Consider the following 42,351-nt stretch of genomic DNA (forward strand, 5'->3'; position numbering starts at 1 on the left):
CAGAGTTCGGCCGGGAGTGTTATTAGCTCTATTCCCTATAATAACCAGGGTTTAGCCGCCAGGGCTACTTATGCCTACGCCGACAGGTATTTGCTTGAGTTTGATGCCGGTTATACAGGTTCAGAAAATTTTGAGCCGGGTAAAAAATTCGGTTTTTTTCCCTCAGTTTCCGGGGGCTGGGTAATTTCAAGAGAACCATTTTTTACAGGGCTTTCAAAAACATTTAACCTGCTTAAAATAAGGGGATCTCACGGCCTTGTGGGTAACGACCAGATTGGGTCTAATTACGGTATCACCCGGTTTCCTTATATCAACCAGTATGGCGGTGGCGGATCTGTAGGTTTAGGTCTTAACGGAACGGTGTATGGCGGCACTACCGAAACCGTAATTGGAGTAGAGAACCTTACCTGGGAAAAGGCAACCAAAGATAATATCGGGCTGGAAATAGGGCTATTCAATAAATTGAACATCACCATTGACGCTTATAAAGAAAGAAGAACCAGCATTTTAGTTCAGCGCGGTTCATTGTCGGGAATACTGGGGGTAAGCGGGGCTGTATTTGCCAATTTGGGCGAAATGAACAACCATGGCATTGAAGGCAATGTTGAATACAATGAAAATTTTGGCAAAGTGGCACTTCGCCTTTATGGAAACTTTACTTACAATAATAATAAAATTGTACAAAAGGACGAGCCAAAACAACTGTACGCTTACCAGCAAGCTACCGGTCGTAAGTATGGCGATAATTTGATGTATGTTGCCGAAGGGCTGTTTACATCGCAGGAAGATGTTGATAAAAGCCCCTCTCAGTTTGGCGCGATATTAAGGCCCGGCGATATTAAGTACAAAGATGTAAACAACGATGGCGTAATAAACAGCTTTGATAGGGTATACACCGGTAAATCAGACATACCTACTATTTTATATGGTGCAGGGTTTACAGTTGGTTATAAGAAATTCGATCTCTCGCTATTTTTTCAGGGGACTTCCAATGTCATCATAATGGCGAATGGATCATCCATCACCGGCGCAGGTGCAACCGGTGCAGGTATTGTACCGTTTACTGGTATGGGTACTTATCCATCCGGTATGCTGGCCAACCTGGAAAGCCGGTGGACGGTTGAAAACCCGAGCCAAAATGTAGATTACCCACGGTTAGGCATTGCCAACCAAAACAGTAACAATTATCAGCCAAGTACATGGTGGTCTAAAGATGCAAGTTTTGTCCGTTTAAAACAGGCAACATTAGGGTATACACTTAAGCCTTTGTTTCTTACAAAAGCGGGCATCAGCTCGGTTTACCTTTATTTAACGGGCCAAAATCTGCTAACGTTCTCCAAATTCAAACTTTGGGATCCCGAACTCGGCTCTAATGGCGCAGGCTACCCGCCGGTAAGAATATTTGCTTTTGGGTTGCGGGCTGCATTTTAGCAATAATGGATTTAAATCAATTTTAAAAGTATTTAAAGTTTTTCCAATGAAAAAAAATATACTAATTATGGCTGTTGGGGCATGGTTCCTGAGTGCCAGTTTATCTTCCTGTAATTATCTTAATAAAAAGCCCGATAACCTGTTAACATCTGATTTGATTTGGAGCACCAGGGCCAATGCCGAATCATACCTGTACAATATATATGGATATATTGTTGAAACCGACGGCGGCGATTTTAGTGCTATGGGCGCAAGTGATGAATCATCTGTATCTATCCCAGGTACCAATGTAAGGCAAATGGTTGCAGGCAACTGGAGTCCTGTAAATGCTTATTTTGACAATTGGGATAACTATTATAGAGGAATCAGATCGTCATTTATTTTTGAAGCTAATATTGACCGGGTTCCGGCCAGCCAGTTAAGTGTAACCTTAAAAAATCAATATAAGGCAGAATCCCGGTTTTTAAGGGGGTGGTTTTACTGGCAGTTGATAAAACAATATGGTCCGGTTGTAAAAGTAACGGAAGCATTAAGTTTAAATGCCGATTTCAACAAGTTCCCAAGATCATCTTTTGACGAGTGTAAAGACTATGTTAACACGCTAATGGACCAGGCAGCGGCCGGTTTACCTGCCGAATGGGCTACAACCAGCAATTACGGCCGGCCAACAAAAGGTAGCTGCCTTGCTGTAAAAGCACAAATTGCCTTACTGGCAGCCAGCCCGCTATGGAATGGTAACTCTTCGTTTGCCTCTTTTAAAAACCAGGATGGCACACAACTGGCACCAACGGTATACGATGCCAATAAATGGAAAATAGCAGCCGATGCCGCCAAAGCAGTAATTGATCTTGGCTCATATAAGTTATTTACCAATCTTGACAATGGCGGGACCGTATTTGATCCTTACCTGTCTGTAAGGGATCTTTTCATTACCAACTGGAACAGCGAGATTATTTTTTCAAGAAATTCATGGAATTACACAGGTTATACCAAGTGTGTAACGCCTGGCGCCGGCGGGTATAGCATGTATAATGCTACCCAAAACGTTGTAGATGCATTTTACATGAATAATGGCAAAACCATTGACGATCCATCATCCGGGTACACTGCAAGCAATTTTGCGCAAAGCAATGGCGGTAAGTACTGGGAACACAAAAAGGGGCAATGGAACATGTACGCAAACCGCGAACCAAGGTTTTATGCTTACATACAATATAATGGCCGGCCGGTATTACCCGCACCAACTGTTGATGATAAAAACTATTATTCATCAACCGAAAATATTGACGGAACAGGCCGGGCCGAGTTTTATTATAATGGCAAAGCCGGAGCAAAAGCAAGCGGGGCCAGCAATAACATTACAGGCTATGATGTGCTGAAAAATGTAAGTCCTGCCGATAATATAAGGCAGTGGACTGCCAACTACAGGCCCTTTATATTGATAAGGTATGCCGAAATTTTGCTTGATTATGTAGAAGCTTTAAATGAGTACGATCCATCTAACCAAAATATTGTGCTTTACCTTGACCAGATCAGGAGCCGGGCCGGTTTGCCGGGCATAGAAACTGTTTACCCCGGTGCAGTTGGAAACAAGGACCTGATGCGCAAATACATTTTGAAAGAAAGGCAAGTAGAGCTTTGTTTTGAAAGCGACAGATACTATACCCTCATTAGAAGGTTATTGTTAGGTGCCGATGAAAACCAAACCATTTACGGATTAAATGTAAATACCGACGATCAGGGACAAGGATTTTCATTTGGCGCTCTTTATAATAAAACACTTTTCCAAAAAAGGGTATGGAACAATAAAATGTACTTGTTCCCAATTTCCCAATATCAATTAGACCGTGACAGGGCATTGGTTCAAAATCCCGGTTGGTAGATGCGTGTTTTTTATTTGCCGAAAGGCAATAAAAGAGGTATAAAAAAACTAATAATTAAAGTGTAATTATTCAAATGAAAACATTCATAAACATAATGTCAAAAAGCATAAATCAATGCTTATTTGCCGGCGGGGTTTTTATAATGATAGCTTTTATAAGTTGTAAAAAAGACAAAACTCCCACACATAATAGCAACTCGCCAATTAACATTAACAGCTTTATTCCGGCACAGGGTGGCGGCGGAACAGAAGTGCTTATTAACGGCAGTAATTTTTCAACAGATACTTCGCAAATTGCGGTTACCCTTAACGGGGTAAAACTCAAAATCATCGGTGCCAATACCACGCAAATGATGGTAGTGATACCCAAAAAAGCCGGAACCGGGCCTATTATGGTAGCTATAGGTAAGGGAACGGCAACAAGCACAACTAATTTTACTTACCAGTATACCAGGACGGTTACTACGCTGGCCGGGTCGGGTAAAGCCGGTTTTGCCAATGGGCAGGGAACAGATGCCATGTTTGATTTTAGTGGCCAGGGTTGGTACAGGAGCTGCGGTGTAGCTGTTGATGATAACCTGAATGTTTATGTTGCCGATCCGGGGAATCACTGTATCCGGAAAATTGATACCGGCGGAAACGTTACAACGCTGGCCGGTAATCCGGGGGTTTCTGGTTATTCTGATGGGAAAGGCACAGCTGCAACTTTTTCTTTGCCTTATGATGTGGCTGTTGATGCCCAAGGCAATGTATACTCTGCCGACCCGGGCAACTGGGATGTCCGAAAGATAAGCCCTGATGGTACGGCCACTACCTGGGCCTGGGGAAACCAGTCGCCCTGGAGTGTAGCTGTTGATAAAACTTCGGGCTACGTTTATTACTCAAGCTGCTCCAGTCCGGGAAGTATTTACCAGGTATCAGCACAGTGGACTGCTAAAGAAGTTGTATCCGGCCTTAATTATCCCGCAGGCATCAAGTTTGATAAAACCGGGAATCTATACGTATCAATGAACGGAGATCACGTTATCAAAAAGTATACTGCCGGAACCTGGCAGGGTAGCATCATTGCCGGGCAGCAGGGGAGTGCCGGTTATGTGAACGGAGGGCCCGCAGTATCAAAATTTTCGTTGCCATGGGGCATCGCGGTAGATAACAGTAACAATATATATGTGGCAGGTAACGGAACCGTTTATGGCGATACCGGCCACCCCGATCAAAGTATCCGCTTTATACAGGCCAGCACATTTGAAGTAAGCACTTTTGCCGGAAGTAGTACAGCCGGATACACCGATGCAATAGGAGGGTTTGCACTTTTTAGCGCGCCAACCGGTGTTGCTGTAGATAAAAACGGAACTGTTTACGTGTTGGACAAAAATAATAACCGGATACGGAAAATAGTTTCCGAATAATGCCAATATGTGCGCTGAATAGCTTCCCAGGATCGATGGTGGTAATCTTTGAGTATCCGCCCCAACAAATATCTCTTTCATTATTTGGGAAGCTGTTTGAGTGATAGTTTATTTTGTTTGATTTGTATGGTACCTCGTAGCACGTATAATTTGCTACGAGGGCTATACTTTGCGCCGCTAAACGCCGGTAACATTTAATAACTGCAAGGCAAGGCAGCAAGTATTTCTTAATTAAAAAAACGCAATGAAATTTTATATCAATATTTTGTTAGTGTGTGTTTGCGCTTTACAAACGCTGGCCTGCAGCAAAAAAACAGCTGGTAATAATGTGGTGCCCATAGCAGCTATCCATGTTTATTACGTGGCAGCAAACGGGTCTGATGCTAATGCAGGCACAATCGGCGCGCCCTTCCAAACCATCAATACCGCGTTAACTCATGCCACACCCGGCGATACCGTTCTGGTTAGGGGAGGCGCTTACTACGAAAAAGTGGTGTTCCCAAAATCGGGAATAATGAATAAATTGATTACCGTAAAAGCATTTCCCGGAGAAAAGCCTGTAATAGACGGAAGTAAAATAATTATTTCAGGATGGATGTCGTTAGTCACTCTAAGTAACGTAAGGTATATAACGCTTGACGGTTTTGATATCTGCAATTTTACAAGTGCTGCTTTTAATACCGATCCCGAGGGTATAGCAATTAACGGCGACTCGCACGATATCACGATTAAAAACTGTAATATTTATAATATTAAAAGCAATGCTTCATTAGCTGATTGGCGTAGCGGCCATGCTATACTGGTTATAGGCAACGGAACCACAGCTATTACCAACCTGGTTATTACCGGATGTACAGTACATGATACACAAACCGGTACAAGCGAAAACGTAACGTTGGCGGGTAATATAGACGGCTTTATTTTTAGCCATAATAAAGTATACGATACGGAAAACATCGGGATAATTGTAGCCGGTGGCGATAACCTCAATAAAACCGGCGCAGTTGCCACCAATTACGCCCGTAATGGAGTAATCAGCGATAACGAGTTTCACGATAACTCGATGACCAAAACACCGGAAATTTGGGGGGCTGACAGGTATGGCGCCATTTCTATTTACGTGTGTGGCGGCGCTAACACCATTATTGAACGTAACAAAGTATATAACAGCGACCGTGGGATAGGGCTGGTGAGCGAAAGTAACGTGTATGCTACCCGAACCACCATTGTGCGAAACAACTTTGTGTACAACTGCTACCGTACAGGCATATACATGGGCGATTATTTAAACTATACATCCGGCGGAACTAAAGACTGTTATGTGGTGAATAATACCCTTTATCAAAATGATCGTGTAATAGGTGCATTTGGTGAGATTGAAGGTGAAATAAGGCTTACTGAAAATTGCATAAACAACGTAATAAAAAACAATATTGTATACGCAAGGCCGGTTGATGTGTTTATTCACAAGTATACTTCAACCGGGAGCAACAACATAATTGATAACAATTTATACTTTACAACTGGTACTCCGCAATGGATATGGAACAGCACCAATGGTACTCCATATACCAAATTAAGTGCATGGAAAACAGCCAGCGCTAACGATGCTAACTCGTTATATGGTGCAGATCCCTTACTAAAAAGCACCTCGCTGCCAGATATTCATATACAATCATCGTCTCCTGCAAAAAATTCCGGGCAGGTAATTTCGGCAGATATAAACGGGGCAACAGATATTGATGGAAATGCACGTGTTGTGTACAATAAGATAAGTAAGGGCGCACAACAATAGGGGATCTTTAATTTAAAAACTACAGATGATGAAACGTAATATTAATATTTTTTTAATGCTTGGTTTTGTGGCGCAGGTATTTGGTTGCAGTAACAAAAATGGCGCCGGGGTTATAACACCTCCTGCCGACGCTCATATCTATTATGTATCTGCTAACGGGTTAGAATCTAATAAGGGAACGATTGACGCGCCCTTCCAAACCATTAATAACGCGCTAAACCATACTATCCCCGGCGATACCGTAATGGTACGGGCTGGCATATATAACGAAAAAGTGGTTTTCCCAAAGTCGGGGGTAATGAATAAGTATATTACATTGAAAGCCTACCGTGGCGAGAAGCCGGTTATTGATGGCAGCGCTTTTAGCGTTAATGGCCGCGAGGCGCTGGTAACTATTGATAAAGCCAAATTTATAGTGGTTGACGGTTTTGAAATACGCAATTTTAAAACATCTACCGGCGATCCTAAAGCTATTATGGTTGAAGGGGGCTCTGATTATATTACCGTAAAAAACAACACCATATACGGTATTGATTATACACAGTTGCCGCTTAATGGGGGAGGCAATGCCATTTTAATTATCGGGAACACATCCGATCCGGTAACTAATATTACCGTTACCGGTAACACCATACACAATTGTAAAACCGGATACGGCGAAAACCTGACTGTCAATGGGTATGTTGACGGATTCTCCATTACCAACAATACCATTTATAACGCGCAAAATATTGGGATTGATGCTGCCGGCGGCTACGCGGCTAATGCCGATCCTGCACTTAATTATGCGCGAAACGGGGTTATCAGCGATAATACCCTTTATAATATTGAAAGCAAAAGAGGGCCGCTTGGCGGGCATGGCGCCATAGGTATTTATGTAGATGGCGGCAGAAACGTTGTGGTAGAAAAGAACCGGGTATCGGTTACAGACAGGGGTATTGGTGCCGTAAGCGAAACCAACGGATTCCCTACTGATCATGTTATTATCAGGAATAACCTTGTGTATAATTGTTGGTGCTCGGGTATTTATATGGGAGGGTATTTGAATTATACCGGCGCGGGCACAAGTAATTCGTCCATAGTAAATAATACCTTATACAACAATAACCAGGCCTTAGGTGCTTTTGGCGAAATAGAAGGAGAAATCAGTATCAGGGAGGATTGCACCAATAATGTGATTAAGAACAATGTTATTTATGGCGGTGCATCAGATATGTTTATTCATAAGTACACGGCTAAAGGATCTGGAAATGTTATCGATTACAACCTGTATTATACCACAGGTGCTGCACAGTGGACCTGGAACGGTACATCGTACACCGATTACAATGCCTGGAAAGCCGCCAGTGGCAGTGATGCTAATTCTACAAATGGTGCCGATCCTTTATTCATAAATACATCCGGCCTCAATCTTCATTTGCAAACATCTTCTGCAGCAAAAAATAGCGGGCAGGTAATATCTGATATTGTTAATGGCAGTACAGATTTTGACGGCAACACGCGTATCGTTAATCAGCAAATAAATAAAGGTGCTTATCAATAACCATTAAGCCGTATATGCAGGTACGCATACGGCTTTGCAATTATGGCACATCGTACGGGTGACGTTAACCCTTTAATTATTTTGACACCAACGATTTTTTGGACTAACAGATAATAAATACTCATTGTTTTAATCTTGCTTACCAAATGGAAAAGATCCCCACAATTAAAGAGATAGCTAAACGCTTAAAAGTAAATGCTTCAACGGTATCCCGGGCTCTTCACGGGCATCCCAGTATTGGCCTCGTAACTACTATGCGGGTTAATAAAGTGGCAAACGAATTAAATTACGAGCGCAATCAAACCGCTATATTTTTTAAACAGCGAAAAACATTTACTATCGGCGTTGTACTCCCCGATTTTTCTGATGCTTTTTTTTCTTCGGCGCTTAGCGGTATAGAAGATTACGCCAGTAAAAAGAATTATAACGTTTTTGTAGGGCAGTCATTAGAAAATCCTGATAAGGAAAAGAGCATCCTGGATACCATGAAAAATCACCGGCTGGATGGTGTTATCATATCTATAAGTAAAAATACCACGGATTATGAAGTGTTTAACCAATTGAAAAAATATAACATTCCGGTAGTGTTTTTCGACCGCATACCCGACATGGAGGATATCCACTATTCTGCCTGTAACCTCCAGTCGGGAATGTTACAGGCAGTTGATTGTTTGGTAGAAAAAGGCCATCGTAATATCGGGTTAATTAATGGCCCATTGCACCTGGGGGCAAGTAAAGAGCGCCTGGCTGCATATAAAAAAGGGCTTAATAGTCATAATATAGCTATAAATACACAACTGATTGTCTCATCCGATCTTTCAACCGATCAAAATTACCGGGCTATGCGGCAGCTATTATCATTAAAAGAAAGACCAACGGCTATCATCGCTTTTAATGATTATGTAGCACGTGATGCTATGTCGCTGATGAAAAAAAACAACCTGGTAGTTAACCGCGATATAAGCTTTATTAGTTTTGCCAATTCGCCTATCTGGAGCTTTATGGATAATTCGCCAATGGCATCTATCGAACAGTTTCCACAAAAACAAGGCGTAAAGGCAGCAGAAATTCTTTTCGAATTAATTGCCGGCCGTACCGAAGAAACATCGTCGGCTCCTGTTTTTAACCAGGTGATATTTGATTCCAGCATGATATCTCATCATGGCAAACGCATCTAAATGGCTAATAGAATGAGTGATATAAGCATCAAACGACACTTGGTTTTTATCGGCTGATCATGGTTAAATGATCCGGCTACCAAAGGGACCTGGATTGGCCAACAACAGGCACAAATATTTGGATGCGCCTAAATTGCGCGCTCAGTTTAGTGTTAACCATGATAAAATGTAAAATATTGATTGTCAATTATTTGTAAATATTTATCTAAAATGTGTTAAGTTATGTTAACCCAATAAGATGCGTTTGCCCTGTCTCATTCGGGTAGTTTTTTGGCCTAAACGCCGTTTTTTAATACTCCAGTACAAAAGTGCCGCTGTACTTTAAAGCGGCACTTTTTTGTAAATCGTCAGGTATCTTGATGCTTAACAAACCGTTTTTATAATCCCATTTCAGCTTTTTAATACTGCCCAGCAAGCTTACTTTTTTAATTTGCTTGATATTATCAACCGGGAAACTTACGTTGGCCGGCAGGTTTAACACATCTTTTTCAGATAGCCAAAAAGCATATAACGTTTTCGTGGTTTTCGATTTAGTAAAATAGATGTTGCCGGCGGAGTAGGGGGTTGCAGGTTCCGAGCCATAAATACCCCTCCCGTTGATTTTTATCCAATTAGCAATATCATGGAGTCTTTGATAGGCAACCGGGTTCCAGTCGCCGTCAGGCCCCGGGGCAATATTAAGCAGCAGGTTACCGCCGCGCGACACTATTTTTATAAGCGTTTGCACCAGTTGCCGGCTGGGTTTAAATTCGTCGTCCGGCACGTAGCTCCAATATTTACCAATGGTCATACAGGTTTCCCATGGGTATGATAAAGGCTTGTCTGGTACCTCCTGCTCTGGCGTTGTATAGTTTTCAAATTCGCCGGCAACGGTACGGTCTACCATAATAAGGCCTGGCTGATGGCTGCGCCCCATTTTGGCTATTTTGGCCATATCAAGATCCTGGTTATAGTGCTGCGGATCGTTTTCCTTTGTTGCTGAGGGCCGCACCCAACCACCATCTAGCCATAAAATATCTACTTTGCCATAGCCGGTCATCAACTCTTCAATCTGGTTATAGGTAAAATCTTTAAATTTTTGCCAGCGTTCGGGGTAGCGTTGCGGGTCGTAATTAACATTGTGGTCTTTAGGGGGAAAGTACGACCACCAATAGTTTTGGTTGTGCCAGTCGGGTTTAGAGAAATATGCCCCAATCATGAAATTATCTTTACGAAAGGCGTCAAATATTTCTTTGGTTACATTGCTTCGCGGATTTTTTGAGAAAGGCGTTTTAGCATCCGTAATTTTATAATCCGTTTGTTTGGTGTCAAACATGCTAAAGCCATCATGGTGTTTGGTGGTAAACACCATATAATTCATGCCCGCGGCTTTTGCGGCTTTTGCCCATTTTTCGGGGTTAAAGTTTACAGGGTTAAACGTGGTTTGCAGGTTTTCGTAGGCTTTTTTATAGGTGAAATAATCAGCACTATAGGGGCCGGTACGTGTAACCCAGTCATCGGGGCAAATAGTCCAGCTTTCTGCTACGCCCCATTGGCTGTAGGTGCCCCAGTGCATAAACAAACCAAATTTTTGGTCCTGCCATTGGGCAAGCTTTTGCCGCACCAGCGAGTCTTTAGGAACCTGGTACGTGGTGGACATTTCGTGCTCGTTTTGCGCGAGTGCTGCCTGGCCACAGCTTAACAAACAAAGGCCAAGTATGAATTTTTGGATCATGATAAATGGATTAATTTTTAAAGCCGGGTATATAGCATTAGTTCAGTACCAATTCAATTACCGGTATCTCGGTATCAGGTTTGGTCTCGGGTAGATTTAATACAAGGTCGTTTCCTGTATCTTTTGATTTGTTATCCGTTTGAATTTCTGAGGCATCGTGCAAAAACTGTATATATTTTACTTTGTCCTTATATCCTTGTAAAGTGATTGTTTTGCCCGGATACTCTAACAAATGCACATACAAACGCCTGGCGCTGGCATTATAGGTAAGCATAGTATGTTCAGGCGCTTTAAATGTTTCCGGGGCTTCGGTGCATCCGTAAATAGCGCGGCTGTTGTATTTCATCCAGGCTGCTATTCCGTCCAGCCTTTCGTTAGCGCGTTTATCAAATAAACCACGTGCAGTAGGGCCCACATTCAACAGCAGATTGCCGCGCTTGCTTACGGCTTCTATCAGCATCGTAACTAACTGTTTGGTGCTTTTCCAGCTGTTTTCATCGCGGAAATATCCCCAGGAGCCAGAAAACGTTTGGCAGGTTTCCCAATAAGTTTTGTAGTCGTTTTTTTTGGTCCATTCTGTTAAGTTTACCTGTTCAGGTGTCAGGTAGTCCCATCCGTCCTGGTATTCGTTTATATCAAGGCGATTATCAATTATAATATTGGGCTGTAGTTTTCTTATTTCTTTAACCAATTCAACAGATCCCCAGTCTTTGCTGCCTTTACCATGTTTGCCGTTGTCGGGGTACGAAAAATCGAGCCATAGCATATCAATTTTACCGTAATTGCTAAGCAGTTCTTTAATCTGGTTGTGCATGTACGTGCGGTACCTGGCCATATCGCGGCCTTTATTTAACTTATCATAATCCTCATCCTTTTCGCTTGCCGGTTGCAATGGGTGTAAAACATCAACCGTAAAATCCGGATGGTGCCAGTCTAACAAGGAATAATAGAAACCTATTTTTATGCCTTCGGCTCTAAATGCATTTACAAATTCTCTAACAAGATCTCTTTTAGCAGCGGTATTGGTGGCCTTATAATCAGTGTATTTTGAATCAAACAGGCAAAACCCTTCGTGGTGTTTGGTAGTAAGCACGGCATATTTCATTCCGGCTGCTTTGGCTTTCTTCGCCCATTCTTTGGGGTTAAATAAATCCGGGTTAAACTCATCAAAGTAAGGCTGGTATTGTTCATTGGTCATGCGCTCCCACCTTTTTACCCATTCGTGCCTCGCGGCTTGTGAGTAAAGCCCCCAATGAATAAACATACCAAACCGATCGTTGGTCCACCAGGCCATGCGTTTAGCTTTTTGTTCGGGTGTTTCTGTTCCTATTTTCTTTTGCGCATACGAAGAGGAAAATACCAGGGAGATTAATAACGTAATTAAGACTGTTTTTTTGAATTGACGCATAGCGGCCTGTTAGTTTGAATTAAAATGGGTGTGCTAAGTTTACATCGATAAAATTTCCTTAACCACTTCCTGTAAAGGTCTGTGTGGTTTTTCGGGATTTAGCTTCTGGTTTTCATCCACCCATTTGCGTTCCCAGGAAAAGTAATCGGGCTCGGTAACGTTTTTGCCCTGCAGGTTACCACGCAGGTAATCAAAATAAATTTCCCAGCGGGGCAGGTAGTAACCATCTACCAGGCCGGCCCATTCTTTATAGGCATATTCATGCAGGTTATCTTCGGTACGTATGTTTTCTCCCCAATAGGTAATCTGCATTAAGGCATTTTTTAGGTTATTTGCTTTCTCTTCGGCAGTGTTTCCGTTGGCTATAGCTTGTTTGAGATAGGTGTTAAGCCTGAAGTAACCATCTGTATTCAGTAAGTCGTCTGTCAATTTTATCATGTGCAGAAACTTTTCGCTTGCCTTGTTAAAAGCCGGTAAATCCTTATTGTTGTATGCTGTTACCAGGTCATTAAAAACAAGGGTTCCTTTATTTGACAACACCTGCCTAACCATATTGATGAGGTCTATTTTATAAGTAGCTGAATTTATAAGATCAGGCGTAGCCCTGGCAAACTCTTTTACCGCTTTTTCAAATTGTACAGTATCGTAATTTCGGGTAAGCGTGCCCCAGCTGGAGATTGATTTAACTTTAAGCGCCGGCCTTGCACAGAAAATAGACTCGCCCGCCCCTTCCTGGTAACCGGGAAGACTTTGGTAAATGGTTTGTAAAAAGCCCTGCCATGCATTACTTGTATGTGTATTGTTTACACCATAACGGTATTTGGCGTAATCATTAATCCAGGTCCGGGTATCAACATGTTCTGTGCGCCAGCCCAGCTCGAGCATCAAATCATAGTCTGGCGGATTGTTGTTGATGCCTTCGGGCATTATGCCAACACCCTTAAGATAATTGCTGTAAGTGCTTTCCCTGGCCCTGTAAATTTCATCGGCAAAGCGCTGTAATTTGCCATATACACCGGGGCGTTCGCCAAAATTGTTAACACTGCACCATATGAACGGGGTGTTATCATAAGCTTTACGTTTTTCCCAGTTGTTGGTAAACTCGCCAAAAAGCTCCTGTACCAATACTTTTGATTTATCGAGACCGTCAAGCATGGCTTGTTTGGGGTTATCCTGCCAGCCCTGCAATACCCATGACGAGCCCGGGTAATAACTTTGCATTGATGCCTGTATGCTTGCCCCTGCCTTTTTCAAATCTATCCCATCGGTTTTACCTCCCTCATGAAAAGGATCGCCTGCAAAAAAATGAATACTTTTACCATATAAGGCCTGCATTTCGCTGTAATATATCCCTGCTATGCGACTAAATTCCGGATCAGTAGGGTCAAGTATGTCGGGCCTTTTAAATGCGCCCCAGGTGCCCTGGTCTATAATGTGTGCCTTGCTTTTATTTTTCAAGGTGCTTGGTACTATTCCGTAAAAGCCCTGCAAAACAGGCTCAATCCCTAATTCCCGCATTCGCTTTATCATTTTTTGCTGAATCAACTTCCGGTTGTCAATCTGGCTTTGCGGCATCGGCCCGCCCCAGCCTTCAATATTGCCCATCAGCCACCATGCGGTATAAGCAGGGCCAACTATAAAGTTGTTAATTTCACTATCGTTATAGCTTATCTTCCTCAGTGTATTTTGCCATACCGCTTCCATACCTTCAACGGTAAGCATGGTATTAACACCATTTAGCGCCATCCAGTCAAGCTCCCGTTCCCAATCGGCCCAGCTATAAAAACTCATGGTATAGTTATAGGTACAATAATTTAATGCATAACGATACTTAGCCTCTGCTTTTACAGTCTCTTTTTTGCCAACAACCGGAATCGGAAACACAGGTGCCAGGTTATCGCCCATATGCGACATCGACCTATTGCAATAATATTTTAAATACCAGTTTACACCAACTGCCGCCGCGTTAGGCCCCGATGCGCTGATCACCAGCTTGTTTTTTACCGTTTGAAGTTGGGCTATTTCGGAGCCCGGAGATTTTAAGGCCTTGAAAATAATATGATCACTTAACCAGGGAGCACGCCTTTTAACCAGTGCTTTTACCGGTTCAAATTGTTGGGCAAAAAGATGTATTGGCAAAAATAAAACAAGCAGAAAAGTTAGTTTTCGCATATGAAAATATTGATTTTGAGGGTTAACATCCTCGAAACTAACTAAAATTAAAATAGAAAATAAGGTGCAGCCCGGCGTTGTGGCGGTATAAAAATTACGCAAACGTTTGTTGCGGCATGCGCAAACGGTTGCGTAATTTTTAGCTATTTTTTTGGATTATAATTTTGTTACAATTGTAATTCAAAGGGGAAATCTATGCTTTTTGAAAGCTTCCCGCAAAAACGATAAAACAAATATTACCTGCATTTAGAGGATGCAAAGTTTACCCAGCCATTTGTGATAACATTCCAGCTAAAAAAAGATTAGCCGGTTTTGATAATGATTTAGTAACACAGCCCAAAATTGATTTTTAATGAAAAAAAGTATTATTAAACTGCTCCTTTTAATATGCGTGCTAACTTCCAAACCTGCCTTTGGTCAGCAGGAAATTAACGAACCGTTTAAAATTGGCACAGAATCATTTATATTGAACGGGAAGCCCTTTGTTATTCGTTGTGGCGAGATGCATTACGCGCGTATACCCAGGGCGTATTGGAGGCACAGGCTAAAAATGGCGAAAGCCGTTGGCTTAAACACGGTATGCGCTTACCTGTTTTGGAACTTCCAGGAAACAGAGTCGGGGAAATTTACCTGGGAAGGGCAGGCAGATGCAGCCGAGTTTTGTAAAATAGCTCAGGAAGAGGGGTTATATGTTTTGCTGCGCCCCGGCCCATATTCATGTGCCGAATGGGAGTTTGGTGGCCTGCCCTGGTGGCTGTTAAAAAAGAAAGACATTCAATTACGCACCCGGGACGCTTACTACATGCAGCGTTGCCACCAATATTTAAAAGAAGTTGGCCGGGTGTTAAGCCCTTTGCAAATAACAAAGGGCGGGCCCATACTAATGGTACAGGTTGAAAATGAATATGGCAGCTACGGCGCGGATAAAGAATACATTTTAAAAATACGCGATTATTTAAAGGAGGCAGGCTTTACAGTTCCGTTGTTTACCTGCGATGGTACTGTTCAGCTAAAAAACGATGTTCAAAAGGATATTTTTGCCGTGGTGAATTTCGGCAATAATCCCGAAGCCGGCTTTAGGGCCTTGCGCCAGGTACAGCCAAGCGGGCCGCTAATGTGTGGCGAGTATTACCCGGGCTGGTTTGACAGCTGGGGTGCGCCGCACCATACGGGCTCAAATGATCATCTCATCAAAGAAATTGGTTGGATGCTTGATCACAAGGCTTCTTTTAGCATTTATATGATACATGGCGGCACATCATTCGGCCTGTGGGCAGGCGCAAACTGTCAGCCTTACGCCCCCGAAACATCAAGCTATGATTATGATGCGCCCATAAGCGAAAATGGTTCTGCAACGGCAAAATACGATGAATTACGTAGTACGCTTAAAAAGTATCTTCAGCCAGGCGAGGTATTGACAAACGTGCCTGCAGCGTTACCGGTACAAAAAATAAAGCCTTTTAATCTTACCATGGTAGCCCCGATAATGAGTCAATTGGGAAAACCGGTATTAAGTGATACCACGCTTTTTATGGAAGATTTGAACCAGGGTTACGGAATGATGGTTTACGAAACAACATTGCCGGCCGGCGCAAAAAAACAGCTGGATTTTACCGAGGTACATGATTATGCAGAAGTTTTTATTGATGATAAACTTATTGGTGTACTAAACCGGGTAAAAAATGACCATGTTATTGAAATTCCGGCAATTACTAAGCGTACCAGGCTCAGGATTTTTGTTGAAGCCATGGGCAGGGTTAATTATGGTTATTACTTATGCGATCGTAAGGGTCTGCAAGGCGAGGTTTATAAGGTTACAGGTGGGCAAAAGGTAATGTTAAAGGGCTGGAAACATTATTCCATTCCGTTGGGCGAAGGCAACCCGGTATTTAAATATAAATCAATTAATGCCGTAGCTAAGTTAAATGAGCCAGCATTTTACAAAGGCTACTTTAATGTAAAAAGCAAAGATGATTTTTATTTGGATATGCGCTGGTTTAAAAAAGGCGTTACCTGGATAAACGGGCATTGCCTGGGCCGGTATTGGAACATTGGGCCAACCCAAACCATGTATGTACCCGGAGTATGGCTAAACCAGGGAAAAAATGAAGTGGTTGTATTGGATATGCACCAGCCATATGCCGCCCGCCTGCAAGGTTTGGATAAACCGATATTGGATAGCCTTACAGAAATAAAAGCTGTGAGTAGCAGCCATCGTAAAGCCGGGCAGCAGTTCGGAAATAATTTGAATAGCCTGTTATATTCGGGCGTAATGGAAAATTCTACTAAATGGCAAACCTTTGCCTTTCCCATAAAAAGCGGTCGTTATATTGCCCTGGAAGCATTAAATAACTTTGTGGGCGACCAGTTTACCTCATTGGCCGAACTGGAATTACTGGATGAGAATGGAAAGCAAATCCCCCGCGGCTTGTGGAAAGTGGTGTATACCGATAGCGAGGAACTGAAAGGCGAAGACGGCAAATCAGAAAACGTGTTCGACCTGCAGTATACCAGCATCTGGCATACCCAATGGAAGGATAATGCCACCAAACACCCGCACCAGATTGTTATTGACCTGGGAAGTAAGACAACCATAAGTGGCATTAAAATGTTGCCCCGCCAGGATATGGAAACCGGAAGAATTAAGGACTTTAAACTTTACCTGGCCGATAAACTTTTTAATGGTTTGTTATGAAAAGTGGTTTTTAAGATATAATCACAAGGCCCTTTGGGGCCTTTTTTATTTATATCACAATGTATATGTTTCTCTGCCTAAAAAACATTAAATCTTGATTCCGCTTTCCTGATTGTTTTCCATTTCCCTAACTTCACCATCAACAAAACATCAAACTTATGAAATACAATTTTTTAGGTAACACCGGCCTGTTGGTGTCCGAAATTTGCTTTGGCACCATGACTTTTGGTGGCAAAGGCTATTGGGAAGCCATAGGGCAAATAAAACAGGAGGGGGTTAATGAACTGATGAAAACCGTTGTTGAGTCGGGCATCAACTTCATCGATACGGCCAACGTATATTCCTTTGGCGAATCGGAAACATTGCTTGGCCAATCAATTATCGATCTTGGGTTAAACCGCCAGGAACTTATCATTGCTACAAAAGTACGTGGCCGGATGGGCGAGGGCCCCAATAATACCGGCCTTTCCCGTTACCATATATTTAATTCGGTTGATGATAGTTTAAAACGCTTACAGGTTGATCATATTGATGTACTGTACGTTCACGGTGTGGATTTGGCAACCCCGGTTGAAGAAATTATGCGGGCATTAAACGATGTTGTGCTTACGGGCAAAGTGCGTTACATTGCCTGTTGCAACTGGCCTGCCTGGATGGTGATGAAAGCCGCCGGTATAACCGAAAAGAATGGCTGGCATAAATTTGTAGGGCTGCAATATTTTTACTCGTTAGCGGGGCGGGATATTGAAAGAGAATTGCTGCCCGTAGCTAAAGACCAAAACCTGGCTGTGATGCCCTGGAGCCCTTTGGCAGGTGGCTTTATTTCGGGCAAGTTTACCCGCGGTAATCAAAAATCAGAAGGATCGCGCAGGGATACGTTTGATTTCCCGCCAATAAATAAGGATAAAGCTTATAATATTGTGGATGTGATAAGCGAGATAGGCAAACAGAAAAATGTATCTGCTGCCCAAATCGCCCTGGCATGGGTTCGCCTGCAAAACGGTATCACCAGCACCATTATCGGAGCCAAAAACATCGATCAGCTGAATGATAACCTGAAATCAATTGAAGTAGAACTATCTGCCGATGAACTAAAACGCATCGACGAAGTGAGCGCACTGCCGAAAGAATACCCCGGCTGGATGGTTGAACGCCAATCGGCTGATAGGGTACCGAAATAAGTTGTACGTTTTAAGTTGTACGTTTTTGGAGCTTTTTTCAACGTATTACGTACAACTTAAAACGTATAACCATAAACCTCTACAGCCCCTTCAGCACCCCAACCAAATATTCAACCTGGCCGGCATGCACATCAAGGTGTGTTACAAAACGGATGCGGTGTTTATCGGTATCGCTGGCTTTGATGCCTTTGTCGGCCAGTTTGGCCAGTACGGCTTTGGCGGGTTCTACGGTATCAAATAGTACAATATTGGTTTCTACGGGCATTACATGAGTTACCCAGCTTAAATTAGCCAGTTCTTCGCCCAAAATACGGGCATGGGCATGGTCTATCTTTAGGCGTTCTACATGGTGGTCCAATGCGTATATAGCTGCCGCGGCCAGGAAACCAGCCTGGCGCATGCCGCCACCCATCACTTTACGAATGCGGCGGGCGTATTTTATAGTTGCCTTATCAGCCAGTAAAACCGAGCCAACCGGAGCGCCAAGCCCCTTAGATAAGCAAACAGAAATGCCATCAAAATAAGTTCCGTAATCAACAGCCTTATCGCCGGTATGGGCAAGGGCGTTAAAAATACGGGCACCATCCAAATGGAGTTTTAAATCCCTGGCCTGGCAAAGCTTAGCTATTGGCTTAATATCATTTAAAGTATAGCAGCTGCCGCCGCCTTTGTTCACCGTGTTTTCTAACACCACCAAACTGGTGTGGGGATAATGAATATTTTCGGCATTAATTTCCGGCTCAATCATTTCGTCAGTGATAATACCGCGATAGCCATTCAGTAAACGGGTAGATACGCCGGAGTTAAAGGCAATGCCGCCGCCTTCATAACGGTACACGTGGGCGGTTTGGTCGGCAATCAGCTCATCCAGCGGCTGGGTAAGGCATTTAATGGCTATCTGGTTGGTCATGGTACCCGATGGGCAAAAAATGCCCGCTTCCATGCCAAACATGGCGGCGGCTTTTTCTTCCAGTTGGTTTATGGTTTCATCTTCGCCAAAAACATCATCGCCAACTTTGGCACTCCACATGGCTTCCAGCATGCCGGGAGTTGGTTTGGTAACGGTGTCGCTGCGTAAATCAACAGTCATCATATTAAATATCTAAAAATTACGTTCTTTGTATTTTACACTTGTTATGCGCTCAATTTTAATCATTTTATTTTTTATGCTGTGTTTTGTATCAGCAAAATCGCAAAAATGGCAGCCTGGTGTTTTTACCGATGTAAAAGGTAACCGCACAACCGGCTTTATCCGCCTAAATCCGGGCGGCAAAGGCCCTGTCAAGGATGAAGGCTTTATTGAGTTTAAAGACGACGAAAAAACAAACCCCTATAAACTCAGCGCCAGTGATATCCGCTCGTTTGTGGCAGGCAAGGATAGCTTTGTGGTTGCCCATGCCCCGCGTAACGAAGAATGGAGCAAAGAGGAAACCGATTTTGTACAGGTAGTGCTTGACGAACCGCTTAAACTATATGCGGCCAAAGGCGCAACCGGCGGTGGTGGCGGTGTCCATTTTTCGCCGGGTGTAGCCATGGGCTACGGCAGTGGTGGTTACGGTGGCGGCCTTGGCGGCGGGGTAGGTGTTTCGCTTGGCGGCGGCGGTGGTAATGGCGGTGGCGGAAAAAGCTCAAAAACTACTTATTATTTTGGCGAAAGCACTGCCGATATGCAGCGCATAACCGATGCTAACTTTGAAGATATTATGGTGGAGATATTGGGCGATGAGGAGCAGGTGGTTGAAAGCATTAAACAGCACAGGTATAACCTCAAAAATATAGATAAGCTGCTTGACTATTACAACAAGTCCGTAGCTGCACATAAAGGGCAACCTACGCAGTAAGCCCGCTAATAAGTCGTTTGAAATTACAGGCCGGTCCCAAAAAGGAGCGGCCTTTTTTATTGATCTCTTTGTTTTTCAAATAATCCATACTAAGCCCGTAGATATTATCATAATTAAAAAATTATGGCTTATCTTTTATTAAATCATTTAAAAAACTATCTTTAAGCCTTACATAATTGTAAAACATAAAAGCTGATCTTATTGAAAACAATTACCCGCAGAGATTTTCTGGGTAAGGGTGCTATGCTGGCCGGTGGGGCTTATCCCGCTATGTTGGCACTGGGCATGCTAAAACCCGCTCCCGCGCACGCCTTTAATTTGGAGGGTGATGGCAAGGGCAAACATATTATTATATTAGGGGCAGGCCTTGCCGGCATGACCTGCGCTTATGAGCTTAATAAATTAGGCTATCAATGCACCATATTGGAAGCCCGCCAGCGTACCGGTGGCCGTTGCTGGAGTATCCGCAATGGCGCAACCAACCAGGAGATTGACAAACCCGGCGTTACTGCCAAATTTGATGATGGCCTTTACTTTAACGCCGGCCCTTCGCGTATTCCGCATCATCATGAGTTAACGCTACATTACTGTAAAGAGCTGGGGGTACCCATACAGGTATACAACAACGTTAATGAAGGTGCTTATTACTTTGCCGAAGGCAAAGGTCCGCTCTCTAACAAAAAAGTCCGTGTACGCGAAATTCATAACGATATCCGCGGTTATATGACCGAAATGCTGGCCAAAAGCATCGATCATGGAGGCCTGGATAGCACGATGACCAAAGAGGATGGCGAAAAGATTATCGCCTACCTGCAAGCCGAAGGAGGCCTTGATATAGACAAACTGTACAAGGCATCAGCCAGGAGGGGGTATACCGAATCGCCGGGGGCGGGAGATCGGCCGGGCAAAATTGCCGAGCCGCATAAACTGGCCGATATCCTGCACTCGGGGCTTATGGATCCTGATTTTTACAATGTGGCCGAATACACCTACGAACTGCAGATGACCATGTTCCAGGCTGTAGGCGGAATGGATCAGATTGCCAAAGCCCTTGAAAAAAAGGTGGCGCCATCCGTAAAAATGGGTGCCGAAGTTACTTCGATCAATAACCTGGCCGAAGGGGTAAAAATCACTTATAAAGATGCCACAGGCGTTCATGAGTTAACCGGCGATATGTGTATTTGCACGTTGCCGCTACCGGTTTTAAGCAACGTAAACAACAATTTTTCAGGTGATGTTAGCCGGGCTATCGATTATATCGGCTATATACAAACCGGTAAAATAGGTTTGCAGTTTAAACGCAGGTTTTGGGAAGAAGATGAGCGTATTTATGGTGGTATTACCCACACCAACAACGATTTAACACAAATTTTTTACCCATCTTATGATTATTTAGGAAAAAAGGGTATCTTAATTGGATATTACAATTTTAACGAAAAAGCCCAGAAAATCGGCGCTTTAGGTTATGCCGATCGTGAGAAGTTTGCGCTGGAAAAAGGCAGGCTTATCCACCCCCAATATGATAAGGAATTTGAAGGGTCGTTTTCAGTTAGCTGGCACAAAACAAAGTACAATTTAGGCGGATGGGCTGTTTACAGCACCGAAACGCGCAAAACACAATACCCGGTACTATTAAAGCCCGATAAGCAGGTATACTTTGCCGGCGAACACCTAACCTATCTTAACGCATGGATGGCCGGCGCATTTGAATCGGCCCGCAGCACGGTTGCTGCCCTGCATGCCAGGGTAACCGAGGGAAGGGTAAGCTATCCGGTTCAGAAATAGGGGGGAGGGTAGAATCAAGAGTCAAGAATCAAGAGTTAAGACTTTTTGATTGCAGGACGAAAGATTATGTTGCAGCACCGATATCTGAACGAATAATTTAATAATAACGAATAAACTATAATTGGAGAAAGAGTAAAGGCAGCTTCGTCTTGACTCTTGATTCTTAACTCTTGATTCTAATTTAAAACCATGGCAAACTCACTTAACCGCAGAAACTGGATCAAGTCCAGCGCACTTATGGCCGGGGGACTGGCCTTCTTTTCGGGCACAATCAGCAAGGTGGCCGCTATGCCGGTTGCTAAAAAACTGGCCCCACTGGCTAAACGCTTTACCGATATGGATGCCATAGCAGATGCACCACCGGTATTAAAGGCCCGCTTGCTGGCCAATGAAAATCCATTTGGCCCGTCGCCCGCAGCAAAAAAAGCAATCCAGGAAGCTATCGACCTGGGTTACCAATACCCAATGCAATCAATGGGGATGCTTTATGATAAAATTGCCAACTACGAAGGAATTTCTTCCGGTAACATCCTGATGGAATCCGGCTCATCGCCGTTATTACTGGCTGCCGCCATGTATTACAGCAAGGGGGGAAAAAGTATCATCACCGGCGATCCATCTTATGACGACCTGCCATCGCATGCCGAAAGACTGGAAGGCAAATGGGTTAAAGTACCATTGACAGCCGACTATAAACTTGACCTGGACGCCATGGAGGCCAAAATTGACGCCAACACAGGGCTGGTTTATATCTGTAACCCTAATAACCCAACGGCTACAATATTGGATACCGCCAAATTAAAAGCATTTTGCGAACGGGTATCTAAAAAAGTAACTGTTTTTGTTGATGAAGCCTACATAGATTACCTGCCCGATCCAAAAGGTTCCTCGATGATAAGTACCATGAAAGCTGGTAGCAATATTATAGTTGCCCGTACATTCTCTAAACTATATGGTTTTGCTGGCTTGCGCTGCGGGTACATCGTGGCTCAGCCAGATACTGTTAAAGCTTTATCTAATTATACAACAGGCTTCTCCCTTTCGGCTACAACCATTGCCGGCGCTATTGCCGGTTATCGCGAGGAGGCATTTTTGAAAGAAGCTTTAGAAAAAACGCTGGCATCAAAAGAGTATTTATACTCGGTGTTGAAAAAGGAAGGCTACGAATACATTCCGTCATCAGCCAATTTTGTGATGTTCCCTTTAAAAATGGACAGCAAAAAATTTGTAACCGAAATGATGAAACGCGGCGTAGGTGTACGCAGCTGGCAGTTTAACGGCAAAGAGTGGTGCCGCGTAAGCATCGGCCGCATGGACGAAATGGAAGCCTTTGCCGAGGCGTTTAAACAACTAAGTTAACAGCCCCACCCAAACCCTCCCCTAAAGGGAGAGGGCTTTAAAAATTAAATTCATCGAACTTTAATAACAATACTGACAAAATTAAAATCTCCCCCTGAAGGGGGAGATTTAGAGGGGGCTTTATGCGTAAACTAACATTAACAATACTTTTAACCGGTTCTATTTATTTAAGCCGTGCGCAAACAACAGCGGCGGTTAATCCTCGTCCGCTTACTATGGATGAGTACAACAAAGCACAAACTTTTACCATTTCCGATCTGGATAAGGATACTTATGTAAAGTTCGAGAATGCTTATGTTCTTGACAGATACGAAAACCGGAAACCTTATTTCATCACCGGATCTGACGGACTAAAAAAACGCGTGGATATATACAGACTGGTAGCTAAAGAAGGCATGCAGGAAATTGGGCTGATGGTATTTTATACTAACGAGAAAGGTAAACTATACAAAGCGTTGGTGCCCGATTTTACCGCTGATGGTAAAGTATGGGAAAAGTACTTTTTAGATATTGATAACATTAATAAAGTAGAAACCAATTTTATCCTGAAGCTATCCTATGTGCTGTCGAAAGAGCTGAGTTTTCAGCAATATAAAGTGCTGAATGGTGGTAAGGATATGAAGGAAGAATCGGCCACTTACGGAAACGATATCTGTTTTCCTGGTGACGAAATGGTAACAATGGCCAACGGTGGCAAAAAAATGCTGAGCGCTATTAAAAGTGGCGATGAAGTAATTACCATTGACCCGGCTACCAATAAAAGTTCGGTAGTAAAGGTAAAGGAGTTAACCACCCACGAAGCAAAAAATTACGCATTAACACGCCTGGTACTTGTTGCTGCTGATGTTAAAAATACTAAAGCAGGCCGGTTGGTAAACCTGAATACCAAAGTATTGCAGGCCACGCCAAACCATCCGATGCTTACCAAACAAGGCAACCTGAAAATGGGCGAGATTACTACCGGCCAGGAAGTGCTTTGCCTTAACGAGCAAACCGGTAAATACGAGACCTTTACTGTACTTCAAAAAACAGAAAATGGCGGCGGTATCCAAAAAGTTTACAACATAGTAGCCGATGGCGGCAGCACCCTGCTGATGAACGGCGTTATGGTGATGCAAAAGTAAACCCCACCCAACCCTCCCCGTAGGGGAGGGTTTTAAAACTCATTCTTTAAGGAAAAACCTCTATCTTGCCAATCAAAAGCTCCCCCTTTAGGGGGCTGGGGGGAATGGCAATAAAAACCACTGTTATTACGGGTGCCACATCAGGCATCGGAAAAGAAACCGCACTTTCATTGGCCCGGCAGGGGCATTCGCTTTATCTGTTGGTGCGCAACACACACAAAGGCGGGGAACTCAAAACCTATTTAATTAACGAAACCGGGAACAAGGAAGTGCACGTTATTAAATGCGACCTGGCCGATTTGCAAACCGTGCGCGATGCCGCCGCCGAATTATCCGGCAAGTTATTTGCTATCAATACGCTCATTAACAATGCAGGAGGTATTTTTGCCGAACGCGCGCTAAGTAAAGATGGTTTTGAATTAACCTTCACTATTAACCACCTCGGGCATTTTTTGTTAACTAACCTGTTAATGCCGCTGCTGCAAAAAGGGCAGGCGCGTATTATCAACGTTAGCTCAGAAGCGCATAAGCGCGGTACCCCGCAGTTTGATGATTTGCAATACGAGCGCTCATACAATGCCTGGAAAGTTTATGGGATGAATAAATTGTTCAATATTTATTTTACCCAATCGCTGGCGTCAAAATTTGCAAATAAAGGTATTCTCGCTTTTTCATTGCACCCTGGTGTGGTTAATACCCATTTTTGGGATGATTTTAAAGGGCTGGGCAAACTGATGACCACCCTCATCCGTCCGTTTATGGTCAGTGCGCAGCAAGGCGCCGCAACTACCGTTTTCCTGGCAACCGCACCACGCCTTGATAAATATAACGGAGGCTATTTCAAAAAGAAAAAAATTGCCAAAACATCTGCCATCGCCACAGATACCGCTGCCCGCGACAAACTTTGGGCTATCAGCGAGAAATTATGCCTTTGATGATGTGCAGATTTTAAATGTGCAGATATGCAGATTTCAGATGCAAATTTTTGAAGGAAGATTTAGATGTACAGATTTTGGGAATTAGTTAATCGCATAAAAAGTTAATTAGAGTAATGGAGTAAACCATCAATTCATCATCTGCATATCTGCACATTTGAAATCTGCACATCTACCACTCTGTATCTAAAAAGTTACCAATTAATCGTTATTTTAAAAGTTGTAACATTCAAACTTAATATCTACATTAGATGACTTAAATATGACAATTATGCTGGTAAACAAAAAAATATTAGTTACCCTTGGTTTAATGTCGGTAGTGGTAGTAGGTGCCATGACATCGATGACGCCCAAAAAGGCGGATGAGCCGGGTTGGAAAAACCTGAAGGTATTGCCCAAAAACATTACTAAAGATCAACTTCACGGTGTAATGGATGAGTGGGAGCACTCTTTGGGCGTACATTGCAACTTTTGCCACGTACGTGATGAAGCTGCAAAACAAATGGACTGGGCAAGTGATGCCAAGCCGGAGAAGAAAATGGCCCGCGATATGTTCAAGATGATGAACAAAATCAACGAAAAATATTTTGATGCCAAAAAAGATTCATTAGGCTTAACGTTAAAGTCAGGTGTCAACTGCTACAGTTGTCACCGCGGCTCGGCGCATCCCGAAGTAACATTGCCGGCCGGCCGTGGTCCGGGCGGTCCTCCTCCGGGCGCTCCGGGTGTTGGTCCGGGTGGTCCTCCTCCAGGCGGTCAGCCTGGTCCGCCACCGGCAGGTACACCTGCGCCTGATAAAAAGGAATAATTTGATATAAAGGCCTGTGACATCAATCACAGGCCTTTATTATTTAAACAACAAGCTGAAAATAGGTACGCAATAAGTTAAAAAAGCCCTTTTTTAATACTCCTTTCAATATTCATAAAAAATTCATAAAAATTATTTATTTTAGGGCTTGTAAGTACCCCTTAATAAATAAACGATATGACAGCCGAGTTAGATGCAAAAAACGGCATTGACAACATTGTAAAAATAAAACCTTTAGCTTCGCAAAAGGATTTGCGTTGCCGTAGCTGCGGAAATGTAGGTATATCCCGTATAAAAAGAGGAGCGTTGGTTAAAACGCTGTTTTTTTGGTTGCCGCTTAAACACTACGTTTGCTATCGCTGTAGTCGTAAAAGCTACAGGCTTGATCGGTCTGGCAGGTAACCGCTGAGGCGAATTGTCCGGTTAGTGTCTCTTCATACTTTTAAGTTAAACAAATAGGCTCAGTTTAAATACCGGGCATTGGTTGTTTAGTGTCGAATGAACTCAAAAGCCCCGGTTTTTAGGTATGTAAATTCTTTACCTGATATTATTTATACGCCATGTTTTTTTGTCCTTAATAAGTATTAGCAATACCTAAAAATTTCCGGCTGCTAACCGTTAAATCAGTTACATTTGTTTTATGCAAAAAATACTGGTAGCCAACCGGGGCGAAATAGCCTTAAGGGTAATGCGGTCCGCACGCGAAATGGGCATTAAAACTGTCGCGGTTTACTCGGATGCTGATCGTGATGCATTGCATGTGCGGTATGCTGATGAAGCTGTTCATATTGGCGCTGCCCCGTCTAATCAATCTTATCTTGTTGGCGAAAAGATTATAGCGGCCTGTATAAAAACCGGCGCCGAGGGCATACACCCCGGTTATGGTTTTTTGAGCGAGAATGCAGCTTTTGCAAAACTGGTACGCCAGGCAGGCCTTATTTTGATAGGGCCATCGCCCGAAGCCATGGAGATTATGGGCAATAAGCTATCGGCCAAGGCAGCGGCGCTTAAGTACAATATCCCCATGGTGCCCGGTACCGAAGAGGCAATAACCGATGTAGCCGAGGCAAAAAAACGGGCAGTTGAAGTTGGTTTTCCTATATTAATAAAGGCCGCCGCCGGTGGCGGTGGTAAAGGCATGCGTATAGTTGACGGCCCCGGTGACTTTGAAGAGCAAATGCAGTTAGCTGTATCCGAAGCTACTTCGGCCTTTGGCGATGGATCGGTATTTATTGAGCGGTATGTTTCGTCGCCAAGGCATATCGAGATCCAGGTTCTGGGCGATACTCATGGTAATATTGTGCACCTGTTTGAACGCGATTGCTCGGTACAACGCCGCCATCAAAAGGTGATTGAAGAAGCACCTTCAAAAGTGCTTACCCCGGCCATAAGGGAACAAATGGGCAAATGCGCGGTTGATGTAGCCCGATCCGTAAAGTACACAGGTGCCGGTACGGTGGAGTTTATTATGGATGACGCGCTCAATTTTTATTTCCTGGAGATGAATACCCGGCTGCAGGTTGAGCACCCGGTTACAGAACTAATTACCGGGATTGACCTTGTAAAGGAGCAAATTAACATAGCCCGCGGCTTGCCTATCAGTTTTAAACAGGAGGATTTGCAAATACGCGGCCATGCCATGGAACTAAGGGTGTATGCTGAAGACCCCGCCAATAATTTCCTGCCGGATATTGGCACCCTGCAAACTTATATAACGCCAAAGGGGCCGGGAGTAAGGGTTGATGATGGCTTTGAGCAAGGCATGGAAATCCCCATTTATTACGACCCGATGATAGCTAAACTGATAACTTATGGCAAAGACCGCGCCGAAGCCATAGAACGCATGATAAGGGCAATTGACGAATACCAGATAACCGGAATCACCACCACATTGGGCTTTGGCAAATTTGTAATGCAGCACGAGGCTTTTACATCGGGCAATTTTGACACCCATTTTGTAAAAAAATACTTTAGCCCCGAGGATTTACAAACCGGGAATGAACAGGAAGCTAAGATTGCCGCAATATTGATGGAACAATTGCTTGGCAACAAGAAAGCTATTGTGGCGGCTAATGTTATTGCCGAACCAAGTAATTGGGTAAAAAACCGGAGCAGGTTGTAGTTACAAAAGCTCGGTCAGTTCAGCAAAACTATCCACTGTAGCCACCATACCATCGGGCACAACCCCGAAACCGTAGCTTGCAAAAATGAATGGTACACCGGCTTTTGTTGCCGATGTGTAATCGCCCATGGTATCGCCTACATATACAGGTGCCTGAAGGCCATGATCGTTCACGATATCTATAATATTATCTGCCTTGGGGTTGCCTTTGGTGCCAAAGCACTGGTGCGCCAGAAAATAAGGGTGCATGTTATTTAAATCCAGGAATACCTCAATATATCCACTTTGGCAGTTACTCACAATATATAGCTTGTATTTTGTGCCCAGGTATTTCAGTGTTTCTTCCAGCTTGGGGTAAAGCTCGCCACCTTTTTTATGCAATATTTCCAGTTCGCTTACAGCACACAGGGCTTGCACTTCCTTACGCTGTTCATCGCTCAGGGTGGGGAATAGCTTATCAAATATGGCATCATAGGTCATGCCGGTAATTGATCTTACACGGTCAACAGTCATGTCTTCGTTCAAATAATCAACCTGGTTAATGGCGTGTTGCCAGGCCAGCGCCACGTTTGCGGTGCTATCCCAAAGGGTGCCATCCAAATCAAAAATTATACTGTCGAATTTGTTTTGTAGTGAAGTGCTCATGATGGCGGCAAAAATAGAGGTTTATTTTTCTGTGTGGCAGATGGCGCCGATTTATTTTATATTTAGATTATAAAAAGATGGTCTATTTTAAAAAAGTTACATTTAACGCAGAAGATGAAGCTATACTGGAAGCTGCGTTAGCTAAGGTTTCTGAAGAACGGCAAAGTCTGGTTGGGTTTCAACCCAAGACGGCTAATCAATTTTTTGCGAAGCAGATAGTTAAAAACAACATCAATTATACCCGTTTAATGTCGCGGTTTGATAGGTTTATGCCTAAGCTGATTTTTAATACCGTGACTAAGGAAGGCAACTGCGTTTGCCGGTTTGCTTTAAGTAACCGTTCTGCCGCTGTTTTGATACTGATTACCGGCGGTATTATTGCCAATACCATGTTGGCCGACAATAATGTTCCGCATTATGCCGCGCTGATAGTCCTCAGTTCAGCTTTAGTCATTTTTATTTTATCCATTATATTGGAGTGCCTGCAAACGCAAATGAAAATAAAAAGGGCTGTATCATCCTATAAATTGATACAACGGCTTAAACTGTTACATAAAATGTAGCTATTGTCATCCACCCCTCACAAATACCGGCGCTGTATGCTAATCCCTTACCAATTGAGTAAATTTGTTTAAATACATTAAACAAAGAAAGATTTTATATTGAATACCAACCGCCCGCCCAAAAACACCATCGACAACAAAATAACCTTAAAAGAACGTTTTGACGCGTTGCGCAACCTGCCTGCCTTTTTTAGCCTGGTATGGCAAACCAACCGCTGGATGACTGTAGTTAACGCGCTTTTGCGCATTGCCCGGTCGGCCATGCCGCTTGGCTTGCTGTATGTTGGCAAGCTTATTATTGATAAGGTAGTTGCCATAAGCCACAGCCAGGTAAAAGATATGGCCCAGCTTTGGGAACTGGTGGGCATTGAGTTTGCCTTGGCGATATTAACAGATGCGCTAAGCCGCGCCATTACCCTGATGGATAGCCTGCTTGGCGATTTATTTAGCAACCATACATCTGTAAAAATTATGGCGCACGCCGCCACGCTTGATCTTGACCAGTTTGAAGATTCGGTGTTTTATGATAAGCTGGAGCGTGCCCGGCAGCAAACCGTTGGCCGCACTATATTACTATCGCAGGTAATGAGCCAGGTGCAGGATTTAATTACCATGGGCTTTTTGGCCGTAGGGCTCATGACATTTAACCCATGGCTTATTATATTGTTGCTGATAGCCATAATCCCGGCTTTTTTAGGCGAATCGTACTTTAACGATCGAAGCTACGCCCTTACCCGCGGCCAAACGCCCGAGCGGCGCGAACTGGATTATATCCGTTACCTGGGCGCAAGCGACGAGACCGCTAAGGAGGTGAAGATTTTTGATCTTTCGGGGTTTATCATTAACCGGTTTAAGCAGCTTTCGAATAAATTTTATGCTGATAATAAACGGCTGGCCATCAACCGATCCTTATGGGGTACGTTTTTTGCCATGCTGGGCAGCCTTGGTTACTACGGGGCTTATGTGGTGATCATTGTACGCGCGGTAAAAGGCAGTGTAACTATAGGCGAATTGGCTTTTCTTGCAGGCTCGTTCAGGCAGCTAAGGACTTTGCTTGAGGGCATACTTACCCGCTTTACAGCCGTATCGCAAGGTGCTATTTACCTGCGCGATTTTTTTGAATTTTTTGAGATCGAACCTAAAATTAAACTTTCGGTAAGTGGCCTGCCATTCCCTGGAACTATACAACAGGGCTTTACTTTTGAGGATGTTGGGTTCAGGTACCTCAACTCCGACAAATGGGCCAACAGGCATCTTAGTTTTACCCTTTACCCCGGCGAAAAGCTGGCGCTGGTAGGAGAGAACGGGGCCGGCAAAACCACCCTGGTTAAATTGCTGTCCCGGTTGTATGACCCAACCGAGGGACGCATATTATTAGATGGCATCGACCTGCGAGAATATGACCTGGCCGATCTGAGGCTTAACGTAGGTATTATCTTCCAGGATTATTTGCGATACCAAATGAGCTTTGCACAAAACATTGCCGTTGGCAAAATAAGCGAACAGGATAACCGGCCACTGATAGAACACTCGGCCCGCCAAAGCCTGGCCGATGTATTGGCTGCCAAATTGCCCGGCGCGTATGACCAACAGCTGGGTAAGCGCTTTGCCGATGGCGTTGAACTGTCGGGCGGCGAATGGCAAAAGGTTGCCCTTGCCCGCGCCTACATGCGCGATGCGCAGCTGTTGATATTGGACGAGCCAACATCAGCCCTTGACGCCCGCGCAGAATTCAATGTTTTTGAACGTTTTGCCGAACTTACTAAAGGACGGTCGGCGGTACTCATCTCGCACAGGTTTAGCACCGTGCGGATGGCCGATAGGATACTGGTACTGGAAAAAGGCGAACTTGTTGAAATTGGCAGCCACGAAGAGCTGCTTCTGAAAGGCGGCCGCTATGCCGAGTTATTTGACTTGCAGGCGGCGGGGTATAGGTAGTTGTGCGTTGTGAGTTCTGAGTTCTGAGTTCTGAGTTCTGAGTTCTGAGTTCTGAGTTCTGAGTTCTGAGTTCTGAGTAGCATTATGTTAAATGAGGCGTTAAGTGGGTATACCCAAAGAAGTGTTATTTAGAGGAACGAATGGTTACAGCTCACTCAATTTAAATGTATCCTTTACCCTGACGCCTTTTTCTGTTTGCTGCAGTGTGCAGCACTCGTTTATCGGGTCGTGCTCAAAGTAAAGCACGTAATCCTGCTCCAGGGACTCTGTAAGGAATAGTTTTTTCTCTTTAAGGGTAGTAAGTGGGAACATGTCATAAGCCATTACGTAGGGTAGCGGGAGGTGGCCTACCGATGGCAGCAGATCGGCCATGTAAAGTATTTTTTTGCCTTTGTAGCTAATAAGGGGCAACATCATCGCTTCGGTATGGCCGGATACAAAACGGATATCAAAACCATCGGCAAAGTTGATCCCGTCTTGTGCATCTATAAATTTCAGCTGGCCGCTTTCCTGTATAGGTAATATATTTTCTTTTAAAAAAGAGGCCTTTTCCCGGTCATTAGGGTTTATTGCCCAATCCCAATGTTTTGGGTTACTCCAGTATGTTGCGTTTCTGAAGGTGGGTAGCAGCTTTTCGCCGTCGCGCACAACTGCACCACCTACGTGGTCAAAATGCAAGTGGGTCAAAAATACATCGGTAATATCATCGCGGTGAAAACCAAGCGCAGCAAGCGAACTATCCAGTGCAGCATCCCCGTGTAAATAATAGTGGCTTAAAAACTTTTCGTCCTGCTTATTGCCAATACCGGTATCTACCAATATTAAACGGCTGCCATTTTCAACCAACAGGCAACGCATAGCCCAGGTGCATAGGTTATTGCTATCGGCGGGGTTGGTTTTGTTCCAAATGGTTTTTGGTACCACCCCAAACATGGCACCCCCATCTAATTTAAAAAAGCCGGTATCGATGGTGTGTAGTTTCATAGTGTAAGTCAAAATTCAAAATTCAAAAATCGATTAGCAAGATTGAAATTCAAAAGTCAAAAAAGCCTTTCTGACGTAATATTAAAGAAAAAATTAAAAGGCCGACAGTTTATGACTATCGACCTTTTAACTTTTATACGCCATGCCCTAAGGACAAGCATTTTTGACTTTTGAATTTTACTTTTGACTTACAAGTGTATTACTTCGTCATAAGCGGCAGCAGCAGCTTCCATTACGGCTTCGCTCATGGTTGGGTGCGGGTGAACCGACTTGATGATTTCATGACCGGTAGCTTCCAGCTTGCGGGCTGTAACTACTTCGGCAATCATTTCGGTAACGTTTAGGCCCAGCATGTGCGCGCCCAGGAATTCGCCGTATTTGGCATCAAATATCAGTTTTACGAAACCATCTTTAGCGCCGGCAGCACTTGCCTTACCTGATGCCGAGAATGGGAATTTACCAACTTTAATTTCGTAACCTGCCTCTTTAGCTGCTTTTTCGGTATAACCTACTGATGCAACTTCGGGCGAGCAATAAGTACAACCCGGAATGTTGTTATAATCTAAAGGATGTGGGTTTTGACCGGCAATTTTTTCAACGCAAATAATACCTTCGGCAGATGCAACGTGGGCAAGGGCCTGGCCTTTTACAATATCGCCAATGGCGTAAACGCCCTCAATATTCGTTTTGTAATAATCATCAACCAATACTTTGCCACGTTCGGTTTTAACACCAACTTCTTCCAGGCCGATGCCTTCAATGTTGGTAGATATACCTACAGCTGATAAAACGATCTCGGCTTCGATAACTTCGGTACCGGTAGCCGTTTTTACGTTTACCTTGCAAAGTTCGCCTGTGCTGTCAACAGATTCCACATTTGCGCTGGTAAGGATGTTGATGCCTTGTTTTTTAAGTATGCGTTGTAAGTTTCTTGAAATTTCTTCGTCCTCGAGCGGTACAATATTATCTAAATACTCAACAACGGTAACTTTGGTGCCTATTGAGTTGTAAAAATAAGCAAACTCGATACCGATAGCGCCCGACCCTACTACAACCATTGATTTTGGCTGTTTTGGCAATATCATGGCCTGGCGGTAACCTATAACTTTAACGCCATCCTGTTTTATATTTGGTAACTCGCGGCTGCGGCCACCTGTTGCAAGAATGATGCTGGTGGCTGTAATTTGTTTAGTGCTGCCATCATTTAATTTTACTTCAACAACACCCTTTGATTTTAATTTACCAAAACCGGTTATTACTTCGATTTTGTTTTTTTTCATTAAAAACTGTACGCCTTTGCTCATGCCATCGGCTACGCCGCGGCTGCGTTTTATAACTGCGCCAAAATCAACTTCGCCTGTGCCGTTTATTTTGATACCATAATCCTGCGAGTGATTAAGGTATTCAAAAACCTGGGCGCTTTTTAATAAGGCTTTAGTTGGGATACAGCCCCAGTTAAGGCAAATGCCGCCTAATGATTCTTTTTCGATAATGGCAGTTTTTAAACCGAGCTGAGAAGCGCGGATAGCTGCTACGTAGCCACCCGGGCCCGACCCTATAACAATTAAATCGTAGTCCATATTTTTAATGATATACTTTGATAACTAAATTTTTGTTTTGAACGGATTTATAGCCGGATGTGTGATAAACGCAGGAGGCTACATTTTAAAGGCGCAAAGCTAAGTAAAAAGGGGCGAAATGAGAAAACCGAACATTTTACCAGGGCGATAAAAAATTATTTTTACAGCCTAATGTTTGTGTAGGATAAAGTAACAAAATAATTACAAATATTACATTAAATCTACCTTTTTACTATGCATTTTATGTGATTTTATGACATTATGTTGAAAAATATATAAAGATTGTTAACATAAACTTAACATTGACAATGAGGGGATTAGTTATCTTTGCTGCCAATTAACTCAAAGTATAATTAAAAAAGCAATTTATGAGGAAGCATTTACTTCTTTTATTATTATTAACCGGTTTTACATTCCTTATTAACAGGAATGCGGCTGCCCAGGGGGTTACTACCGCCAGCATTAACGGTATCGTTACCGATGCTAAAGGTGCCATCCCGGGTGCAACTGTAACCATTACACACGTACCAACCGGTACAGTGTATGCAACCGTTAGCCGTTCAGACGGCCGGTTTAACATCCCCAACTTAAGGGTTGGCGGTCCGTATACCTTTAAAGTAAGCTTTATTGGTTACAAAACTTATCAGCAGGATAACATTACGTTATCTATCGGTCAGGATCAAAAGCTTTCTGCCGCACTTGAGGATAACACTGCTACTTTGGGCGAAGTAAAAATAACTGCTTCGGGAAGTAAAGTAATTAACTCTTCACGTACCGGAGCCCGCGAAACTATCAGCCGCCAGCAAATTGAAAGCTTGCCTACCATTAACCGTTCACTATCTGACTTCACTAAATTGACTCCATCTGCAAACGGTTTAAGCTTTGGCGGCCGTAGCAGCGGTTACAACAACATCACGGTTGACGGCGCGTTGTTTAACAACTCATTCGGTTTATCAGGTACTTTGGGTGGCCAAACCAGTTCACAGCCTATTTCATTAGATGCGATTGACCAAATCCAGGTTGATATTGCACCTTATGACGTTCGCCAGGGTAATTTTACCGGTGCTGGTGTTAACACTGTAGTAAAATCAGGTACCAACGAATTTAAAGGTACTGTTTATGACTACATCCGCAGTACAGGCCTTACAGGTTACCACGCAGGTGTTACCGATGTTGCCAAAACGCCTTTTAACTATCACCAGGATGGTTTAAGCATTGGTGGCCCAATCATCAAAAATAAATTGTTCTTCTTTTTATCAGGCGAGCAGGAACGCATCAGCAACCCGGCTACTGCATATGTAGCTGCTACCCCAGGTGTAAGTGGTGCTACTGTATCACAAGCAGATGCTGCAACATTAAACTCAATTTCTGATTACCTGAAATCGAAATATAGCTATGATCCAGGTGCTTACCAGGGTTACAGCTATACTACACACAGCGATAAAATCACGGTTAAGTTGGATTGGAACATCAATAAAAATAACACTTTAAGTGCTAAATATTTTTATTTGAAATCATACAAAGACCAACCTGCAAGTAACTCAGGTATCACAGGTATCAGCAATACTACCCGTGCGCCAGGTGTTACAACTTTGCCTTTCTATGGTTCAGGTTACCGTATCAATAATAACTTTAACATTGGTATTATCGAGTTGGATACCCGTATCAGCAATTCATTTTCAAACAGGTTAACTGCAGGTTACTCTGCCCTGCGCGATTACCGTGCTTCATTAGGCGGCGCTGCTATACCAATGGTTGATATCGGTAATGGTGTTTATGATCCATCTACAGGTAAAGAAACAACTGCATCGGCTGTTACAACCAGCTTTGGTTATGAGTTGTTTACTGCAGGTAACTTATTAAGCACAAATATCCTTCAGTTTTCTGATGATTTAACTTATTACGCAGGTAAACATGAGTTTACTGTGGGTATCACAGGCCAGGCACAACGTTACACCAACGGTTTTGCGCCAAACTATAATGGCTTATATACTTACAACTCGGCTTACGATTTCCTGAATGGCTTACCGGCTACTCAGTATTCAACACGTAACTCTGCATTGCCAGATGGTTCATTCCCTTATGCTAAAATCAACGCTTCTATTTATAGCGCGTACATACAGGATAAATGGCATGTTACTGATAACTTAAGGGTAACTTACGGTTTACGTGCTGATTATGACGTATTCCCAACAACATTACAACAAAATGCAAATGTACCTCCTTTAACATTCCAGGGCGGTACGCATGTTGATCCATCGATATTACCTAAAAACAGGGTGCAATTATCACCACGTTTAGGCTTTAACTACGATGTGTTTGGCGATGGTACTACACAACTACGTGGTGGTACAGGCTTATTTGCCGGTACGGTTCCATTTGTATGGGTATCTAACCAGGCATCAAACAACGGTGTGTTATTTGGTTCATATACTGTTAATAAAAGTGCAACTCCAAACGATCCCCGTTTGATTTTTAACCCAGATGTTAACGCTAACCGCCCGGCTGCCGGTGCCGGAGTTGCTAACACATCATACGAGTTAGATGTAGCCAACCCTAAATTGAAGTATCCTAAAATCTGGAGGTCGAATTTGGCTATCGATCAAAGATTGCCAGGTGGTATCATTGCTACAATAGAAGGTTCATACACTAAAGATGTTAACGCTATTTACCACCAAAACCTGGTACTATCTGATGGTTATTCAACATTAGCTGGTCCGGAAGGTCAAATTCGTTACGATTCAAAAAATACAACTCCTGCCGCTGCTGCTGCAACTGCTGCAAACCCAGCTATTACAGGTTTGTATTACATGACCAACACCAGCAAAGGTTATTCATACTTTGTTACTGCCCAGTTACAAAAAAGCTTCAGCAACGGTTTATATGCTAACGTAGCTTACACCCATACAGGTTCAAAAGATGTTAACGATGGTGGTTCAACCGCGTCAACTATCTGGAGCACACGTTATGTAGCAGGTAATCCAAATGCTGATAACCTTTCAAACAGTTCATATGTACAGCCAAACAGGGTAATTGCTTCATTCTCATACAAACATGAGTACTTTAAACATGCTGCAACAACCATTGGTTTGATATTTGAAGCTGCTAACAATGGTGCTGTATCGTACATTACCTCGGGCGATCCAAACGGTGATGGTGCTACCAACGATTTGATGTTTATCCCTAAAAACAAAGGTGACATTATCCTGGTGCCAAATGACGCTAAAGATTTACGTACAGCAGATCAGCTTTGGAGCCAGTTAAATAACTTCATTAACCAGGATCCATACCTGAGCAAACACAGAGGTGAATATGCTCAAAGGAACGGCGCTATATTGCCAACCTTTAAAAGAGCCGATTTACACATTGCACAGGATTTCTTTGTAACTGCGGGTAAAGTGAAAAACACTATTGAAATATCTTTAGATATCATCAACATTGGTAACTTACTTAACCGTAACTGGGGTGTATATCAAAACTCATTTACCGGTTTCAGCAATGGTTCATCAACTGTTACCAAATACATAGGTACTGTGACCAATGCAGCAGGTCAAAAACAAGCTACATATTCATTCCCGTACCTTGATGCAACTAACTTAGTGCCATTGCAATCATCATACAAAGCCGATATCAGCCAGGCTTCACGCTGGCAGGCTCAGTTAGGTTTACGTTATATATTTAACTAATATCACCTAACTATAAAAAAACCCGGCCAATTTTGGCCGGGTTTTTTTATAGACTTTAAAATTCGTGAACGATAGATATCACGCGATTAATTTCTGGCTAATTTTTATAAGTTTTGAAAAGCTTATCCCAAATAGTAGTGTAAAAGCCATAATTATAATGGATGTTTAAGTGGTGGTCATGGTGGAAAGATGATGTGCCCAGGTACCTGAATGGAACTGCTTTCCTGATTTGGGCCGGAACAGGCTCGATACCCAGATGCCCCATGATGCCAAAAAACACATTTACGGTGAGGTAAATTATAACCGCATAAAAATTAAAATTAAACACCGCGATTATGATAAGCCATAATGATCCAAAGCCAACGGTTTCTACAGGGTGCAGTACAAAAAGGTCAATGGGGATGGGATCGGCATAATGATGATGGAAACGATGAATGGCTTTGTAAATGACGGAGTGATGTATGGCGTAATGGAAAATAAACATGGCCAGGTCCATCAGCATAAATAAAGCCACAAAATCAACCAGGATAAACCGGTTGATGGCAAAGCCCATCACGATATACCCATGCTGCCAAAGCCAGAAACCGGCATAGGTTATGGCTGTATTAATTAAATTGGTAAGCAGGCAAATCAACACCTCGTTGCGCGATGCCGTTTTTACCGGCTTCCGGTTAAGTTTGAGTACAAGGTAACCAAAGGCCAGGGCCATTGCGGTAACCAGCAGGTTTTCGGCCAAAAATATGATCCATAAGCTAAATGGTGGCTGTGCCGATAGGAACCTGAGCATAAAGGAGTGATTTTTAAAATTAAATCTACTCAAATCATATTTTTTTGTGGCAGACAGTAATGGTTATAAAAACTTGGCTACACGAAGTATTGTAGTGCCAGCTAAATCCATCATCTGCATATCTGCACATTTAAAATCTGCACATCTACTCGTACTCAAATACCCCAAACTCTGATGTTACGGTTACTTTTTTGGTGTCGGCTTTTTCAACCCGGCCAATAACCTGGGCATCAACGTCAAAACTCTGCGATATGGCTATTAAATCCTGTGCTACCTCTGCAGGTACATAAAGCTCCATGCGGTGGCCCATATTGAACACCTTATACATTTCCTGCCAGCTGGTTTTTGATTCCTGCTGAATGAGTTTAAACAATGGTGGAACAGGGAAAAGGTTGTCTTTGATAATATGCAACTCATCAATAAAGTGCAGTACCTTGGTTTGTGCGCCGCCGCTGCAATGTACCATGCCGTTAATTTGGCTGCGGTATTTATCAAGTATAGCTTTTATAATAGGTGCGTAAGTGCGCGTGGCGCTTAATACCAGTTTGCCTGCTGTTATGGTTTGCCCATTGCCAATGTCAACCAGGTCGGTAAGGTTTTTACTGCCGCTGAAGATAAGGTCATAGGGGATGGCCGAATCGTAACTTTCGGGGTATTTTTGCGCGATCGTTTTGTTAAACACATCATGACGGGCAGATGTTAAGCCGTTTGAGCCCATGCCGCCGTTATATTCTTTTTCGTAAGTGGCCTGGCCGTATGATGCCAAACCCACAATAACATCGCCCGGCTGGATGCGGTGGTTTGATATAACATCGGTACGCGGCATACGGCAGGTAACGGTAGAATCTACAATGATAGTGCGCACCAGGTCGCCTACATCGGCAGTTTCGCCGCCGGTGGAGTAAATACCTATTCCGGCATCGCGCAGTTCGCTTAAAATTTCTTCGGTGCCGTTTATAATGGCAGCAATTACTTCGCCGGGTATCAGGTTTTTATTGCGGCCAATGGTTGATGATAGCAGGATGTTATCCGTTGCGCCAACGCAAAGCAAATCATCAAGGTTCATGATAATAGCATCCTGGGCAATACCGCGCCATACAGATATGTCGCCGGTTTCTTTCCAGTAGGTATAAGCTAATGACGATTTGGTGCCCGCACCATCGGCATGCATAATATTGCAATAGGCGTCGTCGTTTGTTAATATGTCGGGGACTATTTTGCAGAATGCTTTTGGGAAAATGCCCTTATCAATGTTTTTAATGGCATTGTGTACATCATCTTTAGAGGCGGATACACCCCTTTGATCATATCTTTGCGAAGAAATCATGGGCAAATATACGCACGAATTACACGAATTTTATACACGAATTGCAGGAATTGAATTGAGTAGACGCGAATTAATGAAGTTTGAATTTTATAAATAGAATGAATTTTAACGAATGATTATCAAATTTTATAACTTGCAGTGTGTGGTGGAATTGGTGTTAATTCGACCTAATTCGTGAAATTCGTGTTAAAAACAATCTCCTATAAAATAAATCGCTGGCGCCTCAGGCGTAATAGTCAACGGAACTTTTTAATTTATTGTAGTGTGTTTGTTGGTTTTTTTGGCGGCCTGGCAGCTATAGCCTTAAAATTCCTGGTGCACTTTATGGAGGATGTAAGTCGTAATATTTCATCGCACCTGTATTATCATATAGCCTATGTGTTTTTGCCCGCGCTGGGTATTTTTTTAGCGGTAACCTGGCAGCACCTGGGCAACAGGGATAAAATTCAAAAGGGGATAGGCAGTATCCTGGCTAATATTAAAAAGAACCGGTCGAATATCCGCCTCAATAACATTTACTCTCATATTGTAACCAGCTCGTTAACGGTTGGCTTTGGCGGCTCGGCAGGCTTAGAGGCGCCTATTGTAGCTACCGGGGCTGCCATAGGCTCAAACGTGGGTAAGTTTTTTAAGCTTACGCCTTATGAAAAAACAGTACTGCTGGCCGCGGGGGCATCGGCAGGTATCGCGGCCGTATTTAACAGCCCCATTGCAGGGGTATTGTTCTCGTTAGAGATACTGATAGGCGAAATTACCATCCCTACTTTTATTCCTTTACTTATAGCATCGGCAACGGGGGTTGTGGTATCCAAGTTGTTATACTCGGGGCAATTATTTCACCTGGTTACCGAGGGGTGGGTGGTTACGGCTATTCCTTTTTACATTCTGCTGGGCCTGTTTAGCGGTTGGATGGCTATATATATTAATAAGGTAGGGGGTAAGCTGGAGGGGGGCATTTTAAAAAAGCAAAACAGGTATGTGCGTGCACTTTTAGGCGGCTTGTTCCTGGGGCTTATTATTTTAGTGTTTCCGCAACTATTTGGCGAAGGCTATCATTACCTGCAGGCTATTTTAAACGGCAACATTGATGCGCTTAAAGACGAATCATTTTTTGCAGGCTGGCTGTCGAACCCATGGTTTATGCTGGTGTTTATTATCGCGCTGGTTTTTATGAAGATAATAGCCAGCGGTATTACCCTGGGCTCGGGCGGCAACGGCGGCTCGTTTGCGCCCACCATGTTTACCGGGGCTTTTTTAGGATTAACAGTAGCTTACGGGGTAAACCTTACCGGGCTGATACATTTAAATACCAGTAATTTTATAGCAGTGGGTATGGCCGGCGCTTTAAGCGGGGTAATGCATGCCCCGCTCACCGCCATATTTTTGATTGCCGAAATTACCGGGGGGTATGTATTGTTTATCCCGCTTATGATTGTATCATCTATATCCTACATCATATCGCGCCTGTCATCACCTCACAATATTTACTGGCAGCACCTTATTCACGAAAAGGATATTCACCCCGGGCAGGATTATGGCATGCTGAACGCGATATCGCTTGATAGCATTATCAACAAAAAATATACCGCGGTTGACAAGCAAACTACCGTTAATGATTTTTATAAGATACTTGCTGTAACCGATGCCAATATATTCCCGGTACTTAAAGAGGATGGAAGGTTGGAAGGGGTAGTACTGGTTGATGATATACGCAGGCGCCTGTTTAACCAGGAGATAGCCAACGAGACTATCGCCGATATTATGACAGTACCACCGGCAGTAATTGATTACGAACAACCAGCCAGCAGCGTAATGGAAACTTTTGATGCCATTGATGTATGGCAGCTGCCGGTAGCCAAGGATGGCTTATTCATCGGCTTTATATCCAAATCGGCCCTGTTAAGCAAATATCGTGAAGTAATTATTGAGCAGCATAAGGCGAGTGATTTGTTCGCGTAGCTGTAAAATTAATAAATTTGAATTCGATCTATGATTATGAACCAAGGAGATGCCTTTGCCTTTAAAGCCATTGATGGTAATTATAAGGCCATCATTTGTACAAGCGTTTATAAAGAAAGTAGCCCACATATCTATAGATTCGCGGCTTTAACTTATAGTAAGCCGCAGGTGCCATCAATAAACGACATTATAGACAGTGATTTTTTTGGTGTAGCAAATACCAAGGAGGGGCATTTTAAGTATTCAAATGAGGCCTTAAATGATATAATTGCCAAAAATAGTTGGTAGAATATTTGTAATCGACTGTAATAAAGGAATATACATCAAGCAAATTGAAATCGGTTTCAATTTGCTTTTTTTGTTATATGAAATCGTCAAAAAAAGGCGTGTTTGACCTGTAAGAGCACGGATGTAATAAAGTGGGGCAAGCAGAATAAAAAACAGCGATATAAGTGTAAATCATGTGGGCAATTGTTTATTCGGCAGCACGCTGGTGTAAG

Annotated in this window: 31 protein-coding genes (1 of these 31 cut by a window edge); 22 read left to right on the forward strand and 9 right to left on the reverse strand. The window is 43.3% G+C overall.

Translation table 11 applies throughout. From position 1 onward, the window contains the following. The 6 genes from AC1DU2_RS22845 to AC1DU2_RS22870 form a co-directional block, all read left to right on the forward strand. Positions 1-1,431 carry the end of a TonB-dependent receptor gene (locus AC1DU2_RS22845; protein ID WP_477387131.1) on the forward strand. It extends 1,920 nt beyond the left edge of the window, so the window shows 1,431 of its 3,351 coding nt (coding positions 1,921-3,351); the start codon falls outside the window, past its left edge; the stop codon is at positions 1,429-1,431. Between the two features lie 46 nt (positions 1,432-1,477). After that, entirely contained in the window at positions 1,478-3,313 is a 1,836-nt protein-coding gene (locus tag AC1DU2_RS22850; RefSeq protein ID WP_477387133.1) for a RagB/SusD family nutrient uptake outer membrane protein, read from the forward strand. A gap of 95 nt (positions 3,314-3,408) precedes the next feature. Beyond that, positions 3,409-4,722: an IPT/TIG domain-containing protein gene (locus tag AC1DU2_RS22855; RefSeq protein ID WP_477387135.1), complete on the forward strand. Its 1,314-nt coding sequence runs from the start codon at positions 3,409-3,411 to the stop codon at positions 4,720-4,722. Between the two features lie 244 nt (positions 4,723-4,966). Beyond that, the gene (locus tag AC1DU2_RS22860; protein WP_477387137.1) at positions 4,967-6,517 is read left to right on the forward strand and encodes a DUF1565 domain-containing protein; all 1,551 of its coding nucleotides are present in this window, start codon (positions 4,967-4,969) and stop codon (positions 6,515-6,517) included. A gap of 25 nt (positions 6,518-6,542) precedes the next feature. Then, entirely contained in the window at positions 6,543-8,060 is a 1,518-nt protein-coding gene (locus tag AC1DU2_RS22865) for a right-handed parallel beta-helix repeat-containing protein (RefSeq protein ID WP_477387139.1), read from the forward strand. 146 nt (positions 8,061-8,206) lie between these two features. Next, complete coding sequence (locus AC1DU2_RS22870; RefSeq protein WP_477387141.1) at positions 8,207-9,238, forward strand: LacI family DNA-binding transcriptional regulator; 1,032 nt, start codon at positions 8,207-8,209, stop codon at positions 9,236-9,238. A gap of 289 nt (positions 9,239-9,527) precedes the next feature. Here the strand turns inward: AC1DU2_RS22870 and AC1DU2_RS22875 are convergent, their stop codons facing one another. Genes AC1DU2_RS22875 through AC1DU2_RS22885 form a run of 3 tightly spaced genes read right to left on the reverse strand, consistent with a single transcriptional unit; the run spans position 9,528 to position 14,532 of the window. Then, entirely contained in the window at positions 9,528-10,952 is a 1,425-nt protein-coding gene (locus AC1DU2_RS22875) for an alpha-L-fucosidase (RefSeq protein ID WP_477387143.1), read from the reverse strand. Positions 10,953-10,989: 37 nt separating this feature from the next. Further along, positions 10,990-12,360: an alpha-L-fucosidase gene (locus tag AC1DU2_RS22880; protein ID WP_477387145.1), complete on the reverse strand. Its 1,371-nt coding sequence runs from the start codon at positions 12,358-12,360 to the stop codon at positions 10,990-10,992. 39 nt (positions 12,361-12,399) lie between these two features. Then, positions 12,400-14,532 carry an alpha-N-acetylglucosaminidase gene (locus tag AC1DU2_RS22885; protein ID WP_477387147.1) on the reverse strand — a complete coding sequence of 711 codons (2,133 nt, stop codon included), beginning with the start codon at positions 14,530-14,532 and terminating at the stop codon, positions 12,400-12,402. Between the two features lie 352 nt (positions 14,533-14,884). Between AC1DU2_RS22885 and AC1DU2_RS22890 the strand changes: the two genes are divergently transcribed. Together AC1DU2_RS22890 and AC1DU2_RS22895 are read left to right on the forward strand one after the other, a co-directional pair. Beyond that, on the forward strand, positions 14,885-17,227 hold the full coding sequence (locus AC1DU2_RS22890) for a beta-galactosidase (RefSeq protein WP_477387149.1): 2,343 nt from the start codon (positions 14,885-14,887) through the stop codon (positions 17,225-17,227). A 158-nt stretch (positions 17,228-17,385) separates the two neighbouring features. Continuing rightward, a complete protein-coding gene (locus tag AC1DU2_RS22895; protein WP_477387151.1) occupies positions 17,386-18,408 on the forward strand; it encodes an aldo/keto reductase in 1,023 nt (340 codons plus the stop codon). Positions 18,409-18,487: 79 nt separating this feature from the next. On the opposite strand, the gene AC1DU2_RS22900 is transcribed toward AC1DU2_RS22895, so the two are convergent. Next, positions 18,488-19,501 (reverse strand): threonine aldolase family protein, encoded by a 1,014-nt coding sequence (locus tag AC1DU2_RS22900; protein WP_477387153.1) that lies wholly within the window; start codon positions 19,499-19,501, stop codon positions 18,488-18,490. Between the two features lie 43 nt (positions 19,502-19,544). Here AC1DU2_RS22900 and AC1DU2_RS22905 point away from each other — a divergent pair, with 43 nt between their 5' ends. The 8 genes from AC1DU2_RS22905 to accC all read left to right on the forward strand — a co-directional run bounded on the left by AC1DU2_RS22905 (position 19,545) and on the right by accC (position 28,382). Beyond that, positions 19,545-20,249 carry a hypothetical protein gene (locus AC1DU2_RS22905; protein WP_477387155.1) on the forward strand — a complete coding sequence of 235 codons (705 nt, stop codon included), beginning with the start codon at positions 19,545-19,547 and terminating at the stop codon, positions 20,247-20,249. A 201-nt stretch (positions 20,250-20,450) separates the two neighbouring features. Beyond that, complete coding sequence (locus AC1DU2_RS22910; RefSeq protein WP_477387157.1) at positions 20,451-22,034, forward strand: flavin monoamine oxidase family protein; 1,584 nt, start codon at positions 20,451-20,453, stop codon at positions 22,032-22,034. A gap of 189 nt (positions 22,035-22,223) precedes the next feature. Continuing rightward, positions 22,224-23,393, forward strand: coding sequence for a pyridoxal phosphate-dependent aminotransferase (locus AC1DU2_RS22915; protein WP_477387159.1), 1,170 nt, complete (start codon positions 22,224-22,226; stop codon positions 23,391-23,393). A gap of 122 nt (positions 23,394-23,515) precedes the next feature. Next, positions 23,516-24,517, forward strand: coding sequence for a Hint domain-containing protein (locus AC1DU2_RS22920; protein WP_477387161.1), 1,002 nt, complete (start codon positions 23,516-23,518; stop codon positions 24,515-24,517). Between the two features lie 104 nt (positions 24,518-24,621). Further along, a complete protein-coding gene (locus tag AC1DU2_RS22925; RefSeq protein WP_477387164.1) occupies positions 24,622-25,452 on the forward strand; it encodes an SDR family NAD(P)-dependent oxidoreductase in 831 nt (276 codons plus the stop codon). Positions 25,453-25,723: 271 nt separating this feature from the next. After that, entirely contained in the window at positions 25,724-26,260 is a 537-nt protein-coding gene (locus tag AC1DU2_RS22930; protein ID WP_477387166.1) for a c-type cytochrome, read from the forward strand. Between the two features lie 177 nt (positions 26,261-26,437). Further along, positions 26,438-26,662: a hypothetical protein gene (locus tag AC1DU2_RS22935; protein ID WP_477361509.1), complete on the forward strand. Its 225-nt coding sequence runs from the start codon at positions 26,438-26,440 to the stop codon at positions 26,660-26,662. Between the two features lie 238 nt (positions 26,663-26,900). Next, positions 26,901-28,382 carry an acetyl-CoA carboxylase biotin carboxylase subunit gene (gene accC / locus AC1DU2_RS22940; protein WP_477361511.1) on the forward strand — a complete coding sequence of 494 codons (1,482 nt, stop codon included), beginning with the start codon at positions 26,901-26,903 and terminating at the stop codon, positions 28,380-28,382. Here accC and AC1DU2_RS22945 read toward each other — a convergent pair whose 3' ends face one another. After that, the gene (locus tag AC1DU2_RS22945) at positions 28,383-29,027 is read right to left on the reverse strand and encodes an HAD family hydrolase (RefSeq protein WP_477387168.1); all 645 of its coding nucleotides are present in this window, start codon (positions 29,025-29,027) and stop codon (positions 28,383-28,385) included. 77 nt (positions 29,028-29,104) lie between these two features. Here AC1DU2_RS22945 and AC1DU2_RS22950 point away from each other — a divergent pair, with 77 nt between their 5' ends. Then, positions 29,105-29,590 (forward strand): hypothetical protein, encoded by a 486-nt coding sequence (locus AC1DU2_RS22950; RefSeq protein WP_477387170.1) that lies wholly within the window; start codon positions 29,105-29,107, stop codon positions 29,588-29,590. Positions 29,591-29,689: 99 nt separating this feature from the next. After that, positions 29,690-31,528 carry an ABC transporter ATP-binding protein gene (locus AC1DU2_RS22955; protein ID WP_477387171.1) on the forward strand — a complete coding sequence of 613 codons (1,839 nt, stop codon included), beginning with the start codon at positions 29,690-29,692 and terminating at the stop codon, positions 31,526-31,528. 144 nt (positions 31,529-31,672) lie between these two features. Here the strand turns inward: AC1DU2_RS22955 and AC1DU2_RS22960 are convergent, their stop codons facing one another. Together AC1DU2_RS22960 and lpdA are read right to left on the reverse strand one after the other, a co-directional pair. Beyond that, positions 31,673-32,512: an MBL fold metallo-hydrolase gene (locus tag AC1DU2_RS22960; protein ID WP_477387173.1), complete on the reverse strand. Its 840-nt coding sequence runs from the start codon at positions 32,510-32,512 to the stop codon at positions 31,673-31,675. Between the two features lie 188 nt (positions 32,513-32,700). Further along, positions 32,701-34,092: a dihydrolipoyl dehydrogenase gene (gene lpdA / locus AC1DU2_RS22965; RefSeq protein ID WP_477387176.1), complete on the reverse strand. Its 1,392-nt coding sequence runs from the start codon at positions 34,090-34,092 to the stop codon at positions 32,701-32,703. A 368-nt stretch (positions 34,093-34,460) separates the two neighbouring features. Here lpdA and AC1DU2_RS22970 point away from each other — a divergent pair, with 368 nt between their 5' ends. Beyond that, entirely contained in the window at positions 34,461-37,778 is a 3,318-nt protein-coding gene (locus AC1DU2_RS22970; RefSeq protein WP_477387178.1) for a TonB-dependent receptor, read from the forward strand. A gap of 97 nt (positions 37,779-37,875) precedes the next feature. Here the strand turns inward: AC1DU2_RS22970 and AC1DU2_RS22975 are convergent, their stop codons facing one another. Both AC1DU2_RS22975 and AC1DU2_RS22980 read right to left on the reverse strand, forming a co-directional pair. Next, positions 37,876-38,565, reverse strand: a complete 690-nt coding sequence (locus AC1DU2_RS22975; RefSeq protein WP_477387180.1) for a sterol desaturase family protein — start codon at positions 38,563-38,565, stop codon at positions 37,876-37,878. A gap of 145 nt (positions 38,566-38,710) precedes the next feature. Next, a complete protein-coding gene (locus AC1DU2_RS22980; RefSeq protein ID WP_477361527.1) occupies positions 38,711-39,892 on the reverse strand; it encodes an AIR synthase related protein in 1,182 nt (393 codons plus the stop codon). Between the two features lie 264 nt (positions 39,893-40,156). Here AC1DU2_RS22980 and AC1DU2_RS22985 point away from each other — a divergent pair, with 264 nt between their 5' ends. The 3 genes from AC1DU2_RS22985 to AC1DU2_RS22995 all read left to right on the forward strand — a co-directional run. After that, positions 40,157-41,851: a chloride channel protein gene (locus AC1DU2_RS22985; RefSeq protein ID WP_477361528.1), complete on the forward strand. Its 1,695-nt coding sequence runs from the start codon at positions 40,157-40,159 to the stop codon at positions 41,849-41,851. Between the two features lie 36 nt (positions 41,852-41,887). After that, positions 41,888-42,139 (forward strand): hypothetical protein, encoded by a 252-nt coding sequence (locus AC1DU2_RS22990; protein ID WP_477387182.1) that lies wholly within the window; start codon positions 41,888-41,890, stop codon positions 42,137-42,139. Positions 42,140-42,241: 102 nt separating this feature from the next. Then, on the forward strand, positions 42,242-42,351 hold a 110-nt coding region (locus tag AC1DU2_RS22995; protein ID WP_477368435.1), incomplete at its 3' end, for an IS1/IS1595 family N-terminal zinc-binding domain-containing protein.

This window comes from Mucilaginibacter sp. P4_C11 (genome assembly GCF_056402115.1).

Excerpts from the sequence above, each read along its gene's own strand:
- AC1DU2_RS22850 (WP_477387133.1), top strand. The coding sequence starts at position 1,478 with ATGAAAAAAAATATACTAATTATGGCTGTTGGGGCATGGTTCCTGAGT.
- AC1DU2_RS22855 (WP_477387135.1), top strand. The coding sequence starts at position 3,409 with ATGTCAAAAAGCATAAATCAATGCTTATTTGCCGGCGGGGTTTTTATA.
- AC1DU2_RS22860 (WP_477387137.1), top strand. The coding sequence starts at position 4,967 with ATGAAATTTTATATCAATATTTTGTTAGTGTGTGTTTGCGCTTTACAA.
- AC1DU2_RS22865 (WP_477387139.1), top strand. The coding sequence starts at position 6,543 with ATGATGAAACGTAATATTAATATTTTTTTAATGCTTGGTTTTGTGGCG.
- AC1DU2_RS22870 (WP_477387141.1), top strand. The coding sequence starts at position 8,207 with ATGGAAAAGATCCCCACAATTAAAGAGATAGCTAAACGCTTAAAAGTA.
- AC1DU2_RS22875 (WP_477387143.1), bottom strand. The coding sequence starts at position 10,952 with ATGATCCAAAAATTCATACTTGGCCTTTGTTTGTTAAGCTGTGGCCAG.
- AC1DU2_RS22880 (WP_477387145.1), bottom strand. The coding sequence starts at position 12,360 with ATGCGTCAATTCAAAAAAACAGTCTTAATTACGTTATTAATCTCCCTG.
- AC1DU2_RS22885 (WP_477387147.1), bottom strand. The coding sequence starts at position 14,532 with ATGCGAAAACTAACTTTTCTGCTTGTTTTATTTTTGCCAATACATCTT.
- AC1DU2_RS22890 (WP_477387149.1), top strand. The coding sequence starts at position 14,885 with ATGAAAAAAAGTATTATTAAACTGCTCCTTTTAATATGCGTGCTAACT.
- AC1DU2_RS22895 (WP_477387151.1), top strand. The coding sequence starts at position 17,386 with ATGAAATACAATTTTTTAGGTAACACCGGCCTGTTGGTGTCCGAAATT.
- AC1DU2_RS22900 (WP_477387153.1), bottom strand. The coding sequence starts at position 19,501 with ATGATGACTGTTGATTTACGCAGCGACACCGTTACCAAACCAACTCCC.
- AC1DU2_RS22905 (WP_477387155.1), top strand. The coding sequence starts at position 19,545 with ATGCGCTCAATTTTAATCATTTTATTTTTTATGCTGTGTTTTGTATCA.
- AC1DU2_RS22915 (WP_477387159.1), top strand. The coding sequence starts at position 22,224 with ATGGCAAACTCACTTAACCGCAGAAACTGGATCAAGTCCAGCGCACTT.
- AC1DU2_RS22920 (WP_477387161.1), top strand. The coding sequence starts at position 23,516 with ATGCGTAAACTAACATTAACAATACTTTTAACCGGTTCTATTTATTTA.
- AC1DU2_RS22925 (WP_477387164.1), top strand. The coding sequence starts at position 24,622 with ATGGCAATAAAAACCACTGTTATTACGGGTGCCACATCAGGCATCGGA.
- AC1DU2_RS22930 (WP_477387166.1), top strand. The coding sequence starts at position 25,724 with ATGCTGGTAAACAAAAAAATATTAGTTACCCTTGGTTTAATGTCGGTA.
- AC1DU2_RS22935 (WP_477361509.1), top strand. The coding sequence starts at position 26,438 with ATGACAGCCGAGTTAGATGCAAAAAACGGCATTGACAACATTGTAAAA.
- accC (WP_477361511.1), top strand. The coding sequence starts at position 26,901 with ATGCAAAAAATACTGGTAGCCAACCGGGGCGAAATAGCCTTAAGGGTA.
- AC1DU2_RS22945 (WP_477387168.1), bottom strand. The coding sequence starts at position 29,027 with ATGAGCACTTCACTACAAAACAAATTCGACAGTATAATTTTTGATTTG.
- AC1DU2_RS22950 (WP_477387170.1), top strand. The coding sequence starts at position 29,105 with ATGGTCTATTTTAAAAAAGTTACATTTAACGCAGAAGATGAAGCTATA.
- AC1DU2_RS22960 (WP_477387173.1), bottom strand. The coding sequence starts at position 32,512 with ATGAAACTACACACCATCGATACCGGCTTTTTTAAATTAGATGGGGGT.
- lpdA (WP_477387176.1), bottom strand. The coding sequence starts at position 34,092 with ATGGACTACGATTTAATTGTTATAGGGTCGGGCCCGGGTGGCTACGTA.
- AC1DU2_RS22970 (WP_477387178.1), top strand. The coding sequence starts at position 34,461 with ATGAGGAAGCATTTACTTCTTTTATTATTATTAACCGGTTTTACATTC.
- AC1DU2_RS22975 (WP_477387180.1), bottom strand. The coding sequence starts at position 38,565 with ATGCTCAGGTTCCTATCGGCACAGCCACCATTTAGCTTATGGATCATA.
- AC1DU2_RS22980 (WP_477361527.1), bottom strand. The coding sequence starts at position 39,892 with ATGATTTCTTCGCAAAGATATGATCAAAGGGGTGTATCCGCCTCTAAA.
- AC1DU2_RS22990 (WP_477387182.1), top strand. The coding sequence starts at position 41,888 with ATGAACCAAGGAGATGCCTTTGCCTTTAAAGCCATTGATGGTAATTAT.